Here is a 57,671-nt window from a genome sequence, read left to right on the forward strand (position 1 = left end):
AATACTTTGGAAAGGCTATTCCTTCTTTCAAACCATTGCTATCGGTTACAAACACGCGAATAACAGCCCTTGATTTTGTGGGTTAACTTAAACTCGAAAAGGACACTGCGATTGTAAAAACGCCTCTCTACCAACTCTCACTGCTATTCTCATCAACCGGCGCATAATTAATATACTGTACAAACCGCGGCAATGCAGCAGTATTCGGACTACTGCCATGCGGCAATATATGATGCCAGATAATAAAGTCACCGGCATTAGCGGTTATTGGTTTTGGGCCTAAAGCGTATAAATCCTCCATGCGTGGATCTATCTCCGCCGGCAAACTTTTCAGCCAGCCTTCTATCCTATTATTAAAACCGGGGACTAAGGTAAATGCACCCTGATTTTCCGCAGTATCTGATAAGTAAAGAATCCCTTGAGTGCCGAATTGAATAGGCGGAATAATACTGGCATCCCAATGTAACCTCGGGCCCTGAAATTTATAGGTTTCTGTTTCTGGTGGGTTAAAACCTACCCTATCGGTATTTACCCAAAGGTCGGTTCGATTCCAAAGCTCTTCAAAGGCTCTCTTAATTTTATCAGCCTTACGGTTGCGTTCCAATACAGCGTGCTGAAATAACTGCACCATAATACCCTGCCTTGCCGGGTGGGCATTATACCACGAAGCCGGATCGTTTCGATCAACTCCTATAAAATCACATAATTCCTTAATCGTTTCATCGCAATGCTCCTTACTTATGGCATTTCTGATGATGAGGTATCCGTTTTGCTGCCAGAAATCCCAATCAGTTTGTGTTAATAGCTTATTTTCAACTGGAGCAGCTTCAACAGTTTTATCAGTTGAAAACAAAGTATTGAATTGGCTTATTTTTTCTTTATCCAGATCACCTGAAACTGTTAACACCCAATTCTCAAACGCTTCAAACGAGGGTGCTTCCTGGTAAACATATTGTATTGTTTGTTCAAGTCCGAGCCCTATAACCGCCAACAAGGTTGTATCTGTTTTCCATTCATCTACAAAAGCATCTGTGCTAAGTTTACCGTCCTTTTTCAGGATAGATTTACTCCAGTATCGTTTAAGGTGTTTTACGTTTAATTTCCCTATTTCGTGCGAGGAAACGATTGCTACTACCGACATTATTTAAGGTTTGGTGTATAAGCGAATTTAGCAATAACCGGGAAAATAAAAACGTTCACGAAATCATTTTTAATGTGTTACTACTGTACAACTTTAACAAGGAAGCAGCAACGTAATTAAACGTTGCTGCTTCAATTATACCGGGAAGCAAGGGACTATCCCCATATTCCCGTAAAGTCCCGGTATTAATCAACCAACAATTTTACATTGAGGTACTGTGTTCGTACAGGTATTTAACTTTATATTCATTTACCGCTGAATCATAAGCGGTTAATGAATTGTCTGTAGCGAAATGAGATTCTATTAAATACTTGAATCGAGGGTTATCAGCGTAAGCACTTTGCAGGTTTTTAATAGATAGGGGCTTAATATCTGCAATGGCTGTAATGCTGAAATAATAATTATCAACAGGTTTAGACCACTTACCTTGCTGTACCGTTTTAGGCGAGCTGTACAAATAAAAGTCTCTGCCGTCAATTACTTTATATGGGGTGTTGTTAAAATAACGGTAATCACAGTTATTTGACCGATACCCATAAACGGCGCTTTTATAAAAGGTTTGCTTCTTACCATTGTAAACTACCACAATCTTACCTGAGCCTAAAAACTCATTAAATTTGATAGAGTTACCGTCGTTATCTGTTGTTTTAAAACTCAACTTTTGATTGTGATAATCATCAGCGGTTAAATACAAACCACATACTGCACTTTGTGCAAGTGATTTTTGTGCAAATGCTGCCATTAAACAAATAGCAATCATTACTTTAAGCGTTTTCATTTCATTATTTTTTTTATTGTCTTCAGCTGATCTTTTAAACTTTGATACCATAGCTGATGATAGTATCAAAGGCTTTAAGTTCTTTTTAAAAACGGACGATCAAATCCATTCCGGCAGTATACTGATCTTTCTTAGTGCCGTTATCATATGGGGTAATGCCATCCGCATAAGCACGTTCGTATCTTATTTCAGGGCGTATCCGGATGTAATCGTTAAAGTAGTGTACAAAACCTATGGTGTGATCTGAATAGCTGGTTGCATAACCGGTTCTTCCTCCTTGCGGGTCGCTTAAGTATCCGTTTCTAATGGATATATAATCACGTTTTGATACTAATATTTGGAAATAGTTAACTGCACCAACTGCCGTCATTGTTCCTGGAATAGGCGCTCCGGCACCAACATTGGTATAAAATGGCTGGGGTGGACCTGTAATTACAGTACCGCCAACCAATGCATGGTATTGCCATAGGTAATAAGCCTCAGTCATCATGTGGAAGGTTTTATTAAACTTATGGCCCCAGGTTGCAACCAGCATTTGCAAGTCATCATGCTGGCGGGTATAATCACCGTTACCTAATGCATTAATACCACCATATATAGAGTTATTATTATCATGCGATACCCAACGGGCCATTAACAAGCCATTAATCTGTGCAGATTTACTCCATGGCGCCATGTCATTACCAGCGTCAACGCCTACTTCTAATTGCCAGTATGATCCAAGTTTAAACGTTGCTTGTGCACCCGTGAAGGTATACGGATCAACCGTAAACATTAGTGAGTGTGAGTACAGGTAGTTATCAGTAGCCCATTGTGCCTCAATATCGGCAGGCGAAATATAACGGCCTATCTTTAACAACATTCCATCCGCAATCTTAGGGAAATAGATTAAACCATACATTTCAGCCGGATCGAAACCATATTTATTATTGTTGCCCAATAATTGATTACTGAAATAACCTTTACCTGTAGTATACCGGTAATCAGTACCGAAAATGGTAGTTGACAAAAAGCCGAAAGAAACATGATCGGTTTGTACTGTATTAGGCTGTAGGTCGAATTTTATTCCAACTTGATCCAACATTACAGTATTAGGAATTAAATCGTATGAAGTTGGTGCGTTGGAATTTTTAGAGCTGCTGATGTCTGCACCCGGATCTATCCAGCCATATATTTTTAGCCTGCTGTTTGATAACCCAAGAAGTTTGGTAAGCGGATAATTGGGCGCTGTAGCATCAGATCCGATTAATGGTGCGCCATCCCAGTCGCTGGTTGGAAACGGGGGATCAGGAAGTGGCGAAGGAAGTGAACGTTGTACTGTACGTATTTTAGCTGTATCAGCGTTCAGGCTTTTAATCCGGGCAGAGTCAGCCGGATGGGCAAATGCTTGTGCACCAATTCCGGAAAGGATAAGTAATGCAAATAACTTTTTCATTTTAAATTTCCTGTTAGATTTAGATAAGGATGTAAATAATTTTTTCACGCTTTTATTATTTTAAAAATTGCTGACAATAATTGTCAGTTGACAGCCTTGTGCCACTATAATGCCAGCCCATCCAGTAAAAAATTAAATAATTGATAATTAATTAATTGCAAAAAACAAGAAAACACAAATGCATTTAACCGCACCGTATCAGCATGGTCAAATTTTCAAAACGAAATGATATGAGGTTAAAATGACGCTCGGCTAAACGATCATTCTTGCACAAAAAGAAAAAGCCACAAGGTTGGGCCTTGTGGCAATAAATTAAGAACAAAATACTGTTGAATAAAACTTATCAATCTTTAAAGATTTATTACAAATAATTTTAATCAACATAAATAAACGCAACATAAGTAGCTATTATTCCGTATTTATTTAGACAATCTAAACCATTGTAATTAATAATTAATTTAAAAACCTTTAAGAATATAGTTTCGTATAAAGACATATTAAACACAATAATTGCCCAATAAGAAACATCTATTTATAAGAATCTACCACCTATCATTATGATATTGCTAATACTTACCATTGAATTAGTTTTAATTTCTCTTTACTATCATTACAACAAAAAAGTTAAAAAGCTTATCGGAACGGGCAGAATGACCGACATATCAATTGCGGTAGGTTATAAAAAGTTTATTGAAGCGGCAATTATCTTAATCCCATTGTTATTTGTACTTATAAAAACCGACTTTTTATAAGTAATAGCTATTTCAGATAAACATATCCCAAACTAATGGCGACAGGTACCCATAATATTAAGTCTGCCATTATTGTATCGGTAGCAATGCTACATACGGATGCAGTATCCATTACCGCGGCCATATAGTTGGGTTTATTTTGAAGGCTATTTAAAAAATGCCACTGCCAGGTTTCCAATTCATGGAAATTAACCCGGTAGTTTTTCCGGCAGATGCATACAAAACTATCTTGTTTAACCGGTGTTTCAGGTTCAAGCTCATTATAAACGTGCTGAACAAAATCGACCAATGGAAATTGCAGATTGAGTAACTTTAAACATGGCGATGTATATATTGCCGTTGTATTAAACAGGTAAGGCATCTGATTGTCACCCACCTCTTCTACCTTATTTTCCAGCCCCTCTATTCTTGAAACTTCCGCGATACAGCGTTCAAACATCGCCAGATCGACAGGAAGATCATACATCGGTCTGTCAATATCTAAATTATTCGTTTGGGGTTGAGATCCCTTTAAAAATGCAGGAAACGCTTCGCCCAAATTATACAGATCAGGTGAATTTGGCGGCAACTGAACTAAATATGCTTTTACAAACGTATGGAACAGGTTTTGGCCAAGGAGTTTATTTAAGGCGGGGTATTCGGCCTCCATACATTCCAGCAAACGGAGAATATATCCTTTAGAATAAATCTCAATTTTTTGCTTCGAGGATAATCTAAGCGAAGGACGAATAACTTTATCATTTTTGAGTTGATAATGCTCATCAGCCAGTCGAATTTTATCATCTAACATACCAGGCCTCACAATTATTGAGGTAAGCCATTTTTGCAGCGTGGTTAACTCACTCATATGTTGCCTGCATTTGATGATCAACCGGATTTGAAATTACATCAACAGCCGATGTACGGGAAACGGGCACATTGGGTAAATGCCCTTTTAATACTTCTTTAGCTTTTTGCACTTCGGCTACCAGCTCCGGGTATTCGGGGATATTAGCATCCCACTCCAGCAATGTAGAAACACCACCGGTAAGTTCCTGCGCCAATTGGTATAATCTCCATACCTGTGTTGGTACGGGTTGATCGTGGGTATCTAACAAATAGGTATCGCAATCTGTCGGCCCTGCAACGTGTATTTGCACCACTGATTTATGGGGAATGTTGCGTATATAAAACTCAGGGTCAAACCCATGATTAAAACCCGATACAAATACGTTATTCACATCGAGCAGTAAACCGCAACCTGTTTTATTAACCAATTCAGACAAAAACTCCCATTCATGTAAAGTAGATGATTCAAACTCCAAATAAGTTGAAGGGTTTTCCAATATAAGCGGGCGTTGCAAAATATCCTGTATCTGGTTAACCCTACTGGCTACATGGTGCATGCTCTCGACAGTTAACGGCAGCGGTAACAAATCATGTGTATTTATATTGGCAACACCCGTCCAGCATAAATGATCGGAGATCCATACCGGGTTAACAAAATCCGCCAATTGTTTAAGTTGTTTTAAATAGTCGACATTTAGAGGATCGGTACTACCAACAGACATGGATACGCCATGCATAACAACAGGCCTTATGGAGGCAATGTGACTTAACACATGCCTCCCATAGCCAAAATTATTCATATAGTTCTCGCTGATGATCTCAAACCAATCCACTACAGGGTCGTTTTGCATCAGGTGACTGTAATGCTTACTGCGTAAACCAACGCCAAGGCCTAGATTAGGTAGGCCAAGGCGATTCGTATCGATAGTATCCATAATTATTGATTAGGTAGATGGTGGAAAAACCAAACGGATATCGCTTGTTTTGGGTTTAGCCGGTACAGGTGCCTTACGACTTTCTAATACCTGCGTAAATGCTTCCCAGGCTGTATCATACACCATATCACCTGTTTTAAAATCAATATTTCCGGGTAGTTTTTTTATAGTATGTGCTCTTCCTACAAAATCATTCAACTCCATAATACCTGATGTTACAGGCTTTTTATCCGCATCGGTACTAATTACCGGGTATATTTGCGATGCGGAGATCGGAACCGCGCAGCCCCCGAAACTTGCACAAATATTATCTGCAGGCGAGCTATAAACAGTTGATGTTGTAGGTTTTGGAGCAGGCCCGCCGCATAAATTCTCAACAGTTTTCAGAGACATCACGCTTGAACCACATGATTTTGACTGGCCAACCTGCTGTACAAACCCGCAGCCGCCTTGTGCCTTACATGAGTTTGAACCACGACAATTGTGATAAATTTCTGCTGATGCACAGGTATTATCAGGTGGATTACCGCTCAGGTCCATACCCTGGCATGCATGGTACAAATAACCATTTACTATTGGCTGTACGCCAGTCGCGAGGTTTGGTAGCTGCCCAAATACAGCCCAGCACATCATCAATCGATCACCAGAACCACCCATTGATGGGAACGGGAAACCAACAGTACTATCTTGCCAATATTTATCAAGTACGGTAGTAATACCGGCTATTGCGCCTGTGGCAATTTCACAAAACTGTTTGTAATTAGCATCCCGTTTAGGGTCAGTCAGATCCATCACTCCGCTTGGGTCATTAAGACGGTTTAGTGCTGCCGCGATATCATCTGCTGATGGCAATGGATATTTATTTTTATTGTAATCAGGTGTTTTTAGGTCTTCAGCTTTCCATTTGTTCGGGCCTGGCCTTGTTGTTTTATGCCAGGTTGGCCAGGTTACAATTTTACCGGCCTCCAAATCGTCCCGTATCCGTTCAAATCTTTCATAGTGATCTTCTACGCCGTTGTTAAAACGGGCAAAAGCATGAGATGATGGTGCTGGCTTTCCACTATCTGTAAATGAAGGATAATCAGCTTTTAAAGCATCGTCTGCCGCCTGGTTATCAGGTTTTACTGCTTGTAAACCTACGGATGGGCGCAGATTTTTGGTAATATCAGCGCCTTCACCCTGATCGGTAATTGCAGAGATCAGTTTAAAAACAACATTTTTGGCTTCCTCAGGAAGCCAACCTTCAACCGTAGTTTGCATGTGCTGAAACTCCTTATAAGGGTGACCATTTGATACCGTGTTAAAAATATCCTGTTGTATAGATGCCGGTTGGTATACTTCTTCCCACAAGGTGGTTACTTGCCCGGAGTCACTTTTATAGGTAATATCGAAATAATCCCATAAACACTGATACATTTGGCCTATGCCACCAAACATAGGTAACTCATCACCTTCTTGCCAGTTTTTAAATGGTGCTATTGGAAAATATTTATGTACCTCGCTTTTTTTGATACGTGCTTTGGCTTCTTCTTCGGGTGCCTCTATCGCCAAAAACAGATCATTTTGTGTATAATTTAATTCATCCAGCTTAACTCGTATCTTACTGTAATCAACTTTATTATAAACAGGTTCGCAATCTTTAAAATCGATTATATTGGGTATAACTGTTGAGTTTTCGCTATAACAGTTCCACGCGTAATTATCACTTGCAGGCGACATTTGCGTGAATACCGGTGTAACACCAACCGCGTTAGCTAAATTAGAGGCTAACTGCAAATGCAGCATTTCTTCAATAAAAACACTAAAAATAGTATTAAACGCTTTTTCGTTTTCGGGAATATTGGATGATAATCCGCTTCCCGGTCTGAATGTTGGTGCTAATCCGGGCCATAAACGCCCCTGGTAAAGATTGTTTTGCCCCGTAATTTGATGCATTCCCTGTATGGAATACAAAGAGGTCATGTAAAGCGGAATAGTAAATAGTTCAACATTTACCGCTGCCTGCACAATGGCTTTTATTGCAGCTTTATCCGTTTCCAAAAATTTTGGATTTCGATCAAAAAGATCTTTTTTGTCGGCTTGAGTTTTCATGAATGGTCTAGGTTTTTTATTGACTAAAGGTACTTAAATAAACAATTCACAAATACATTTATTAAAATAAATAATTCAACAACTTAATCACCACACAACTTAAGGGAATATCGTAAAAAATGTCTTAAACCAGCAAATGCAGCCCTTGGCTGCATTTGCTATTAACGATTAATATATATAAAGGGGTATTAATGTAGCATTAAAGTCTTCCCACATCGCCACTCTCAACCCGCTTGCGGTATGACCAGTAGAACACGATTGGAAAGATGAAAAGATTGAATATTGTATTGGTAATTAACCCACCGATAACTACGATTGCCAATGGCTTAGAAGCCTCAGAACCTATACCATGAGACATAGCAGCCGGTAACAGGCCTATTGCAGCCATCATCGCCGTCATTAATATTGGTCGAAGACGGTCTTCAACACCGGCACGTAAAGCATCAGGGAATGATTTCCATGAAGTATGGTGTTTTAATTCTTTAACATTGCTTTTAAACCTTGTAATTAGTATCACTCCGTTTTGCACACAGATACCAAAGAGCGCGATAAAACCTATACCCGCGGATATATTAAAGTTTACACCTGTTATCAGCAAGGCCAGGATTCCCCCCATAATCGCGAACGGTACATTATTAAGCACTAATAGCGAATCTCTTATAGTACCGAACAATATAAACAGGATAAAGAAGATAATAAGCAAACTGATAGGCACCACCTGCGACAAACGTTTAGTTGCACGCTGCTGATTCTCAAAATCACCGGCCCACTCTAAATGGTATGCCCTTGGCAGTTTTATTTGCTGATTAACTTTGGCCTGCGCCTCGGCAATGGTACTCCCCATATCGCGGTTACGGATAGAGAACTTGATAGCTCCATAGCGTTGGTTCTTATCACGATAGATGATACTTATACCGGATATTTTTTTGATGCTTGCAATCTCGCGCAACGGAACATTGTTACCACTTAAGGTTGGTACACGTAAGTCACCAATTGAATTTTCATTATTACGGAAATCTTCAGGGTAACGTATCCGAAGGTCAAATTTCTTTTCGCCCTCATATATCTGGGTTACAGCTTTACCGCCTATAGCCATTTCAATAACCGCGTTGGCATCGGCAGCAACCACGCCATATTGCGCCATCTTGCTTTGATCAAGATCTATCTGTAACTCAGGTTGACCTAAATTCCTTATAATACCTAAATCTTCTATTCCTTTTACACCTTTTAATATATTATATATGGCATCTTCTCTTTTCTCGATGTAATTATAATCGTCGCCAAACATTTTCACCACAATGGAGCCTTTCACACCTGAAACGGCCTCCTCAACGTTATCAGATATGGGCTGCGAAAAATTAAGATCAATACCCGGTATATATTTCAGTTTGTCCTGCATTCGCTGGATCAGCTGCTCTTTGCTTTCTTTACGTTTCCACTGGTCTTCCGGGTATATATCAACGTGAAACTCAATATTGTAGAAACCTGTAGCATCCGTACCATCATTAGGGCGACCGGTTTGCGATACCACTTGTTTTACCTCATCAAAACTCAGGAATATCCCACGGATCTCATTAGCTAGTTTTACAGACTCACCTAAAGAAATACTCAACGGCCCTGTGGCGCGTACATAAATAGAACCTTCATTCAACTCCGGTAAGAATTCAGTACCCAATAAGGAGAAACAACCCAAACTGATGATCAATGCCGTTATCGCTACTGGGAAGGCTATTTTTCGCCCTGTAAAGCAGAAGTCGTAGAACCTCATGGCGTTACGGGTAACAAATTCAAGGAAACGGTTATGTTTCTCTTTTACCTCTTTATCAAGCAATATACTAGCTAGTGCCGGTACAAACGTAAAGGTTAATAATAGTGCGCCTAATAAGGCAAAGCCTAAAGTCCACGCCAAAGGCGAGAACATTTTACCTTCAACCTTTTGGAAACTAAAAATTGGCAACAAACCAGTAATAATGATCAGCTTGGCAAAGAAAATACCTTTACCGTTAACCAAACAGGCTTGCTTGATCATACCGAGCTTACTCAGCTTTTTATAGTTTTCCGGACCGACTTCTTTTGAACGATGGTCGAGGATCACAAAAATCCCTTCCACCATAACCACGGCGCCATCAATGATGATACCGAAGTCTATCGCCCCCATCGATAATAAGTTGGCCGACATGCCCTTCAGCTTCAAGCAAATGAAGGCAAACAACAACGCCAATGGAATAATAAGGGATACAATTAGCGTAGTACGCCAATCAGCCATAAACAGGAACACGATAACCGTTACCAGGATAATACCCTCACACATATTGTGCAGCACAGTATCAGTAGCAAAGTTTACCAGCGTTTCGCGATCATAAAAGGTACTGATCTTAACACCCTCCGGCAAAATAGAGTTATTCAGTTCCGCAACCTTTTCTTTTAAGGCCTTGATAACAACGCTTGGGTTTTCGCCTTTGCGCATTACTACAATGCCTTCTACCACATCAGGGTCTTTATCCCGGCCCACTTGTCCTAAACGTGGCAGCGCCGATTCGGTAACCTCGGCTAAGGTTTTTACATATATAGGGGTATTTTTTACGTTATTAATTACGATGTTCTTGATCTCGTCGATGTTGTTCAACAAGCCAATTCCTCTAACCACATAGGCTTGTCCAGCCTGCTCAATTACATCACCGCCAACATTTACGTTACTTTTTGATACCGCATCGTATAACTGTAATGGCGTAACATTATATTGAACCGCTTTTTTAGGGTCGACAGTTATTTGATAGGTTTTCACCTCACCGCCAAAGCTATTCAAATCAGCCACACCCGGCACTGCACGAATTTCACGATCGACCACCCAATCCTCAATCGTTTTTAACTCACGGACAGATTTGGTATTGCTGGTTAAAGTATATCGAAAAATTTCCCCGGTTGGGCCGTAAGGGGGCTCGATAGATTGATTTGTGCCGTCAGGCAAATCGGCATCGCCGATATGGTTATTAACCTGCAAGCGTGCATAGTCATAGTCTACATCATCATCAAAAGTTATTTTCACTACCGATAACCCGAATAGCGATGATGACCTTACACTGGTCTTCTTATCAACGGGGTTCATCGCCAGCTCAAGTGGCCTGGTAACAAATTTTTCAACCTCTTCGGCACTTCTACCAGGCCATTGGGTGATGATGGTAATATCGGTATTGGTAACATCCGGAAACGCATCAATACTAATGGTTTTAAAACTTATATAACCTGCCACAGCCAAAAGTGCGGTGACAAAAAATATGAAGAACTTATTTTTTAACGCGAAGGAAATTACAGCATTTATAAACTTATTCATCTCTGCTACTGATCTTTAAGTGATTCATAAAGATATACCTGCCTCGAAGCTATTATGCGGTCGCCGGCTTTAACACCACTACTGATGTATGCGCGATCTTCAACTTTTTTGGCCACTGTTATTTGCTGTATATGTACTTTAGCTTTGCTGCTATCTGCAACAATCACATAGTTTTTGTTATTGTCAAAAATGATGGTGTTGGCATCTATCTCAGGAAGATTCTCGCCTGATTTTGCTTTGATCTGCACATTGGCAAACATATCAGGCTTTAATAAATTGCCCGGGTTATTAATCTTTACCCGCGCATGTACCACTTTAGTATCAGGATCAAGCATATTATCAATCTTATCAATTGTGCCACTAAATACTTTATCGGGATAAGACAGCGTAGTAATTTTTACCGGGTCGCCTTGTTTTACACTTGATATATCAGATTCATAAACATTGATCAAAACATACACGCTTGACAGATCAGCAATAGTAAACAGGTTCTGGCTATTATCAGCTCTTACCTGCGTTGCGTTGTTAATATTCTTCTCCACCACAAAACCCGAGATCGGCGCTTTCATCACATATCCCTGTGCCCCACTGCCATTTATTTGCACAACTGCATCGGCGCGCTTGCTTTCAGCCTGTGCCTTTTCATAGTCAGATTGTGCGTCTTCAACATCCTTTTGTGAAGCAAGGCCACCTTTATACATTTGTTGTGCCGACTCATAAGCCCTGCGTGTACTTCTTAAATCAGCCGTCGCAGATGTATAATCCTTTGCAAATCCTGCAACTTCGGCGCTATGCATTATAGCTAATGTTTGGCCCTTTTGTACCACATCGCCTAGTTGCACGTGTACATCTTCGGCAACACCGCTCACCATCGGAAAAACTTTTACCATTTTATTCTCATCAGGCGCAATGCTGCCTGTAAGCGTAATTTCAGATATGGCATCGGCATCTTTAACCGTATCAACCAGCAGGCTTTTTAACAGTGTATCCGTTACCTGGAAACTGGTATCTTTTTGTTCAGCTACATCTGCATGGTGGCAACTTTGCAGTGCCGCGGCAGCAATGATCAAAGGAAAAGCTAGGTATATTTTATATTTAAAAAACATTGATGTTGATGTTTACTGATTGAAAAATGGAGTACCTGTAACGTAGTTCAATTGTTCGAGCGAGGTAACCCTGCTAAGCTCAAGGTTGTTTAGCTGCAAAACGTTGGTTTTATAAGAGTCGTAAAAATCAAGAAATTCCAGCAGGCTGATATTGCGCATCTGGTAGTTCTTGAAAACCTCCTGTATTAAGTGATTAAAATTTTGCTTGAAGGTTGGGTCGAAACTGTTATAAAGCTGTTGAAGACGAATAGCTGATTTGTAATTAGTAGCCACATCGCCCTGCACCTGATCCTGCTGGCTTTGAAACTGTATTTTACTTTGATCTATAGCTATGCGAGCCTGCTTTATCCCCCCCTGATTCCGGTTGAAGAATGGCAGATCGAATGAAACACCCCCACCTAAAAAGTTTTGGCCATAAGCGGCAAGCTTATCATAGTTTAATGATACAGATACATCGGGTATCGCGGTTGCTTTTTGTAGCTTAAAATTAATTGTATTGTAATCAACAGCTGTTTGCGCCAGCCTCAAATCATAACGATTCACGTAGGCTGAATCCAGCAAACGCTGATAAGGGACTGTAGTGGCAATATCCTGGTTATTAATGGTATCAACCTGTGGTTTAATATAAACCTGCGGTGATGCTTTTATAAGTAGTTTGAATTCGCTTTGAACGGTATCAATATTGGTTTGTAGCGTATTATATTCTACCTGTAATGAATACAATTGCGATTGGATACGTAATACTTCCTTTTCGGCGATGTTACCCTGTGTGTATTGTTGTTTAAATACGGTTAGCGTTTTTGCCAGCGAATTGATTTCCTGATTATAAACTTTGGCAGATTGCTCCTGGAAATAGATAGTATAAAAATCATTTCTCAGGGTAAACTTTAATGTCCTCAGCAAATCAAAAAACTGGTATTTGGCTTGTTCAACATTAATTTTTGCCAGTTGAATATTCTTATTGCGCTTGCCCGCAGTAGTGAATAACTGCGATAGCCCATAAGTTTGCTCACTATATGGATTTGATACGCCTGTAGCATAAATACCATTGGAAAAGCTAAAATTGGGATTAGGGAATAATCGCGCGGTTATGATTTGCGCGGTGGCGTTATCAATATTATAGCGCTGAGCTATTAACGAAAGATTGTTTTTGAGAAATTGATCTTCTGCCTGTTTAACATTAATGACCAAAGTATCATTAGATGTTGTTTGAGCATAAGCAGAATAGACCAGGCCTAATCCGCAAATTTTAATGAAAATAAAAGCAATTGCAAACCTTAAGCACATATCTGTATATAGTAATATACAAACGTACCCCGCCCGTATTAGAGTGGTATTAAGATGGCATTAGAATAGGATTAGATTTTATCTAATAAAGGAAATTGCAATACTTGTACCTACCCCTACTGTTGAATCAACATCAATTTTACCGTTAAACAAACTAATTATTTTATTGGTAACATATAAGCCAACGCCCGTACCCTGAAAGTACTTACCATTGGTACCCCTGTAAAATGATTCGAATATTTTCGCCAGTTCTTGCGGTGGGATACCAACACCGGAATCGGCCACTGTTATTTTAATAATCTTATCATCAGCGTATAGATCGCAATTAACGCGTTTGTTGGCTGAAAACTTAAAGGCATTAGCAATTATGTTATTAAAAGCCACTGTTAGTAAGGATTTGTTGGCTGTTACCTGTAGGTTTTCAGCATCATCCGGCAGATGAAGTATGTTAACTGCCAGCATTCCTTTACCGGCTTTGGATGCCCAGTAATCATTTATTTCCCATATCAACTCATCAATAGCAACGGGTGATACAGATAATTGCGTAAAATTCATGTCAACCTGTGCCAGTTCAAGTAAACTGGTGGTGGTGGTATTTAACCGCTCGGCATCGGTCAATATTGATCGTAATACTTGTTGATATTCTTCGGGTGTTCGTAATTTATTAAGTGAAATTTCAATCTCGCCAATTATAGTTGTTATAGGCGTGCGTAATTCATGCGAAGCGTTTACTACAAAGGATTGTTGTAATTCAAAAGCATTCTCAAGATTACGTAAGAGATTATTAAAATTAGCCGCCAGCTCACTTATTTCATCTCTGCCATCACCCTCATCAACACGCAAGCTTAAATTACCGGCGCTTACCTTATGCATTTGTTTAATTAACTTAGCAATAGGTTCCAGGCTTTTTTTGGCAAACCAACGACTAATTAAAAACAGAATGGCCATTGAGCAGATCAACAATACGGCCATGCCTTTAATCAAATCTTTAGTTCTTTTGGTTCCCTGCTCGTCAACCGCTGAAACCAGAATTACGAAATTACCCTGGTTATCATTATAATAAATACCTACCGTTTGCCTGTTACCTTCGGCAAACTCCACTTCTTTTGATTTTCTTACCTGATTTATTACCGCATCCGTCCAGTACTGGTCTTTATCTTTTATGAACGATGCTGTATTTTTATCATCATAAAACCGCACAACTTCATTAGGTAGTCGCTTAACATAACGCTCCCTTACGTGGATTAAAGAGTCGGCAGAAATCTCATCGGCTTCAAGATAAACCTGGGCAGCAACAGTGGCCCTATCCATTAAATGGCTGTAAAAATCGGTTTTGATTAAAGAGTTGAAGATAAGGCAAATTACTATCTCAACTATCAACAGCACAATGGTACTAATGGCGCTAAAATATAGTGATAACCTATTCTTTATCTTCATGGTTTACCTCTCGCTCCGCATAATGTACCCCATACCAATAACTGTATGGATGAGCTTCTTCTTGAAATCTTTTTCGATTTTTTTCCGCAGATAGTTCATATAAACATCTATGAAATTTGTACCGGTATCAAAATCTATTCCCCACACCTGCTCGGCTATATAGTCGCGTGATAGTACTTTGTTAGGGCTACGCATGAACAATTCAAGCAACGCATATTCTTTGGCTGTTAAAATTATTTGCTTTCCGGCCCTTTCGGCGGTGTTACTCCAGGTATCAAGCTTTAAATCATCAAACTCAAGTACATGCCCTTCTTTTGATGGGTTGTGCTTGCGACGCAGTAAAGCTTCGATACGGGCAAGTAATTCACCAAAATGAAATGGCTTTATCAGGTAATCATCGGCCCCTGCTTTTAATCCCGAAACTTTATTTTGAACCTGATCGAGCGCGCTCAGCATTAATATTGGTGTTTGCTGATCGGTTACTCTTATCTGCCTGCATAGCTCAATGCCATTTATATCCGGCAGCATAATATCCAATATAAGCAAGTCGAAACTTTCGGTTGCTATAAGCATTTCAGCTTCGGCACCATTTTTCGCAGTTTTTATCTTATAGCGATGCTCTTCCAGTCCTTTACAAATAAAGGCGGCTACTTTTTGTTCATCTTCAACTAAACAGATGTAATTCATTCTATTACATTTAAATTATTAGTCAATATATAAAACATCATTAATAATTATAACTGTTTTAAGTTTTGCTATTTACTTTTCAGTAAGGTCTTTTTTATAAATTGCCACTGGTTATCGCTTAAATCAGTTGAATAAGTTTTCATACTAGTTGGGTTTGTCGTGATTCACAATTAGTGTTTTTATTCATCTATTTTTAACAGGCTCTCAGTTTTATTAGTTTTTAATTCCCGGATTTTTATTTGAATTAAAAACTCATAATACCCCATGTTAATACAGTATATAAGTCCGGGTATACCTTCTAAAAAACCTAAGTTTAATACATATGCCTGAAAAAAACGTAATAATGGCCATCCCGGTAAATGACTTAGCCGTGATTTTAAAGCGGGATTACGCAGACTTGCATGCGTAGAGAATATATTTTTAAACGGAGGCCAATTATTAAGGCGAACTACGGCTTCCTCGCTTGAATAACGGTTATGCCGTTCAATCCATTGAGCCCAACCTTTAGAAAAGCCAAAATGAAGATAAGGCTCTTTAATATATAGTATTTCACCTATCACATTGTCTTCTTTTTGACCATGACCAAAGTCAGTAAACATCGCCCTACCTTTTCTCATTAATCTAAATTGCCATTTTGGAAAATTATCACAATGCTTCAACCATCTATTTTCAAGCATCATTTTCCAGCAACAATAAAAACCCGCCACTTCGTTACTTGCACCAAGTATAGCATTAGTAATTGCCACAAAAAAGGATTCAGTTACAATTTCATCAGCATCTAAAAACAATATCCAATTATGATTGATATTTAAGTTATTTAAAGCGTAATTTCTTTGCTTACCAAAACTTTCAAAAGGATTAGAAGAAATTTTTGCATTATATTTTTTTCCAATTTCAATAGTTTTATCAATACTTCCCGAATCAAGTATATGAATATCATCACACCATGTTAAAGAGTTTAAACATAATGGCAAGTCATTTTCTTCATTTTTTGTTAGAATAATAACAGAAATCATTTTAATATATTACTAATGTTTGGTAACATTTTATGTCTTTCATCATTAAAGATACAATAATCTAAATACGAATAATTAGTTTCTATTTACTACACCAATAAACGATTTCAAAACAATTTAGATTTGATCAATAGCCCCTTATAAATATGATTATAGTATTTATATTATAATTCTTTTTTTAACAGCTACGCACGGATGACCTGTACATACCATCCAATCAGGCATATCTTTGTTCACCACAGATCTGGCCCCTATAACACATCCCTCGCCAATAGAAACCCCCGGATGGATAAATGCTTCGGCAGCTATCCAGACTTCGTCACCAATATTTATTGGCATTGTTATAAGAGGAAATCCCTTGCGCGTATAATCATGGGTACCGGCACATAAATGCGCCCCCTGTGATATTACCGCTTTATGGCCTATTGTTATTATGCCTTGTGAATAAAGTGTTACGCCATTAGCAATACCACACTGATTATGTAATATTAAATTCCAGGGTGCCCAAATTTTTACTTTTGGGTAAACATGCACACCTTTGCCTACTTTTGCACCAAATATTCGTAAAACAAACGATCTCCATCCAAATAAAACTCTTGGTGAATAACAGAAAAAGAGGGTGTAAGTAATATTCCATACCCCTCGCTTTATACGATTCATTAATGAGAATGAAGGACCTGTATGTGTATCTGTATTTACCATTACAATATATTCATAAAAATGAAATAACAACTACCAGACTAAATTAACTATCTAATAGTGAATACAATACATCATTAACTCTTTGTGATACTGGTGCAATTTCAAAATTTTCTTTAAAAACCGAAAAAGCATTTTCCGACATGTTATTTTTTTCGGAATCACTTAATCTTATCCATTTTTCAATAATGTTTTTTATGCTTTCTAAATTATCACTTCCCACTATCCCACCTTTTTTAATCTCACGATAGATATTAACCTGATCAGAAATCAATACTGGTTTGGAACATGCAAGCGCTTCAGCTACAGAAATTCCAAAATTCTCTTGATGGCTGGTAAGCACGAAAGCCTCGCACCCATAGTATGCACCCCATTTCGCATCGCCAGATAGCATGCCTGTAAAAAAAATGCTCTCTGATGAAGAGCCTTTGGCTAATGCTTGTACTTTTTTACCATATGCGGTTTCAAGTCCGGGCCCTGCAATAACAAGTTTAGGCATGTCGATGTATTGATTACTCAATAATTTATATGCGTTTATTAAAAGATCAACACCTTTTTTTTCATGTATACGGCCTAAGAAAAGCAAATAAGATGATTCTTTTAATCCAGGACAATATTCTTTGAACGAAGTTGTCATGTACTCATTAAAATCAGGTGGAGTAGCAACCCCGTAACCAATATTATATTCTTTTTTGGGGTTATAAGGTGTAAATGTTTTACGTGCTAGTAATAGTTCAGCCTCACAAGTAAACAATAAGCCATCAGCATCATTTACTAGTCTATTTTCTATAAATTTCCAATAAAAAAAGTTTCTTATAGCTTTTATTCTTCTATCTTTTGCAAATTGAAAATATGGATCAAGCATACCATGCGGCATCACTAAAACCTTGGGTAGTTTTTTATTCGGATACTGTTTTTTTAAATCCTTTATAACCTTCCATGTTGCATAACTATGGTATTGCCATAAGCCATGAATAATAACAATATCAAATTTTTCCAGATTAGCTGTTAACCACGGGATCAATTTTTTCGAGTATTGCCATCTCCCCTTACCATCACCCAATGCATTGATCTTAAATGTATCTTTATTAATATATTTTGAATAATTTTCATCCAAACATACAACCTGCCTGATCACATCGGAATCTTTATTACCTATTTCAAGATTTCTTATACCCTGACAAGGACCACCGCTTTCCGGGTCCATACTTACTATAACATGGAGTATATTCATATGGTAATACTATATATTAAAATTAATTAAAGTTTGAGTTTCACGAATGTATCTCTCAATTTCATCCATTGCAATATTTGTATCAAACCTTTTAGCATTATTTTTACCATTGCGTATAATTTCGACCCTATTCGTTTCCGGTGAATTAATTAATTGGTTTAATGTGTTAGCTGCTTTCTCAGCCCAAATATCTATTTCTTCTTTAATTAATGGCATTATATCAATATAGATGGCTGCGTCACCACCAACTTCTGTCATAGGGGCTTCATTTGTGGTTATAACTGGGCAACCCGAAGCCATAGCTTCCGCAATTGGCCAACCAAAACCTTCGGCAATTGATGGGAACAGTAATACCGATGCACCTGAATAAGCTACATTTATATATTCATCATTGATATTATCCAATGTAAAAATATCGTTTTTATATGGAGAAGTTTCAATTTCTTGTTTTAAGGCTTCTGAAGGCGCTATCCCAATTAATAGTAAGGGAAGTATTTTATCACTTAATAAACGCCAAACCGTATAAATTTTCACTACTCCCATCCTATTTTTATACCACTGATTGCCGCCCACGTGTAAAATATAGCCATCTTTTAAATCAATGCCTGTAAGCTTGGATAGTATATCCCTGGAACTAAAGCTTTCGATTAAATCAAAATCTTTATTCAACCCATTATAAACAACTTTAGACATTTTAGGGACACGACCTAAAAACCGATGAAGGTCTTCCTGAGTTCTTTTTGATACAGCGATAAAATTTTCTCCTTTGCTATATCCCTTGCGAATAAGACGCTGATATATTTTACCGGTTAAGCCTGTTGGATTTTGCGGTATTTCGCCTTTTGCTGATCGTTGGGCCAAAAAATCATGACAAATAATTAAGTTGGGTAAACGTTTTACTATTGGCACCCACATCCCCAAAGCATGATCGGTAAATAAATAAAATGTATTATTGTTACGCTTAACCTGCTTACGCACGAATAGGGGGAAAATTATAAACTGATCAACATACCCAAACCATTTTTTAAATATGGAAGGAGCCGCGATTTTAGAAAAAACTTTTTGGGGAGAGTATATTTCAACGGTATAACCTTTTACACGCATACTCTCGGCCAGCATATTAGTAAACCTTGGCATACTCTGTTGGCCTAGAAAATCAGGATGGGCAAATAACACGATTTTCATCTAGTTTTGAGAGGTTAATTCACCTGCGGGATCTGTTAAATTTTTAATTACTGAACTTTTTCCGCTTCGCATGGAAGCTATTACTATGCCAGCTCCAAAAATGCTAAAACCAAGTGAAGTAGGTTGCGACCATTGAGCCTGAGGTAATGTTAGTACACAAAAACTCAACAAAATCCATGGTAAGAAATCTCCTTTAGATAAAAATTTAAAACATTCTAAAGCAATTTTACCTGTTACACCCAAACGGATAACAATAACCGTAAGGCCCATAATTATCCCCATTTCGCCTATTAATCTTCCCCATTCACCTTCAGCAACAAGAAATTGGGCTTTCCCGGAAATCAATGCACCACCAACGCTCGTACCGATGCCTATACCCATGCCAAAAAATGGCAATTGATCTGAATTGGTTATGGCAGAAAACATTCCACCGAGGTAACGTCCTTGCAATGTGCCTTTTACTCCACCTTCTGATTTACTTGCACTTGTAAAACGTTCTGAAAATGCCTCTGTAGCTGTTTTAAACACCGAAAGTTGGCTTAGTAAAACAAACAAAGTAAGCACCGAAATGACAATTATTATAACTTTCCCAACCGATTGTTTACTCCTGAGAACAGCCAACAATACAAATGCAACTGTAACTAATATAGAAAAGAACAACGTGCGACTTATTGAAAGTGGAATTGACATCAGAAGAGCTATTGAAGCACACAACAATATTGTTTTATTCATTTCTTTTTGTCTTACTATCCAAAAATAAAATATGAAACATGCCGATAGACTATAAAAAAGTGCTGTACCATTGGTAAATGAAAAAGTTGCTGGTGGCCGAAAAAAACCTAAAGCACCAGTAAATCCTCCCCCTGCAACATCGCCCCCTATACCGCGGTTTATCCAAGCCGACTGTGGACTGTAAAATTGCAAAATTATTAATAGGGTCATTGGTAACACTAACCACGTTAAAAACCTACCCAATTTTAATACATCTTCACGATCAAACACATTACCAATTACAAATATAATGGGAAAATGTACTATCAATGTTCGAACACCATAAAGTGCTACTAGAAAAACACCATGGCCCCAAAAAATGGCTGTAAATAGTCCAACTATTCCAATTACATATATTATCATTACATAGATATTAAATACAACTACCCCCCTCTTCCAAGCTGTATAAACAAGCCATATGGCTAACGGATCACGAATAAGAAGTAATGGCGATGATAAACCAGGTAATATCCACTTACGTAGTGCTCCTTCAAATATTAATAGTATAAAATATATCCAAATGCCCTTTTTAATGGCAGAATAGGGATCACGCGTTACATGTTTTCGTGATCCGTTATTAGCGGGCAACGTTAAATTATTTTTATCGGGGGGAGTAATTGAAATATCCATATAACAATTAAGTTAACTCATTAATGCTTTCAATAACTATTTTACCATAATTTGCCCAAGTATATTTTGCTGCTTGTAACTTAACTTTTTTACTCATTTCAGTTAGTTCATTATAGTTATCCAAGAACCATTTCAATTTTTCTGCAATAATTTGAGGTGATCTTATTGGCACTAGAAAACCTGTTTCTCCTTCAATAATTAAATCTTCGCCACCTGTATTAGGTGTAATAATTAATGGTAATCCCTGGCTCATTGCCTCTTGCATAACCAGTGCCCGGCCCTCAACTATTGATGGTAAACAAAACACATCACAAGTACGCATTAATGCCAATACCTCCTTATTTGGCCTCCCTTGCTCATGAGTGAAATCCGGGAGTTCATTTCGGTAAAAGTCTATAGGCATCTGAGGTTCTCCCATAACTACAAGTTCAATATTTGGGTTATTTAACATTTTAACCGCTGTAAACAAATCGCCAAGTCCCTTGCGTTGGCTCATCGACCCTACAAATAATACGCGCAACTGGCGGCTAAGCTGCTCACCTTTATCAACTTGCTGTTTTTCATTATCAATAGCGGGCGTTCCAAAAGGCGCCATTACTATTTTTTTACTTTTCGCCCATTCTGGTAATGATTCTAACACAAAATGCGAAGGTACAATTACAAGATCCGCTAATTCCAATTCTTGTTTTTTTCTTTCATATTTAGCTGCGGAATTATGTATTCCCCCACCCAAAGTATCGGCCCAACCAGGTAACCGTATAGCCTCCTCATTCATTAGTTTTTTACCTGCTTCCCAATACGCTATAGGTAAATCATATATGCATTTTAATCCTAACAATTTCGCTTGTTTAAATGTTTCTAATGCACCATCTTCATAGGCATATACACCAGTTACACCGTGTTTAGCTGCTTTTTTTAAGGTAGATGCTACGTGCCTATCAATACTTTTATATACGGCATCAACACTAAATATCCCGTATTCATGTTTTATTAATTTTTTAAAACCGACCTTTATGGATAACATACGTCCAACTTCTACCAAAGGCCATACTTTTGTATGATGTTTAATTTTATACTCAAAGTTTCTTCTTTGAAATTCAGCTAGAAAGGGTATTTTTTGTAATCTACCTAGCAAACTATTTGGAAAAGATGCTATTGATGTATGAAATTCATATAACATACCTTCTTGGGCAAGTTTATAAACAACAGCCCTTGAATTATTATTACCTGTAGGATGAGAAATTATTAATTTCATTTTATATCACTTATAATTACCCCACTAACCAAGCTTGGTTCGAAGCCAAGAATCCACAAGGATTATAATCAATGTCTGTAACTCTTTTTTTGGGAAGAAGGGTTGCCGGATTACCAATCACAATACCATACGCGGGCACAGATTTTGCAACTACGGCCCTGGCGCCAACTACAGCTCCCCTACCAATATGAACCCCTGGCAGTAGCATTGCACCTGTTCCAATCCACGCATAATCATCAATAACAATTTTCTTTTTAATATGGTTCCATCCCGGGTCGCTCACATCATGCGAAGCCGTCAAAATTTCAACACCATCGTTAATACATACTTTCGACCCTATTTCAACTTGCTCATGAAGTGCTATATATACTTTCCCTATAAAAGTAAAATCACCTATTGTTAATTTACTTTTATGCCCATCAGCTCTTAATTTTCCAATCTCGGCTGTATCGCTTATAACTGCACCTTTTGCAATAAGTTTATTACGGCGAATGCTTCTGATTAAATGATCGGGAAATGAAAAGATACGTTTACCCCACGCTCTACAAAATTTACGGCTTCCAAAAGGGAACCGGGCTCTATTCTTCCAAAGATAATTAATACTGGCCATATTATTTAGTGTCGTTAAAAAGGGAATCAATAAATAGAGAACTTATACCTAAAATATTATTAACCGGTAACTGATTTGTTGTTTTTGTAAAAAGTGATTTTAAATTTCCTTTTTTGTAAACCGCGATACCATTGGATAAATTTATATTATTATTTAGTTTCGGATGCCATAAACTTGGAACACAAATCACAAAAAGGCCATGCTCACGCATTGCTGCAACCGAACCGCTTTTTTCGAGCAATGCAACGGGCGTTGTTGATATGCCTACACTGGATGAAGCCAACGTTTCCGAAACATAACTTGCTGGTTGTTTCCCTAAGACAATTACATTCATTTTTAGCGAATTAAACGCATCAATCCAACTTTGTTGCTCTTTTCCACAATTACCAATTAGAGTTAAAGAGACATTTAAATCTTTTTCGATTGCATATTCAGATAATTCCTTAGCAAAATCAGATATTGGGGTATTAGGATGCAGGTGACCAAATAGTACTAATTTTATACAATTATTATCAATTATTAATTGCTTTGGCTCTTTTATGCTGTTAATTAATGGGATATTTCCAAATAAAGGTAAATGCTGCGCCTCTACCCCAATTCCTAATAATTCTTGTTGATAAAGAAGTGTATGTGTATGTATAACTTTTGGCTTTAAACTTTTAATTAAACCTTTAATTATTATTTTTTGGACTCCACCTAATATCCTATGTTTTGTGCTAGAATTAATTTCTATGCCAAGCCATAGTTCATGAAACATTACGTGCCACATCCTGTCTTTCCCAAGTGTCGCCAGTTTATTAAGCCATAATGGTAATCCTTTTTGATGATAGCCATATATAACAAATTGCAGGCTTATCCAATTGGGGTTGAATTCATCAATATACTTTTTTGCGGTTTTAAGTCGAGATCTTAAAGGTAAATCTGCAGATAAACGCAATGCCGATAAATCAACATTTTCAATGTGTTGATTTTCTACAATTTGATCCTTAATATATTTATCATTTAAAGCTATTACAGCTATTATATGGCCCTGACGGATCAATTCAAACGATAAACGGCGAACATAGTCACCAACTCCATCCCGACCAAGTTCAAAAGAACTACATATAAAAATAATTTTCAATTTATTTTCTGTCTCCTATCTTTTTGCAGGCCCCTTGCCTATATTTCATACTAAGAAATAGACTGTGTAACAACTACACCTGTCGCAACAATGGTACCATCGCAATTCTAACCCCTTTAAACTATCACATTAAGCATATATTATCAATAACTTTCATATAGCTAGTATTATTGAAATAACCTACGGTACGAAAGTTTATAATTAAGATCATTATTACGTGTTTTAATTATCCGTGCAGGAATTCCTGCCACTACGCTAAAAGCTGGTACATCCTTAGTAACCACTGAACCTGCTGCAACAACAGCGCCCTTGCCTATTGTACACCCGGGTAATATTATTCCCCGGGTACCGATCCAAACATCATCTTCAATTACCACTGGCTTGTTGCGACTAGCAAAATCAGGTGAATTAAAATCATGATCAGCTGTTAGAATAATTACTTCCTGTGATATTGATACATTATTCCCTATAATTATATTACCACGATTATCTAACCTGCATTTGGCATTAATAACAGAATTGTCGCCCATTACAAATCCATTTTTACAGTCAAATACACAATCCATAAAAATACTACTCTTATGGCCTATCCTAAATCTCATTACAACTCGGTAAAACCAAAGCCTGAATGTATGACTGGGGATACATGAAACCCATCTATTACAAAAATACAATCTGAACTCTGACAAAAATCGATGCATTCTATTAGGTATTTAGCTGCCAAAAACGTTCTTTAATTTTTTCCATATCAAATTTAGACTTTGCTAATTCTTTTGCGTTTCGCGAAAATTGCTGAGAATTATCAATTAACTCTTCTATGGCTATTGTTAAATCATCTACGTTTAATGAATTACAACATACAGCAGCTTTTGAACTTTTCAGCAATTTACAAGCAGCGCTATCATCAGGACCATGATAAAGTATAGATCCTGAAGCACCTAGATAGCCAATCATTTTGGTTGAAAGACTATATAAATAAAAATCAGGAACAGTAAATTTTATTGGAAGATAAAGAATTGAAGCAGAATTGAGTTCATTTCTAAGTTCTACATCATCAAAAGAAGCAGGATTATATATAGTTTCAAACAATCTGTTGTTAAGATATTTTACCTGTTGCGTACCTCTCAAAACAACCCTTATATGATATTTCTTTTCAACTATTAATTTATCAATAGCGGTGGCAAGAACTTCAAACAATGGTAAATAATCGTGGTGAAGTAAACCTGCAAAATAAATTGTAATTGCAGATTTGTTTATGTTAAATGGAATTGCATTTTCTTCTATATTAACTCCATCTGTGATTATTTCAAATTCCTTTTCTCCAAATAACCGTTGATACTCAACCCCCATTTGCTCGGATATAACTAATCTCCTTGTGGATTGAAGCCAAAGTTTTTGTGTATTTTCAAATGAACCACCTGCAGTTGAAAAGTGATCATGAAATGATGTCCAAACAGTTTTTTTTAAACTCAAATCACTTAACGTTGCAGAAAAAGGGCCATGATCAACTACATGTAGTATATCATAATCCAGCGTTAACGCTTTCTTTTTAATCCGGTTTTTATTATAGTTTAAAAATGTATGATACTGTGACCAATATACAATTGTGCGCAAATATGATTTCATCCAACTTTGATAGGTTGGCTTAACTTTATAAACAGTTTCCTTTATTGCTCCGGGAGTATATTTCGAAGAATAATAAATTGTAGTAAAGCCTATTACTTTATCTTCATGGCCCTTGTATAAACGCCGCAGTATGCGTGCGCCGCCACCATAAGAATACAAATAAAGTGGGTGGTAAGATAGAATTTTCATGTTTGCTATTAAAATAACTTATAGTTGAGCCTGTTATTTTTTATTTAGCTGGGCCTCAACAATTTGTCTTATTGTTTCTTCCAGCGAAATTGTAATGTCCCAGCCCGGATAATGTTGCCTCATTTTATTCAAGTTTGAAATATAGCATATATGATCACCTATCCTGTTCTCATTAACATATGTATAAACCTGAGGTTTATTTGAAAATTGCTCAACTATTTTAAAAGCCTCCCATATTGAACATGAATTATCTCGTCCACCTCCAATATTATACACCTCTGCAATTCGTGGAGCATTTATAAAATTATCTATAAAGTTTGCTACATCATGCGAGTGGATATTATCACGCACCTGTTTACCCTTATAACCAAAAACATTGTAGTTTTTACCCTCAATATTGCATTTAACAAGATAACTTAAAAAACCATGAAGTTCAACCCCCGAGTGATTAGGGCCAGTTAAACACCCGCCTCTAAGGCAACATGTTGGGATACCAAAATACCTGCCGTATTCCTGAACCATTACATCCGCAGCTACCTTTGATGCCCCAAAAAGCGAATGCTTTGATTGGTCAATAGAAAATTCCTCATTAATACCTTCAGCATAAATCGGATCGTCATAATCCCAACGTGTTTCCAATTCTTTAAGAGCAATAGTATTCGGCCGGTCGCCGTATACTTTATTTGTAGACATATGTACAAATGGAGACTCCGGACAGGCTTGCCGCACTGCTTCAAGCAAATTCAATGTTCCTACTGCGTTCGTATCAAAATCATCGAATGGGATATCCGCTGCCCTATCATGGGAAGGTTGTGCAGCGGTGTGAACTATTGCATCCGGTTTTATCTGTTTAAGCAAAGCAAGCACTCCAGTACGATCTCGGATGTCAAGTTCGTGATGTTCAAACGTATTTTCTAATTTTTCACTTAACCGATTTTGATTCCATCTGGTATCGCCTTGTGGACCAAAAAAAACTGCACGTTGGTTATTGTCTACACCATGTATTTGCCACCCTAATTTCGAAAAGAAGACACATACCTCTGATCCGATTAAGCCGGACGAACCGGTAACTAATAGTTTTTTCATTTTACTAATAACTTGTTTTTAAATTAAACTTAGAATATAAACCTTGCAATATGGCATATCTTATTAATAAAATTATGCGTTTTTCAGTGTCATAAAACACCTAATAGCTTGATCCATATCTGTTGTAAAGGAAAAGCAGGAATAAGTACCTCTTTCAAATCACTGGATATATCTAGCGTTGGCATCGTTATTACCTCTACAGAGAAAACGTCAGATTCTTTACCTTGATACAAGCGCCTGAGAACGCGCGCAGCACCCCCATTTTGATAAAGAGAACCAGGTTGGATAGAAAGAATCTTCATTTAAATGATTTATCGTATTTCCAATTCATTCTACACAATTCTTTGAATTGAATATAACTTAACTTAAATGAATTGTTCTTATTTAAGATTGTATTTTTAATAATAGCCAATGCTTGCCCCCACCATGTGCGTTTAATACTGCTATTAAACATTTTTTGCTGGATACCACTTTGGTATAATAAGCCATGTAAGTGAACCATATCCGGTGCAGAATCTTCGTAAAACCTTTTAATATAGGCTTTTGTTAACCTTGCTGCCGGCATAAAGTGTGTGAATTTAAGTTTAGATGAGTAAACTATGTCATACCCTAATATTATGGCTTTATAACATAGTTCAGTATCACCAGCAGAGCTTAATTTATTACCAACCCTACAGGTTAAAACCTGAGGTGTTTCCGTAATTGCTAATAACACACTTGTGCGCCAAACACTGCCTGCCCCAAATACATATCCTTTTTCTTTTGTTATTATACCATCATTTGGATACTGGGAACCTATGGCATATACACCATGATAATCATCAAACCAATCAGGCTTAGTTCCCAACTCAAATGCAGCAACACTTAGGCCGCCGATTACACCAGCGGTGGGATACTTTTGCATTAACTTTGCCGCTTCGGTTATATAATCGGCATCAAGCCAGTTATCATCATCGCATATTATAATATACTCATATTTTGCTTCGCGAATTCCTTTTCTTAATGCAGAACTTTTACCAGGTGTTAACTCTTTTAAAACTGTATAATTTTTTAAACCTTTAAATTTTCTTCCTTCTTCAATAGCAACAGTTGTCGTGTCATCTGTAGAAGCATTATCTACAATTATTACCTCAATCTCATTGTCATCGTTCAAATCAAGTTTTGAAAAATGAGCTATCGTCTCGGGCAATCTTTTCGAAGAGTTGTAGCAACAAACGATTATAGAAAAACCTGCCATATTATAAATTATTAATTATTTGCTATACTAAACTTATCCAATTCAACCTTCATATCAGGCGTCTCTATCATCATTAACGGAACGCTTCCATAAAATGAAGCCCAAAGGCTGAATGTACTTGGCGGCCCAATTATATAATCACATTTGGATAACGCGTAAATATCTGTAATAAAATGCCTCTCTTCAATATTTACCTTCATGTTATTAAAAATATCTTTATTAAAACTTTCGTTTGAACAAATTAAGAACGCACATGTTTTCCCTTGTTGCTCAAAAAGACTTTTAATTTCTTTCATTTTTTCTGTATACACTTCAACCGGGTAAAAATACTTCCCGTTATTAAAACTGGCATAATCACCGCGCCTAATGTGCACGCCAATAACCACATCTGCTGCTTGCCTTAAATCTGTTATAAGCTTTTCAACTTTATCAAGATATTTTTTTTGTGGTGTAAAAATACTTCTTATAGTTTCTTTGTGTTTTACTAAGTTATCACGGTCACGGTATTGCCAACCATCTGCTATTAAAATTTTATTTTTTATTAATTCCTGGAAATTAATATTGTTTAAATCAAAGTCAATATTTTGATAGTCCTCATCTTGTAAACTATGGTACGCAAACTTATAATATTTTATTTTATGATATTGGAGAAGAATACTTAACCGTTTATTAAATATCCCCCCAGGCAATATCTTTTGAGTTACATTATATCGTCCAAAATCATTTAGGGCTGTTTTTTCAAAGTATTCTTTATACTCGCTAAAACCGGGGTATACCAATTTATGTTCGTGCTCAATAGCATTAGCAATAAAATAGCTGAAATGAAATAATTTATTCCCAAGCTGCCCGTTAAGTTTCGAAACTATTAACATAAGTCGAATTAATAATATATAAGATAGCTGCTTACATCTAAATATGTAAGATGTTTAATTTAAATCGATATACTTTTTCCAAAAAAATTTATTCTTAGGCCATGCATGGCAACCAATTGGAAGATGCCCGTTGTTTAATTCCAATAATTTTTCAGGATTAATTTCAAAACTAAATTTTAATGCTTGTATTGAATTGGCCACTTTAAAAGCTGGGAATAGTATTGGTACCATTTGCGACCAAAAAACATCTTCATTTGTATGGGTTTTTAAGTAATAAAACCCCACGTGCCCATTAATAAGGATATCATATTTACCTTTGGTAATACGATTGAGATGATATCTAAATTTAGGAAAGTGGGAAAGTATGTATTTGTAGAATTGCCAATGAGGATAGTACTTTTTCATTGAATGCAAAACTTTAATACAGGATTGTATATTTCTTATTGAAAACCCGGAATTTCCCCCATTCTTAAAATCAGCATCTGCTGAAGCTTCTGTATAACCTTCAAAAAAAGGAGCGCCTATATAATCAAATGGAGAAGAGGTTATCGTTTCAAAACTGGAATTGAAAATATATGCATCAAGTTCATAAGTTAACATAAAAGTATATTGCCTAAATATTTCATAAAAACTTATATCTATCTTCATCTTATTATAATCTTCAACTGAAGACAGCCAAGAGGGATCTACAGGCACGAGCGATAATTTTTTATGTATACCAAGATATTTATCAACATTCATACCTTCTGGAAAAACCAGAAAGCAGATATATTGTTTTAATTGATTGTAACATGCCTGTAATGATAAAATATCATCTTCCGATAACTCAGGTGTATGTACCGGTATTATTACACATAAATTATCAGTCGAGATCATGATTTATTTCTGAGTTTTTGAATTTTAGAATTCAGGTTAATTGCCGTTTTTACAATCTTATATCCTGTTAATAATTTAAAATCATTAACTATACTTGTTAACTTTTGGGCATATTTAGGCACCAGTTTTTCCCAAATCAAGTTCATTTCAGCCAGATAAACAACTCGGTTTGTAGTACTTTGCCCGTTAAAATCGTAAATAATTGTTGGATGATTTACATGAACAAAGCTTCTACTTTCTATTATGCATTTAACATATAACCAGTAGTCGCTTGCTAATGTATACTCCAGAGGGTAACAGCCGAAATCTTTAAACAATTCACTTTTTATTAGTGATGCCTGATGATTTAAGGTATCCTTTTGAAAAAATGCCAAATCCAAATTCTCGGGGTGTTTATGAATGTATTTTGTATTGCTATCAGCATGCAGAATAACTATATCGCCATAAAATATATCTGTTCCTGGATAATCTAAAATGTATTTATCATACAAATTAATTGTGTCGTTCGCTGATAAATAATCTCCACTATTTAAAAACATTAAATATGTTCCGGTAGCTGTATTAATACCTTTGTTAATAGCGTCATAAATACCATTGTCTTTTTCACTTATCCAAATATCAATATCAGTTTTATTTTTATCGATTATTTCGACACTTCCATCAGTTGAACCACCATCTATTACAATGAATTCAAAGTTTTTATTAGTTTGATTAATTACACTCTCAATAGTAGTTTGTAAACCATCTTTATTATTATAATTTATTGTAATAATTGAAAGTTTCCTCATTTGCTTAAGTTATATGATTATCAATACATTACATTTTGATCCAGCTTGGGCATTGAATCTCGACTTTGCTATTCATTAAATCTGATTTAACCCATTGCGCCGGAGCAATAACAATCTTCTCTTTGTTTTGATTAAGAAATGCGCCCCACCAACTAAATGAGCTATTGGCAATGATATTGTGTCTGCATTTACTCATTAAATATAGCTCGATATAATCTTTTCCGCCATTAGCAATATCAATATATTGTGCACTATTACCAAGATTCAGATTATCTTTTGCCCACTCTAAATCATCTGAAAAAATATAAAAAAAAGGTGCAATTAATTGTTCTTTTAAATATTTTATCGCGCTTTTATAATATTCAAGAGGTAAAGTCCCCATCAAATCATTCGCAGCTGTATCCGTTATATAATCTCCGCGTCTGATGTGTATTGAAACTGAAGCAGTATCTTGTAATATCGTATGTGTGATGCTATAGTTATTATATTCATCATTTTTAGGCGTAAGTTCATTAAATATCCCACTATCAATTTTTTGAAAATACTTATAATGCTGCCAATAACCTTTCAAGTAAGTATTGTTAGCTACTTTAGATAATTCCGCTTCATATACCCACCATTGGGTTTCTGAGTAATATTTTCTAAAGTATTTGGGGATCTTTTTTTCTATTCTTCTATAAAGTTTGGCATATAATACGTCTCGACTATAAATACTTAAAAAATTGTCAATCTCAATTTTATCAGCAATCGTAGCGTTAATATTATAATTATGTAATTTATAATTTCGTAAATTTTGGTTGTCAAAAAATGATATATCCAGTTTTAAAGAAGTATTATTTTTTATTGACAACTGCCTTGCAACCGCATATTGAAAAAGTTGATTTCCGAGGCCGCTGCTTATTTCGGTATAAATCATTTGTAATACAATTGATTAAAGTATCAGTGATATTAAATTAACCAATATTTATTGCGCTCTATTTTTATCCATAAATAACTTGATGTTATGAAAGTCTTTATAATTTGCCTTCACCCATTCATGATCTTTTTCCCACCATCTAAAGTTCATCAAAAAATCTATTTCATCTTGAGTAAATCTATATTTAATTACTTTCGCGGGAGCACCTACAACAATACTATAAGGAGGGACATCACGTGTTACTATTGAACCTGCGCCTACTATTGCCCCATCGCCAATATTTATATCATCCATGACGACAGAATTAGCGCCTATCCATACATCATTTCCTATTACGGTATTTCCCATTTCCTTAAAATAGCTTTCGTTCGAAAAAGTTGTACCACATTGTTTTAGGGGAGAAAAAAAAACAGGGCTAGTAGATACAAATGTATCAGATGGATGTCTTCCTAAACAAATATATACTCCTGGGCCAATAGAACAAAAGCTTCCAATTTTAGTATTCATTATAGATACATTGGACGATAAATATGAAAAACTACCGATTGTAACATTATGTAAAAAACAATCATTTCCAACAGATGTATTTTCATCAATAAAACTATTAGACATGACAACTCTTTCGCCTATTCTTTTATTAGAAAGCGTTTCTTTTTTATTCTTCTTAAAAAAAAAATCTTTAATACCCATTTGTGTTAAGCTCTAATTCTTCGATAATACCTTTAGCCTCGTCCAATTCTAAATTCCACCATTGAGATGCTAATATCATAGCAATCTTTTCAGGACTAAATCGATATTTAATTATTCTAGCCGGGGAACCCGCAACAATTGCATATGGGGGCACATCTTTGTTAACAAATGAGTTAGCCCCAATTACGGCGCCAACTCCAATCGTAACACCTCTCCTGATTATACTACCTACTCCTATCCAAACGTCGTGCTCAATAATACAAGGGGCATTTGTAAGAAAATCATGGGCATTTGTAATGAAATTAGTGTTAGTGGAAATTGTATAAAGAGAATGTTCGCCATGACCTATATTAACATTACTTGCAATTGAATTATATCTACCAATGGTACATTTAGAGATAAGAGCGTTAAATCCTATAAATGTATAACTGTCAATTGTGCTGCGATCGCAAATATATACTCCCTCCATAGCAGTAACGTCATGACCAATAATTGATGTTAAACTTACTTGGTCAGATTTAATATTATTATTACTTATAATATTAAATTTATTTAATCTCTCTTTTATAAGCAGATCGTTATAAATGCTTTTAATTCCTTTAAAAAAAGTCTTATAATTCATTTTATTATAAGACCTCCCACTTAGGTGTTAAAAATAATAGCCCCGCGCTTCGTGGTAATGGCCGAGTTGTTAAAGTGCCTCCATCTATAATATCAAAGCTTATGCAATCCTCTAAATAATCATAGGGCTCAACACTTGACAAATCCCCCACATATAAACTTAAATAATAAGTATCAGGATATAGTCTTAAATCTGGTAACGTAATCTTTATAACAGAATTATTCGGTATATATGAAGTTTGGTAACCTGAATCAACATCAATCATATTGGATAATTTTAACCCATCAGAAGTTTTTAATTCAACAGACATTTTTAAAGGAATAGGATCGTCTTTATATCTGATTTTAAATACGATGTTTAAATCGTCACCTATAGAAAATTCGCGACTGGCAAAATTTTCATTATTACGTCTTAATTCAACACTTTCAAACCTGCAATACCCGTTACCTGTTCTCTTAATGTCATGTAATGCAATCGATGCATCATTATTCTTCCCGAAATTGAAGTATTTGGGTGTTATTATTGATACATTATCATAATCTAATATGTTACCATTATTTAGTAAAATTGCTTTGTTACATAATTGATTTATGCTACCCATATTATGGCTAACAAATAATACAGTCCGCCCTTCTCCCTTACTAACATCACCCATTTTACCAAGGCATTTGTTTTGAAATTCAGCATCGCCAACTGCTAAAACCTCATCAACTATCAATATCTCAGAATCAAGGTGAGCCGCTACAGCAAAAGCTAACCGTACATACATACCCGACGAATAGCGTTTTACTGGAGTATCAACATAGCGATCAACACCGGCGAAATCAACGATTTCGTCGAATCGTTTTTTTATTTCGCGCTTTGTCATCCCCATAATAGCGCCGTTCAAATAGATATTCTCGGCCCCCGTCAATTCGGGGTGAAAACCTGTGCCAACTTCCAGCAAACTGGCTATTCGGCCTTTTACCTTAATATTTCCTGTAGTTGGTGATGTTACCCTGCTCAATACTTTTAACAATGTACTTTTACCGGCCCCATTGCGACCAATTATACCAACAGCATCCCCTTCTTTTATATCAAAATTAATATCTTTTAAGCTCCAAACTATATCGCTTTCGCCTTTTGATGTTCTATCGTTAACTTCACCAATCTTCAAAAACGGATCTTCTTTACCACGCATCAACGCCCACCATCTTTCTAAATCCCGACTCAGAGTTCCTGTTCCAAAATCGCCTAATTGGTAAGCCTTCGATAAATTTTCAACCCTTATAGCAATATCGCTCATGAAATAAATATAATATAGTACGTATTAAACTGTATCGACAAAGTTTTTCTCTACTTTATTAAACACTATCAGCCCTATTAAAAAAATGAATATACTGGCTATTACACTGTAAATAAATGCCCCCGGATAAAACTGACCGGTTCCTAAAAAACCATATCTAAAGGTTTCAATTAAACCACTCATCGGGTTAAGCGCGATAAGTGTACGATATTTTACAGGCGCAGCCGAAAGTGGATAAATTACGGGAGTAGCGTACATCATTAATTGAATGCCGAAGGTTACCACAAAAGCCAAATCGCGATATTTAGTTGTAGCAGCCGTAATTATAAGCCCAACACCCAAACCCAGTATAGCCATCAATATAATAACTACCGGGAATAATAAAATATACAAATTAGGCTCGACTTTATTACCTGAAATTAGGTAATAAGCCATCATGATGATAAATAAAATAAACTGAACACCAAATTTAACCAGGTTTGAGAATACAATGCTTATTGGCATTATCAACCTCGGAAAATATACTTTACCAAAAATTGGAGCATTATCTTTAAATACAGTTGATGTTTTAGAAAGGCTATCGGCAAAATAATTCCAGGCTACGGTACCGGCCATATAAAAAAGTGGTGCAGGCGCAGCATTGGTACTAATATTAGCCAGCTTACTAAAAATTACCGTAAAAATTATTGTAGTGAATATAGGCTGTATAAAAAACCACAACGGGCCAAATATGGTTTGTTTATAAAAAGATACAAAATCGCGCCTCACTAATAACCAAAGCAAATCGCGATATGCCCAAACATCCTTTAAGTGCAAATCAAATACACTGCTTTGCGGCTTTATCTCCAGGTCCCATTTCTGAATATGAACATCATTCGTGGTACTATCTTTATAGGAATCATTTGTAGTCGGATCACCCATTTGTAATGTGATTTATTTTTTATTTATTACTATTAATATAAATAATACTTACCCTATAGTTAATTAAACTACTTGAATTTATTTTTTTAACAGATTTAAGATAGATTTCCTCTGAGGCTTATCATCCGAATAATAACCGTAGCCATAACCATAACCATAGCCGTAACCAGAACCATAACTGCCATTGCGAGAGAGGTCGACGCCATTAAATACTATGTTTAGATTGCGGAATAATCCTTTTTGCCTTAGATCCTCAATTACCGGAATCTGCGATTTGTATGTATAGTTGTAACGCACTACATACAAAGTAGCATCCGCCCATTGCGACAATATTTGCGCATCTGTAACCAGGCCAATTGGTGGGGCATCAAGTATTACATAATCGAAATCCTTTTTCAATTGCTCAATTAATACATCAAGCTTACCATTTAGCAATAATTCGGCCGGGTTAGGAGGATTGGGCCCGCTTGTAATAATTGAATAATTTTCCTGGTGTGGTATCGGTTTTAAAATATCAGCATAACTATTTTGATCTATTAAATAATTTGATATACCGATTTGATTATCAATACCTAAAGCAACATTCAATTTAGGCTTACGTAAATCAAGTTCAAGAATAACAACTTTTTTACCTGTTGTTGCTAAACTTGCACCTAAGTTTAATGATACAAAAGATTTTCCTTCGCCGCTGATAGATGAGGTAAATAATAACACTTTATCATTTTTACCTGGGATAATGTATTGCAGGTTTGAACGCATAGCGCGTATTTGCTCCGCAAGCATTGACCGGGGTTTTGATATTACTATCAATGGATCATAATCCGCGGCTTGGGATATATCTGCAATAATCGGGGTATCGGTATGTTTTTCAATATCGCTACGTTTTCTCACCTTTACATTTAATACTTCCTTACCTGTAATAACACCAAACGGTAAAAATAAACCCAATAATAAAAATGTTAAATATAATGTAGATTTAACGGGTTTAATTGGGATATAATTGCCACGTGCTGCATTAATAGTCCGGCTATCAGCTGTGGTTGATGCCAAAGACAGGGCAGTTTCTTCGCGCTTTTGCAACAGATAAGTAAATAAGGTATTTTTTATATCCTGCTCGCGCATTACATCAATTAATCCGCGTTCTTTTAAAGGAACGTTGCGAATATTTGATTCAAATTGATTGCTTATAGCTTGCAATTGTTTTTGGCTTTCTAATAAGCTGCTTTTTAAATTTTGCACTGTTTGAGCTATTGTTTGCCTCAGTGCACTTATCTGATCGTTTATTGAACTTATAACCGGGTTAGTTTCAGGAATCGTTCTTAATAAACTTTCTTTTCTTAACTGCGCTTCCCCTAGTTGTTGAACCAGTGCAAGCAAAGTAGGATCGGCTATGCCTAACATAGCCGGCAATTTAGCCTGCCCAGTACTGGGGCTGGATAAATAGCTTTCCAAATTTTTCAAACTTCCCATTTGAAGGTTTAACTGGGTGAGCGCTTGATCATTAGTTTGCATAGCAGTTAAAGCCGCAGTCGACTCAGCAGTTATATCGGTTATTTTGTTAGTTGATTTATAATCCTGAACATTTTTTTCAACTGAACTTAATTCAATTGCAAGTGAATCAATACGGCCTTTTAAAAACACTAATTGATTAGCTGTTGTAATATTCTTATCATCAATACCGGCTTGATTATATTCGTCAACTAATTTATTTAAAACGTCTTTTCCACGATCAACGTTGGCATCTTGTAATTTAATTGATAATACGGTCGAATTCTTAGTTGTCGGTTCTATTGACAGGTTAGAAATAATACCTTGAGCAACGTTTGGTGCGGTGTTAAAATTCACAAACAGCAGGTTATTATTAATACTAGTATTATCAGTTGTTATCATTATTAAGCCAGCTTCTGTTTGCACTGGCTTATTCACATTTAAAGTTTGCCCATTAAATATTGCCTGGTTTTTGTTAATTACTTTTACCGACCAGGGTTGGTTATATGTATTTTCATTTGCCTTTAACAACTCTACATTATATCCAATATTTCTATACACAACTACTTCAGAAATACGATTTTTAACAAAATAGGAATTTTGAAGGTTTAAGTCATTTACCACCTTCTCCACTAATGAATTTGATTTTAATATTTCAATTTCATTATCAATAACTTTACCTGATGTGTTTACATTAAGGGATTGTAAGAGATCTTTTTCATCACCCGAACTTTTATTGTCTTTAATTAAAATATCAGTTTCAACAATATATTGTGGTATTTGCGATCTTATGTATACGTAACCTACTGATAAAGAAATAATAACACATATCAAAAACCATTTCCAGTTTGATATATACTTATGTAAAAATTCCTGAACGTTTACTTCACTAGCTTTGCTCTGTCCAAACAACTCGTTATCTTGACTCATTTTTTAAATTGAACTAATTATCTTCTAAATATTACTAAAATCAACGAAATTAAGGTTGCCGCAATAGATACATATTGTATAGTTCTATCTGTTTGTTGTGTTTTAGTTTTGGCGGGCTTAACATAAACTATATCGTTGGAGTGTAAGTAATAGTATGGCGAGCTAAAAACATCCCTTTTGCTAAAATCAACATTAGCGAATACTTTTTTGCCATTAACATCCCTAATGATTTCTATACTATCTCTTCTGGCATATAATGTAAGGTCACCCGCCATGCTTATCGCTTCCGGTAAAGTAATCATTTCGTTAGGTATATTATATACGTCAGGGCGGGCTACTTCGCCTAATATCGATATTTTAAAATTCAAAAATCTGACTAATACTGTGGGTTCCTTTAAATATACGCTTAATAGTTTTTTAAGGGTATCTCTTACCTGTGTTGTGGTGTATTCACTCACTTTTACATTCCCAATTAGCGGAAGCTCAATTTCACCGGATGGATCAACAAGATAACCAGGCTGAGTCATTTGGCCTGCCCCGGCCGAAGAAGAGGGTGAGCTGCCACCGGCCATACTACTTGTTCCGGTATATGGGTTAAAGAAGCTACTCGCTTCAGGACTTAATGAGTTTACATATATGGATAAAATATCACCTGGTTGTATTCTCGGAATATATGCTTTAGCAATCGTTACTGTATCCTGGCGCCCTGGTGGGCTTGCAAAGTATTTCAAATTTTTCTCGCTGCCACAGGCAGAGAAGAAGAAAGCAATCAATGTAAATAACGATATTTTTTTTAGTGTATTTTTAATCATACAAGAAGTGGGTTGACATAAAATAGTAATTGTAATATAGGCTTATATAAACCTGTTTACTTTTATAGTTTGTCCAAAGATAAAATTTAAATACCTTTTGATGACACTTTTATGATACAATGGCTCTATTTAAAACGTAAGCATCTGGGAATCATTCGGCAAATATATTTATATTCAGTTCAAGCATAGCTAAAATTACATTATTTTTATTTTAAATAGCGATTAATTATCATTGTTAAAAATCATCCTTCAATAAGGTGAAAAAAAATCAATTATTGAGTTAATAAAGCAAAATCACAGAATATACTTTTTTGAAATTACTGTACCCATAACCCATAATAAATTATTTAGTTTTGTTTTTTATCAAATATTTATGAAATATTTCTGCTCATGTCTGTTTGTTTTTTTTCTTCCACATTTAGCAGTTGCACAGAACAAACCCGATACATTATTTTTTGAAGACTTTAATAACACTTCACTTAATAGGGTAAAGTGGAATGTTGAAATTACAGGCAATACCGTTAATAATGAACAACAGGCTTATGTAGATTCAGCATCTGTGCTTACTCTAAAAGATGACAAATTAGAAATAAAACCTGTGTATCACCCGGGTTATGTTAGCAATAGACAACGAAAGTATGATTTTCTTTCAGCACGCATTAATACACGATCAAAGTTTGAATTTACTTACGGAACAGCATCCGCACGTATTAAAATGAGTGGCGGCGCGGGCTTATGGCCTGCCTTTTGGGCATTGGGCGAGGGCAAATGGCCCGACTGCGGGGAGATTGATATGATGGAAACCGTTGGCGATTCATCGTGGGTGAGCCATGCCATGCATGGGCCTGGTTATTTTGGCAATACGCCAATTGCTTACCGTTATCATTTCTCACAAGGTATTGATGTTACCCAATGGCATGTATATAGTGTTGATTGGACTGCCGATCATATGATTTTTAGTGTGGACGAAAAAGTTACTTACACCGTTACACGTGCAATGGTTGAACATTATGGACGCTGGGCCTATGATAATCCTAAATATATCATACTAAACTTCGCATTGGGTGGTGGTTACCCTTTCGCCGTTAATAAAGTTACCACACCGTATTATGGCTTATCACAAAGCACTGTTGATAAGATCAAACAAGGCAAAGCGATAATGCAGGTTGATTGGGTATTAGTGACTAAAAACTAGCGCGTCTTTGTATATATGGTTTAGGGTTAGGATAAAACAATTGATTATATTGATTGACTATTTGTATTGAATGAAGATCAAACTAACCTTACTCCTACTGCTTTTATTTTCGTCGAAGTTGCTTTTGGCACAGGACGAAGCTTTTGCACGAAAAATAGTCGACACTTTATCTTCGCGCCATTTTTGGGGCAGGGGATACACCAAACATGGTGTACACAAAGCCGAAAAATATTTAGCTGCACAGTTTAAAACCATCGGACTTAAACCAATGGATGGCAAAAGTTTTTTACAGCCTTTTTCTTATTCGGTAAATACTTATCCAGGAAAAATGAATGTAGCCATAAACGGAGAGCCGCTAATACCGGGACAGGATTTTATTGTGAGCCCGGAAAGCCAGGGAATAAAAAAGGCCATGCAACTTGAAGAGCAAGACAGCACACATTTTGTTAATGTTGCCGATAGGGTTATGGTTGTAAAAGAGAATAAACTAACCTGGTCGGCAGAGCAGAAAGCTAAGGACTATATCGTAATTGAGGTTAACAAAAGCTTGTTTAAGTCTAAACCGGCATCCATCAGCATTAATATTAAAAGCAAGCTGATAGCTAAATTTAAAACCGCCAACATTTGCGGCATAGTTAAGGGTACATCAAAACCCGATTCGGTTATAGTTTATACGGCGCATTATGATCATCTGGGCGGCATGGGGAGAAAAACCTTTTTCCCTGGAGCCAATGATAATGCAAGCGGCGTTGCGCAGGTATTGTCCCTTGCCAAATACTACGCTGCGCATCCACAGCCTTATACAATGGCATTTATACTTTTTTCGGGTGAAGAAATTGGTTTATTGGGGTCAAAGTATTTTACAGAGCATCCGCTGATACCACTAAAGAGTATTCGTTTCTTAGTTAATCTGGATCTGGAAGGCACAGGAATTGATGGCATTACCGTTGTTAATGCAACAATTTACCCCAAGGAATTCAATATGCTAAAGCAAATTAATAACAAAGACGGTTTATTGGCAAAGGTTAATTCCAGGGGGGAAGCAGCTAACAGCGATCATTATTTTTTCTCAAAAAACAACGTCCCGGCTTTTTACATTTATACACTTGGAGGTATAAAAGCCTATCATGATATTTATGATATAAGCGCAACCCTGCCAATGAATAAATACAACGATATATTTACGCTACTATTAAAATTTAACAATGCATTAATGAATAAGCAGCAGTAAATTTGCAATCATCTACCTAAAAAATATGAGCACAACAAAAATCGGCTGGATAGGCCTTGGCACAATGGGTAATCCAATGTCGCAGCAATTGATAAAAGCAAATTACACTGTAACTGTATACAATCGGACCAAAGAAAAAGAAGATGCCATTAAAGCACAGGGCGCAACAACTGCCCCTACTCCATCTGCATTAATACAACAACCAGATGTGGTCATCATCATGGTATCGGATGATAAAGCCATAAAAGATATTTTTTATGGCGAAGATGGTTTGCTAAGTGCGAAAACATCCCGTAAAGTTATCATCAACATGAGTACAGTATCGCCTGCTATCAGTAAGGAGGTTGCGGCTAAATGTTTAGAACAAGGCAACCATTATTTGGATGCGCCGGTATCAGGCAGCGTGAAACAAGCCCAGGAAGGCACCTTGGTTGTGATGGTTGGCGGTGATGCAGCGGCATTTGAACAAGTTAAACCCGTGTTGGAAAAATTAGGCAAACTGGCCATGCGGGTTGGCGACAATGGTGCGGGTAATGTTGCTAAACTCGCTATTAACACGCTATTAGGTTTTGCGGCGCAGGGTTTAGCGGAAGCTGTTATTTTAGCAAGGAATAATGGCATTGATCCTGGTGATTTGACTACGCTAATTAACAACAGCGCTTTAGGTAGTGCATTTGGTAAAATAAAAGGCGATGCTATTATTAACGATAATTACAAGGCTGCCTTTGCATTGAAACTAATTGCTAAGGATCTTCGCTTGGCAAAGGACATTGGGCTTTCTACACCGCTTGGTGAAACTGTGTATCAAACCTTTCAGCAAGCAGAGGCTGAGTATGGTAATGAAGATATTATTGCGATAATTAAGCAGGTAGACCACAAATAACTAAAAAAATCAGTATTGCTCAATCACCTTTTGTATTGTCCAGTGATGACCAAACGGATCTATAATATCGTCTTGCCGGAAACCATAATCATAATCCTGCGCGGATGATATTTCTTTTGCACCGACAGCCAGGGCTTGTGCCATTACCGAACCCACATCATCAACCATTAAACCAACATTAGTTGTTGCGCCATTACAACTTAGCGGGCTGAATGCCTTTTTAATATAATTTTCTTCATGTAAATGAAACATGGCGCCATCAATAGTAAACTAGGCAACGTGTATGCTTCCATCGTCATTGTTAAATCTGCGCAGTTCGATAGCACCAAATGCGTTTTTATAAAAATCAATATTAATAGTGCCGTTTCGTATATATAATACTGGCGCAAACGTTGCTTTAAACTGATTTTTCATGCCCTATGTTTTATACTAATAAATTTATGCACTAAAAATTTCATGTGCAAACTACCAATCACACAAACATTTACCTGTTACGTTGGTTGAAAATAAAAAAACAAACACATGGATTTATCAGTCGACCGCCGTCTCCGCCATTGGTGGGTATTTTTATTAAGAGGGATACTTTTTATTTTAGTAAGTATCTGGATGATTGCTTCACCGCTTACAAGCTTTGTAGCTTTAGGTTTCTTTTTCGGGTTGGTTATCTTTATCGCCGGATTAGGCGAATTGCTCCATGCGGTTAGGGACAAAACCGAAACTAACAGGGGCTGGCACATATTTTTAGGCGTAGTTGATTTGATACTCGGCCTGGTGCTTATGGGGCATGTAGCTGCGGGTGTAGCGATATTGCGCATTATTGTAGGCATTTGGTTTATCCTCCGCGGCTTTTCATTGATTAGCTTTTCACGTGCATTAGGAAAATCATTGATATTGACTATAAGCGGCGCCATCATCGTGATATTTGGTTTGATGATTATTTTTAATGCCTTTTTTGGCTCGATGACGCTTATTACATTTATAGCGGTAGCCTTTTTTATTACAGGAACATTTAATGTGTGGTTAGGCTTTAGAATGAAGGCACACTAGTTAAAAATCGACATAAACAAAAAGCTCCTTTCAAGTAAATGAAAGGAGCTTTTTATGGTAGAAAATATAGCTTATTGCTGTGTAACTGCCCCGGTAACAAAATTGATTAAGTAAGTATGCCCCCCGGTTATAATTAAATTTGCCTGATGATTACCCAGGTACTGAATAGAACCTGCATAATCTACAACATAGGTTTTGGAACCAACCGGACCATTAGACTCTCTAACCTCAGATGTAAAAGTTGCTGTACCTGCGGTTATATCGGTAGTACCCGATCCGTTTACAACTAGCAAACCTTTTAATTGGTAATTACAATAAACAGATGTGAATTGATTTTGGATCTGAGGTGGAGTAATACCCTCATGCGAAATTGAGGTAACAATTGAACCATTAAGTGTAGCTGATTTATATGTACTATCGGTTGCTTTAAAAGTATAGTTTTGAACGTTTGTGTATTCATCCAAAAAAGTTGGGCTATAATTTTCAACTTTTAGGCTATCATATACGGTGTAGCCATCAACATAACTTGAACTGCAATTGTATACAAAATGGAATTTCCCACTAAGCCATTCCGTGGTATCACCGGGTAAAACCAAGTGCGTATAAGCGGTGTCAATCACATATCCACATAGTGGATTAAGCGAATTTACTGTCTTCGTTTTTTTACCTGCTACAATGCTGGATGGTGCTTTTGCCCCATCATTAATATTGGTACCACCCAATTGGCCGGTAAGTGATTGATTTAAACTTAGCGCAATTTGCTTTGCTGCATCTGCGTCAGTTATAGGCGAAGTTGAAGCAGGTTTAGTTGCTGCTTTTTTACAGGCAGAATAACAAAACACCACTGCAAGTAATACAATAAATATGCGGGTAAGGTTTAATTTCATAATTTGTATAAAGTTTAGAATATGCACCTAATGTAAACAATATTAATTAGTTATAGACAAACAGTAGAAGAAAATTGAAATTCAACAATCATCAATTAAAAATATTTAGCATTGATTAAATCCGGTTAACTGTATCGTTCAATAACAAATTATAAAGCTGATAATTACATATCTGTTTAATTTATATTATCTTTAAATATGGAAGATCAATCTGTTTGCGCTCATATAAAAGCCATAAAAAGTGTAAAACTTAGCAAGGATAATGTTTGTGAGGAATGCATAAAACATAATGGCACCTGGGTGCATTTACGGGTATGCCAAACCTGCGGGGTTACTTTGTGTTGTGATGATTCACCATCAAAACACATGACCAAGCATTACCATGAGAGCCACCATCCGGTAATTTCTTCTGCACAGCCAGGCGAACGTTGGTTATGGTGTTACCCGGACGAACAATTTGTTGAATATTAATTTATATAACCCATATGCTAAAAAAGGGAGAACACATTGACGGTACACCTACCGAACTACAAGTATTATTGAATAACGACATCGAGGCAAACGCCTTTTTTGAGAGCCTGTCGAAATCATATAAACAAGGTTATTCCGATTGGGTAGGATCTGCCAAACAAGAAGAAACCCGCAACATAAGAGCAGGTAAAGCACTCATTATGCTGCAAAACAAACAAAAAACACTTAAAACTTAGCTGCGTAAAATCTGTTTAAACAAAACTTCTGCTATACAATTACGTATTATGCGGTTAAATTATACATTAGCTGTTAAAAAGCAGTTAGGCCTGCGTTGAGGGTTGCTCATTTTTATGAAAAAAATATTCTTTGTTATTTTCCTGTTACCATACTGCGCATTAGCACAAACAGCCGATATTTATATTCAGAATGGCAACCAGGCCGCAGGAAAAAAGGATTATGCAACAGCGATTTCCGCTTTTACGAAAGCCATCGAAATAAACCCTAAGGATGCTAATGCTTATTTTTATCGTGCAAACGCATACAGTAATGAACATGATGACCAGAATGCTGCCAACGATTTCACCCAAACTTTGGCACTTAATCCATCCTACCCTAATGCCAGTAATTACAGGGCAAATGCTTACGCTAACCTAAAAGATTATAGTAACGCCATTGCCGATTTCACTAACGCATTAGCCTTAAAACCAAATAATGCTGATCTGTATCATTACCGGGCCAATGCCAAAAGCAACTCCGGCGATTACAGCGGCGCGGTACAAGACTTTACCCATGCCATTGAACTCGAACCAAATAATGCTGATCTTTATGAATATCGTGGCGTAGCCAAAACAAACTTAAATGACAACAAGGCTGCTATTGCTGATTATGATATTGCAGCGAGGTTAAAACCTAACGATTCTGACCTGTTGTTTTATAGAGCTAATTCAAAAGGCAACATACAGGATTATAATGGCGCTATCGCGGATTATAACCTTACGTTGAAATTAAATCCACGAAATGCCAAAGCGGTATTCTACAGGGCCAATGCTAAAGTAAACTTAAAAGATTTTAAGGGCGCAGTTGATGATTACACTTTAGCAGCAAGCATCGACCATAGCACTGCTAATTTATACTATTACATGGCTAATGCCATGAGTAATGCTAATCAGTATAAAGAATCTATTATTTACTACGATAAGGCAATAGCGCAGGACCCACAGAATGCAGCCTTGTATTTATATCGCGGCAAAGCAAAACTAAACCTTGAAGATGCAAAAGGCGCTATACAGGATTTTGACCAAGCTATTCAACTTAACCCGCAGTATACAGATGCCTTACAAAACCGTGGCGATGCGAAAATAAATACACGCGATTTTAACGGAGCGCTTAATGATGCTAATGCCGCCCTTGGTATTGATCCAAACAGTTTAGGAGCAACCTATGTACGTGGAAAAGCAGAGGTGGAATTAAAAGACACCACAAGCGCAATGACTGATTTTAACTTTGTGATTGCCAATCATACCAAAAACGAATATGCATACCTATCGCGGGGTAACTTACGAAGCAGGCAAAATGACAATATAGGTGCAGCACATGATTTTGATAAAGCTGTGGAACTAAATGCCAACAACAAAACCGCATACCTCAACCGTGGCAATTTCAGGCTAAAATTGAATGATTACGCAGGCGCTGTTGCAGATTTCAAAAAGATGATTGAGGTTGCCCCCGAAAGCGTTATAGCCCATATTAAACTAGGCAATGCGATGGTACTTGCCGGGCAAAATCTTAGTGCTATAAATGTGTTTAATTCGGCTATCAAATTAAACCCAAAAGACGCCAGCACTTATGTTTGGCGGGGTGTAGCCAAAAGCAACCTGGGCAGTTATGCTGATGCGATAAATGATTATAATACCGCTATTAAGTTAGATTCGGCATCGTCTGATGCTTATGCCAACCGTGGAAACACAGAAGCCTTGATGAGGGATTATATCGGAGCGGTAAAAGATTTGGATGTGGCTGTAAAGCTAAATCATGACAACGATGATGCTTTTTTTTATCGTGCCAATATAAAAATGAAACAAAGGAATTATTCCGGGGCGATAGATGACTATAATTCGGCATTATTTGCCAACGTTGACAATATTAAAGTATACGCTTATCGCGGGCTTGCTGAAGCGATGATACGAGACACTGCATCTATGAATGCCGATTTCAGGCATTCGGCCAAGATTAACCCCAAAAATGAGCTGACCTATATTAAGCGTGGTGCTGCGAAAACTTTTTTTGCTAATTTTTCAGGAGCGCAATATGATCTTAATCTGGCCATAACCTTAAATCCCAAAAGCGCCGATGCTTATTTAACACGAGCAAAGCTTAAAATTGCCATGGCTGATCGGGATAGCGCTTGTGAAGATCTGAATAAAGCACTGCAATTAGGATCAAAAGAAGCTCCTGATCTGATCAAAACAACTTGTTATTAAACACCATCTATTCATCGGTCTTATTTAATGCCTTGATGCGGTATTTATATAGCTTTTGATGGATGTAGCCACGGCGTTTATTAGCCTCCCCTAAACTGCTTTCGCCAGAGAAATAGCTATCGACTATTTTGGGGACCGCGATAGTTTGCGAAGAATAAATACCTGAATTACCGCTGAAAAAATAAGCCGTAAAGCAGGCAACGGCAAACAGCAAAGCATACTCGCCGCCAAAAAGCTCTATCCCCATAAAAGTGCAGGCTAAGGGCGTATTGGTAGCCCCCGCAAATACCGCTATGAAACCCAAAGCAGCAAACAAGCTCACCGGCGCATTCAACAATCCCGACAAGGTATTACCTAACGTTGATCCTATATAGAACAACGGAGTTACCTCTCCCCCTTTAAAACCTGTGCCTAGGGTAATCGTAGTATAAATAGTTTTCCATAACCAGCTCCAGGTATCGGAACCACCTGCATGAAATGAAGATGGGATAGTTACCGCTCCCGGATATTGCGCATCAACCCCCAAACTTAGGTAATCGGGTTTGCCTATTGCATAGGTTAGTCCGATCAGGATCAATCCGCCAAAAACAGGGATCAACCATTTAATGCTGAAAATCTTCAAAAAGCCTGCTTTAATCTCGTGTACCATGATGGCAAACAGATAACTAGCCAAACCAAAGGCAATAGAAGCTACGATCACCTTGGCAATCAATAACAGATCCATCGGCAAATAGTCCGACAAAAAGTATGGGGTTTTAGCTATAATATCAATGTGGTAGGCCGTATGATGGATATGCCATGCGCCAACGGTAATATCGGCAACAATGCTGGCAATTAATGCAGGTAATAATGCATCATATTTTATACGGCCAATGGTTAATACTTCCAACGCAAATACTGCCCCTGTTAATGGCGTGCCGAAGACCGCGCCAAAGCCGGCTGCTATCCCCGCTGTAAGCAACATGCGCAGATCATTGCCAGTTAATTTGAACCAGTTGCCAAATAGCGCGGCAATGCTACCCCCTATTTGTACAGCTGTACCCTCTCTGCCTGCAGAGCCACCGAACAAGTGCGTAATTACTGTGGTGATTAAAATGATGGGGCCCATTCGCGGTGGTACACCTGCGCCGGGTTCGTGTATTTCATCAATAATGAGGTTATTGCCTTTTTCGGATGATTTGCCCACCCATTGATATATAAAATGAATCAATACACCGGCTAAAGGCAGTAAAAACAACAGCCAGGTATGCGCAAAACGGTAATGGATTGCCCATGTTAACAGCCATAAAAAAAAGGCTACCATACTGCCTATTACTATGGCTACTGGAACGACCAATAGCGTCCAACGCAGTGTGTATTTTAGAATGCTTAGATGTTCTGAAGAAAGGATAAACTTTTTCAATTGATAAGGATACCGTGATGTGTTTGTGTTGATTGCTTCTGTTTTTTTCACCTGCAATATATTATACCCTAAAGTTTTACTTTAAGGTTGATTTGCAGGCGCCATCAGCAAACGCGGTTTTTAAAAGGAAGACACCATTTCCTGCTGCTAATATACAAATTAAAAACTCGCTTAAACAAAAAAATGCCTTCAGCTCTAGCCAAAGACATTCCCAAACTAATTTAAACGTGTTAATTGTTAATTATGCTGATTTTCTTTGATTATTAATTAAGGCGGTTACATATACATGCGAGATGATTTCCCTTACCGGAAATGCCTCGTTAAAATTAAGGTTAAGGTGATCGTAAATTACCTGTCTTGAAGGGTCAATTACGTAGGTAGCTAATAATGATACGTTTTCATCAACGCCTGAGAAACGGTTCCATGCCGGGTTCTCATCTGAATATACTCTGAACTTTTTGGCTATTTCATTCTCGGTATCATAATAAAAATTTAATGACAGATTATGCTCCCATGCTTTGTTTTGCAGGTCATCATCCCTTTCATCAGCAATTATTAACAGGTTGCCTCCATTGGCTTTAATTTCATGTTGAATGGTATTCAATTGTTTCAAATGATCTACACCCAGATTTTTCCAATGGCGCGAGTAAAAAGTAATTACCAAAGGTTTATCCAACAAATGCCTTAACAATATAGGGCCATGTGTTTCGGAGCCATTATAAAATTGCTGCCAGTTAGCGCCTTGCGGATTTAAGATAAAATCAGGCACATAATTACCCGTTTTTACCGGGCTAAGCGCTTTGTATGATTTAATGGTATAATCAGGATCAGGGATTATCTCTGAAAGATCGAAGAATGGATATTTATTTACTGCTGTTAACATATTTTTAAGATTTGAATTTTACTTGCTGTTCATTGATAGTGGTTCGGGCTAAAAAGCATGTTAACAACAACGGTAAAGGCCATAACTTACCCGGTAATATTTTAAGTATTTAGAGGTTAGTGTATACCGGGAATGATGCATAAAGTCTATTATAAAAATGAGGTAAGAAATATTTGTTGAAAATTATTGTTGAAGAAAACCCGATTGGTTTAACAACAGCACATACACATCATACTATTTTTAAACCCTTTCAGGCTTAAAAAATAGCGGGAGCTGATGATGTTTTTATTGTGCGACATTTATTATATCTTAATTACTAAACAAATATACTATAAAGTCTATTAGTTTAGTAGATTATTTTATAATAATTTATATTTTACTGTTTTACAGCCAATTAAAATTTAGATATTACGTATTTACCAGCCGAATAGGCATAGCATCCAGCACAAAATGCGAAAAAAGATTCAAGAAAAGCGAAGAAGGAAAGCACAGCGGCCAATGAAAAAGCTACCACATGTAATTGAAGAATAAACGAAACGAGTATCGCGGCAGTAAACAACACCCCTACCATAGCCGCGAAACGTTTGGGCGCTCGGTCAACTGGTTTAGATTTTATTTTGAGTTGCTTGATTACGGCATCGCTTAAAAACCCAAGCAGGCTATATTTGCCAAGATTGGTCGCCCGAAGCACAAAATCGATCAGTTCAAAGGCCATAATCAACCAAAAACCTGTTTTAAGATAAACCAAGGCTAAAACCAAAACAAAAAATGCGGTAAGACGCGCTTTGTTTTCGTTTATTTTAATGAAGTCGACGGGGCAATCCATAGGAGCTAATCAAATAAAGGGTGTTATACTGAGGTACTCGAAGTATGAGCGTAAAGGCCTGCCCACATGCTTCGAGTGCCTCAGCATGACACCCCAAAGTTATTATTTATTCGGTTGTGGTGTTAACCTTAAATATGGCTTCACCAATGTAAATCCTTTAGGGAATTTAGCGGGGATATCTTCTGTTTTTATTGATGGTAAAACTACAACCTGTTCGCCGTCTTTCCAGTCTGCCGGTGTGGCAACGCTATGGTAAGCGGTTAATTGCAGAGAATCAATCACACGAAGTATTTCCTGGAAGTTTCTGCCGGTAGATGCAGGGTAGGTAATAATTAATTTGATCTTTTTGTCGGGACCAATAATGAACAATGAACGTACGGTTGCATTAACAGATGCATTTGGATGGATCATGTCATAAGCTTCGGCAATTGCGCGGTTCTCATCGGCTATGATCGGGAAAGTTACCTCAACGTCCTGCGTTTCGTTAATATCATTGATCCATAGTTTGTGTGATTCTACTGAATCAACGCTCAAGGCGATCACTTTAACGTTACGTTTAGCAAACTCGTCTTTTAGCGATGCTGTTTTGCCTAATTCGGTAGTACAAACCGGTGTATAATCCGCAGGATGTGAAAATAATACGCCCCAGCTATCACCTAAATATTCGTAAAAGTCAATGTCTCCTAATGAAGTTTTTGCTTTAAAGTTTGGTGCATCATCACCCAATCGTAAACTCATAATATTTTTATTTTTATGTTGATAGATAATTGTTTAACCGGTTACAACCAGCTTTACTAAAGCAAATGTAACATCTTTTTCAAAAGTCTACCAAAATTATAGATTTTTAAATTGAGTTTTACAATTGAGAGATATTCCTTTTTGTCATTGCTGTAAAGGTACGAAGCAATCGCACGTAGAAAAGTTGCCCTGCAAAGTTCGCGATTGCTTCGTTCCTCGCAATGACAAGTTAATTACAAATATGTTTTTTGATCTTAATTATCACCAGCTTTGATGTTGGCGTATTGCTTTTTTCGGCTACGCTATCAATCGGCACCAAAACATTGCACTCTGGATAATATGTTGCTGTATTTCCTTCGGGGATGTTATAAGATACGATAACAAACAAGCGTGCAGTACGTTCAATTCCGCCATAATAGTTGAACAAATCAACCTTATCCCCCGCTTTAAATCCCGCTTTGGCAATATCTTTGGGGTTCATGAATATTACTCGTCGTTCGTTGTGAATGCCACGATACCTATCCTCTAAACCATAAATAGTGGTATTAAACTGATCGTGACTACGGATGGTCATCATTATAAATTCATCATCTGCCAGTTTATGTTCGGTTAATTGTGTAATGGTGAAAGGTATCTTACCGCCCATATCTTTAGCTATAAATTCACCATCGCGTGGGCCATTAGGCAGGTAGAACCCGCCCGGGTTACGTACCCGTTTATTATAATCAGTAAAACCAGGTACCACCTTTTCTATATCATCACGTACAGCATCATAACTTTTTTCAAACCTATCCCAATCTACCACACTACGGCTGCCAATGGTGGCTTTAGCCATTTTACAAACGATTTGGTTTTCGCTCAACAAATCATCTGAAACTGGATTAAGTATACCTTTAGACATTTGCACAACGCCCATGGAGTTTTCACAACTGATCAACTGTGCCTCGCCATTAATCATATCCTTATCGCTACGGGCAAGGGTTGGTAGTATCAAGGCTTCTTCGCCATGCACTAAATGGGTACGGTTAAGTTTGGTTGATACGCTGATAGTGAGTTCCAATTTTCGCATAGCATCAGCAGTATAATTGGTATCCGGCGTAGCCGAAATAAAATTCCCTCCCATGGAGAAGAACACTTTTATTTTACCCTCATGCATGGCTTTTATTGATTCTACCACATCAAAGCCATGTTCGCGTGGGGGTTCAAAACCATATACCTCTTTCAACTTATCCAGTTGCTGTTCTGTGGGTTTATCAAATATTAGCATGGTGCGATTGCCTTGCACGTTGCTGTGCCCACGTACGGGGCATAAACCAGCGCCCGGTTTACCAATGCTGCCTTTTAGTATCGTTAGGTTAACAATCTCCTTAATCGTATCCACTCCATTTTTTTGCTGGGTGATGCCCATAGCCCAACAAATGATGATGCGTTTTTTATATTTCAACATCTCGGCGGCTTGCTCTATTTGCGTTATGGATATACCGCATTTATCAGCAAGTTCTTCTACGTTATTCTCTGCTAAACTATGCAGGAATTCGGTATAACCTTTGGTATGTTCTTTTATAAACTCCTGATCGAATACTTTTCCAGGCTCTTTTAATTCCGCATCATACAGCAGTTTTTCAATAGCCTTTAACAGGGCCATATCCCCGTTTATTTTTACCTGGAGAAACAGGTCGGCTAAGTGGGCGGTGATGCCTAATATACCTTTAACCTCCTGCGGATTTCTAAAGCCCATTAACCCTGCCTCGTGTAAAGGATTTACGGCGATAATCTTAGCGCCATTTTCCTTGGCCTTTTGCAATGCGCTTAGCATACGCGGATGATTTGTCCCCGGGTTTTGCCCCATAATGATGATTACATCCGTATCATAAAAATCATTAAGCGTAACCGTGCCCTTTCCGATACCGATGGTTTCGCCCAAGCCTGAACCGGAAGATTCATGGCACATATTGGAACAATCAGGCAGGTTGTTGGTGCCAAATTCACGTACAAATAATTGGTAAGTAAACGAAGCTTCGTTGCTGGTGCGGCCTGAAGTATAAAATGCCGCTTCATTTGGCGATGCTAATCCGTTCAATTTATCAGCAATCTTTTTAAAAACAGCATCCCAACTGATGGGTAAATAATGTTTACCGCCTTTGGGCAAATACATGGGTTCAGCAATGCGGCCCTTTTTGCCTATTTCGTAGTCGTTTAGTTTTGCCAGATCGGCTACTGAATTCTGGGCGAAGAACTCCGCTCCTATTTTTTTTAAGGTAGATTCTTCTGCAAAGGCTTTAGCCCCATTCTCACAATACTCAGCAACTGGCGAACGATCATCATCCGGATCAGGCCAGGCACAACTGGAGCAATCAAACCCGCCCTTTTTATTCATGTGAAACAAACCATCCATTCCCCGAACAAAACCTGATTCCTGCATCATGTCGACCATAGCGGCAGTAACTGCAGGTATGCCCGCGGCCCACTTTTTAGGTTCTGTTACTTTCAGACCCAGTAATTCTTCCGGGTTTTCGGCTGATGGCTGTTCTTTTATCTCCTTGCTCATGGCTTATCCTTTCTTCTTTTGCAATAATGGATTTGGGTAATTATCACTCTGGTCTTCATCCACATTATCCAAACAGGTAAAATCTTTTTCCACTAATAAATACAAGCCAGCATCCTGGTTACTAAATCCTACTTTATCTGTATCCGTCAATTCAATTATCATCTTCCGGGCCATGCATAAGGTAATCTTGTTATCAATATAACTTGATGTCAGCACCCCGCCATCGGTTAATTGCACTGCATAGATTAGTGGGTGACCCGCAAAGTTTATCTGATCTTCGAGGTAGCCTTCTCTTGATAAGGTATCGATGTCGCTGCGGGTTAACCGGTACCGTAACGAATCACTTTTAATGCGTAGTTTCATAATCAGCTATTAGTATGCGGTGCGCCGCCGTGTAAATATTAAAACGTTCGTTGCGTAAAAATCCTATCAGGGTAATATTAAACTCAGTTGCCAACTCCACCGCCAAGCTTGATGGCGCGCCTACTGCCGCAATTACCGTAATACCTGCCATAGCGGCTTTTTGAACCAGCTCGAAACTGGTGCGACCACTTAGCAGCAAAATATTTTTGGTTAAAGGCAGCCAGTTATTTTTAATAGCTGCACCGATGAGCTTATCCAAAGCGTTATGCCTGCCTACATCCTCCCGTACCAACAACAATTCGCCGTTAGGCATAAATAAAGCGGAGGCGTGCAAGCCGCCTGTATCAGCAAATACGTCTTGATGTTTGCTTAATATAGTTGGTAGTTCGTGTAGTATGGCGGCGTTTATAAAATTATCATCCTGCTGATCCTGGTAAACACTCACCGTACGAATTGCATTGATAGAACCCTTACCACAAACGCCACAGCTGGAGGTTGTATAAAAATTACGCTCTGTGTTACCTAGGTTAGGGATCGTATCTTCATTCAGGGAGATCTGGATAGTATTTTCCTTATTCTCAGCACAGGCAATAAAGGAATGTTCTATTTGGGCAACATCCTTTTGTTGAGTGATGATGCCTTCAGTAAACAGAAAGCCAAGTGCTAATTCTTTATCGTTACCCGGCGTGCGCATAGTAACGGATATATTTTGTTTTTGTCGGTTATTTTTAGCACCGAATTCAAGGCGAAGTTCCAAGGGTTCCTCAATAGCCAGCGCATCCGATGTTTCGGTAACCGTAGCATGATTTATTTTGGTAATTGGCAGATGCGTAATTGAACTTGAGGCCATAATCAAATATACAAATCAGGATAAACTTATGTTCTGTTAACGATGAATAATTTTACTTATTAAACATGATTGTTGCATATTTGAATAATACTAAACAAAGGCATCCGGAGTTTGTAGATTAGAATAAATAATCAATGAAAATTAACATACTGGCATTTGGTATAGCCAAGGATATATTTGGGGGATCTACGATTAGCGTGGAGCTGGCAAATGATGCCAGCGTTTATAACCTGAAATATTCATTAGAGCAGCAATACCCACGGTTAAAGAAATTAGCCACGTACATGATTGCAGTAAATAACGAGTACGCCCTACCAGAAGATACTATTTACGAAACCGACGAAATTGCTATTATACCACCAGTGAGTGGTGGGTAACCAATCTTGTCATTTCGACCACAGGGAGAAATTTTCTTCGATGTGTATATCCGCTTTGCTTATTGCAGAAGATTTCTCCCTGCGGTCGAAATAACAATGATTTTATAGAAAATAACTTTGCAAACCGAAATCAAAATATCCTCCCAAGCACTCGATATACAAACATGTATTGACTGGGTTATGCTACCAGAATCAGGTGGCATAGATGTGTTTATTGGCACTGTACGTAATGCTACCAAAGGCAAAACAGTTTTAAGACTAGAGTTTGAGGCCTATGAAAAAATGGCCATTGCCGAAATGGAAAAGATAGCCGCACAAGCTTTGGCTAAATGGCCGGTTCAAAAATTATTGATTTATCACCGTACCGGGGTTTTAGCTGTTGGTGAGGTACCTGTTATTATTGCGGTATCTGCCGCGCATAGGGATGCGGCGTTTGAGGCTTGCCGTTATGTGATTGATACATTGAAACAAACCGTACCTATCTGGAAAAAAGAGATTTTTGAAGATGGTGAGGTTTGGGTGGCAGCTCATCCATAGATTTGAACATTGTCATTGCGAGGAACGAAGCAATCGCGAATTTTGCATAGCCGCTTTTCTACGTGCGATTGCTTCGTTCCTTGCAATGACAAATAGTTTATTAATCCTCATCCAAATACGAAAACCAGGCTCCTAGCCCACCCTCTAAAGAAAACACTTTGGCCTCAGGGAATTTTTGTTTGATCATTTTTACTGCTTCGCCGCTGCGTTTGCCGGATGAGCAGTAGAGCACTTTGGTGGTTCCGTTATTTATATAGTCCCAGTAATCCTCCAGTTCATCCACTTCGATGTGTTCTCCACCAATGTCTATCTCATCCCGTTCCTCATCGGTACGGATATCTAACAGCTCCAGTGTATTTTCTTCTAAACCTTTTTTAACTTCATCAACAGTCATGGTTATTGCATCAACCATTTTTGGCAGCGCAGTAATATTAGTTTTGGTAGCGTTGCCGATCTTAATTATACGACTTTGCATACTTTGGGCATCAAATACTAATATTTTGCCTTTTAACAGATCACCCTTATTTGTAATGTATTTAATTACCTCGTTAGCCTGCATACAACCAATTATTCCCGCCAGGGTAGGTATCACACCGCCAACCGCGCAACTCGGTACCTGGGTGGCATCTACATTGGCGAAAAGATCACGGTAATTGGGTGCGTAAGTGCCGTTTTCGTTTTTAACGTTCCAAACAGCAACCTGCCCTTCAAATTGGTAAATAGCGCCATAAACCACGGGTTTACCCGAAAGCACACCGGCATCATTTAATGTATATCGTGTTTCAAAATTATCGGTACAATCAACTATAATGTCATACCCGTTGATGAGTTCCATTACATTTGCAGCTGTTACCCTAATATCATGAGTTACGACTTTTATATCCAGATTTTGCCTTTGTAAGCGCTTGGTAGCGATCATCGCTTTTTTAAAGTCCTTATCAGCGGGAGAAAACAATACCTGACGATGTAAATTGCCAATGGAAACAATGTCGTAATCAGCAATGCCTAACGTTCCTACGCCTGCTGCTGCTAAATACTGCAAGGCCGGACAGCCTAAGCCACCTGCCCCCACTACCAGCACCTTTGCTTCTGTTAAAAGCTGTTGTGCGGCTTCACCAAAACCGGGTAAAGCTATTTGGCAACTGTATCTCAGCAGGTCATCATTCATTATATTGCAGTTGTTGTTTGTTTAAGGATGGCTTTTATTTTTTCCAGTTCTTCAGGCGTATTTACGTTTGTTAACACATTGGTATCAGGTGCTGTTAATAGATGGACATCAGTATTAATTAAAACCTTGCGCGGACAAGAATACCCCTGTGCTAAAAATGCTAATAATACAGAATAGCTTTTTGGCTCCCAAATAGTGATCAGCGGTTCAGGAAAACCCTCGTAGCCATTACCGAAAGTGGTTGCTAGTTTCGATGGATCGCGGTTATCGACCAAATATTGTAAGGTTTTCATATCCAGCAAAGGCAGATCGCAGGCGATAACCAGCCATGCGCAGTCTGGTTTTTCTCTGAATGCTGATAGTATCGCGCCATAGGGGCCTAAGCCTATAAAAGTATCTTCTAACGTGGCGTATTGTGCATTTGTTTCTTCCTGATCTGATCGACAGGAAATGAAGACTTCATTACACAAGTTCTTCAGTATATCGGCCATATGATAACGCTGCGGCTTACCATGCCAATCGACTGAACCTTTATCAAAGCCCATTCGGGTACTTTTACCACCTGCTAATACCAATCCATTTAAAACAGGCTTGGCTTGCTGTAGTTTTTCGGCAAAAAAAGCGATGATCTTATCTGTTTCATTTAGCCTATATACGGGTATTTGTTGCCAATTGGGAATGGATTCTTTTATAAAGTCGAAAATCTCATCTACATTGTCAGCTAATAAAAACAATTCTACGTTAGTTAACTGCTCGAGTCTTTTTTGCAGAGAAGCTTTTTTGTTAAGGTCGATAATTACTACCTGTGCTTTTGCGGGTTGATGGTTACCGTTAACTAAAATCATATCTGCTTCGGCAAAAAGCTGCCTTTGCCTGAATGGGGTAATTTGTGTGGTATAATTATATTGCTGATGATTTATCTGGTCAGTATATTCTAAAACAGCGCCGGAAGATAAACGACCGGGTAGCGAAACCACCTCATCGTTATGCGAAGTATCCGCGTAAGCGCATTTATATTGAGGCGATAGCGCGCCAATCACCTGATCGGCTAAAAGCTTAATGGTAGTACAATAACCGCCGACAATGGCCCACTCGTCCCGCCCAAAATTGCCGGAC

Annotated in this window: 56 protein-coding genes and 1 riboswitch (1 of these 57 running past the window's edge); of the genes, 10 read left to right on the plus strand and 46 right to left on the minus strand. The window is 37.5% G+C overall.

Annotated features, from left to right (window positions below; translation table 11 throughout):
* Positions 1 to 127: 127 nt before the first annotated feature.
* From GSQ74_RS10970 to GSQ74_RS10980, 3 genes are all read right to left on the minus strand, one after another.
* Positions 128 to 1,141, minus strand: coding sequence for a phytanoyl-CoA dioxygenase family protein (locus GSQ74_RS10970; RefSeq protein WP_158993163.1), 1,014 nt, complete (start codon positions 1,139 to 1,141; stop codon positions 128 to 130).
* Between the two features lie 202 nt (positions 1,142 to 1,343).
* Complete coding sequence (locus GSQ74_RS10975) at positions 1,344 to 1,919, minus strand: hypothetical protein (protein ID WP_158993165.1); 576 nt, start codon at positions 1,917 to 1,919, stop codon at positions 1,344 to 1,346.
* 85 nt (positions 1,920 to 2,004) lie between these two features.
* Complete coding sequence (locus tag GSQ74_RS10980; RefSeq protein ID WP_158993167.1) at positions 2,005 to 3,354, minus strand: outer membrane beta-barrel protein; 1,350 nt, start codon at positions 3,352 to 3,354, stop codon at positions 2,005 to 2,007.
* Between the two features lie 557 nt (positions 3,355 to 3,911).
* Between GSQ74_RS10980 and GSQ74_RS10985 the strand changes: the two genes are divergently transcribed.
* Positions 3,912 to 4,106: a hypothetical protein gene (locus GSQ74_RS10985; protein WP_158993169.1), complete on the plus strand. Its 195-nt coding sequence runs from the start codon at positions 3,912 to 3,914 to the stop codon at positions 4,104 to 4,106.
* Positions 4,107 to 4,113: 7 nt separating this feature from the next.
* On the opposite strand, the gene GSQ74_RS10990 is transcribed toward GSQ74_RS10985, so the two are convergent.
* The 31 genes from GSQ74_RS10990 to GSQ74_RS11140 all read right to left on the minus strand — a co-directional run bounded on the left by GSQ74_RS10990 (position 4,114) and on the right by GSQ74_RS11140 (position 38,669).
* Positions 4,114 to 4,953, minus strand: coding sequence for a DNA-binding domain-containing protein (locus GSQ74_RS10990; protein WP_158993171.1), 840 nt, complete (start codon positions 4,951 to 4,953; stop codon positions 4,114 to 4,116).
* Positions 4,946 to 5,869 (minus strand): DUF692 domain-containing protein, encoded by a 924-nt coding sequence (locus GSQ74_RS10995; protein WP_158993173.1) that lies wholly within the window; start codon positions 5,867 to 5,869, stop codon positions 4,946 to 4,948. Before GSQ74_RS10995 ends, GSQ74_RS10990 begins: the two co-directional genes overlap by 8 nt.
* Positions 5,870 to 5,878: 9 nt before the next feature.
* Positions 5,879 to 7,960, minus strand: a complete 2,082-nt coding sequence (locus GSQ74_RS11000; RefSeq protein WP_158993175.1) for a ferritin-like domain-containing protein — start codon at positions 7,958 to 7,960, stop codon at positions 5,879 to 5,881.
* Between the two features lie 199 nt (positions 7,961 to 8,159).
* Positions 8,160 to 11,291 carry an efflux RND transporter permease subunit gene (locus GSQ74_RS11005; protein ID WP_158993177.1) on the minus strand — a complete coding sequence of 1,044 codons (3,132 nt, stop codon included), beginning with the start codon at positions 11,289 to 11,291 and terminating at the stop codon, positions 8,160 to 8,162.
* Between the two features lie 5 nt (positions 11,292 to 11,296).
* Complete coding sequence (locus tag GSQ74_RS11010) at positions 11,297 to 12,397, minus strand: efflux RND transporter periplasmic adaptor subunit (RefSeq protein WP_158993179.1); 1,101 nt, start codon at positions 12,395 to 12,397, stop codon at positions 11,297 to 11,299.
* 12 nt (positions 12,398 to 12,409) lie between these two features.
* On the minus strand, positions 12,410 to 13,684 hold the full coding sequence (locus tag GSQ74_RS11015) for a TolC family protein (protein WP_158993181.1): 1,275 nt from the start codon (positions 13,682 to 13,684) through the stop codon (positions 12,410 to 12,412).
* Between the two features lie 78 nt (positions 13,685 to 13,762).
* The gene (locus tag GSQ74_RS11020) at positions 13,763 to 15,121 is read right to left on the minus strand and encodes an ATP-binding protein (RefSeq protein ID WP_158993183.1); all 1,359 of its coding nucleotides are present in this window, start codon (positions 15,119 to 15,121) and stop codon (positions 13,763 to 13,765) included.
* Between the two features lie 3 nt (positions 15,122 to 15,124).
* Positions 15,125 to 15,808: a response regulator transcription factor gene (locus GSQ74_RS11025; protein ID WP_158993185.1), complete on the minus strand. Its 684-nt coding sequence runs from the start codon at positions 15,806 to 15,808 to the stop codon at positions 15,125 to 15,127.
* Positions 15,809 to 15,987: 179 nt separating this feature from the next.
* A complete protein-coding gene (locus GSQ74_RS11030) occupies positions 15,988 to 16,824 on the minus strand; it encodes a glycosyltransferase family 2 protein (RefSeq protein ID WP_158993187.1) in 837 nt (278 codons plus the stop codon).
* A gap of 159 nt (positions 16,825 to 16,983) precedes the next feature.
* Complete coding sequence (locus GSQ74_RS11035) at positions 16,984 to 17,526, minus strand: DapH/DapD/GlmU-related protein (protein WP_158993189.1); 543 nt, start codon at positions 17,524 to 17,526, stop codon at positions 16,984 to 16,986.
* Positions 17,527 to 17,569: 43 nt separating this feature from the next.
* A complete protein-coding gene (locus GSQ74_RS11040; RefSeq protein WP_158993191.1) occupies positions 17,570 to 18,757 on the minus strand; it encodes a glycosyltransferase in 1,188 nt (395 codons plus the stop codon).
* A 9-nt stretch (positions 18,758 to 18,766) separates the two neighbouring features.
* Complete coding sequence (locus GSQ74_RS11045; RefSeq protein ID WP_158993193.1) at positions 18,767 to 19,942, minus strand: glycosyltransferase family 1 protein; 1,176 nt, start codon at positions 19,940 to 19,942, stop codon at positions 18,767 to 18,769.
* A complete protein-coding gene (locus GSQ74_RS11050) occupies positions 19,943 to 21,343 on the minus strand; it encodes a hypothetical protein (RefSeq protein WP_216846720.1) in 1,401 nt (466 codons plus the stop codon).
* A gap of 7 nt (positions 21,344 to 21,350) precedes the next feature.
* Positions 21,351 to 22,598: a glycosyltransferase family 4 protein gene (locus GSQ74_RS11055; RefSeq protein WP_158993195.1), complete on the minus strand. Its 1,248-nt coding sequence runs from the start codon at positions 22,596 to 22,598 to the stop codon at positions 21,351 to 21,353.
* Positions 22,599 to 22,614: 16 nt separating this feature from the next.
* Complete coding sequence (locus GSQ74_RS11060) at positions 22,615 to 23,208, minus strand: acyltransferase (protein WP_158993197.1); 594 nt, start codon at positions 23,206 to 23,208, stop codon at positions 22,615 to 22,617.
* Between the two features lies 1 nt (position 23,209).
* Entirely contained in the window at positions 23,210 to 24,331 is a 1,122-nt protein-coding gene (locus GSQ74_RS11065; RefSeq protein ID WP_158993199.1) for a hypothetical protein, read from the minus strand.
* Between the two features lie 167 nt (positions 24,332 to 24,498).
* Positions 24,499 to 24,933 carry a DapH/DapD/GlmU-related protein gene (locus GSQ74_RS11070; RefSeq protein WP_254060865.1) on the minus strand — a complete coding sequence of 145 codons (435 nt, stop codon included), beginning with the start codon at positions 24,931 to 24,933 and terminating at the stop codon, positions 24,499 to 24,501.
* Positions 24,934 to 25,036: 103 nt separating this feature from the next.
* Positions 25,037 to 26,146 (minus strand): hypothetical protein, encoded by a 1,110-nt coding sequence (locus GSQ74_RS11075; RefSeq protein ID WP_158993203.1) that lies wholly within the window; start codon positions 26,144 to 26,146, stop codon positions 25,037 to 25,039.
* Between the two features lie 33 nt (positions 26,147 to 26,179).
* Positions 26,180 to 27,232, minus strand: a complete 1,053-nt coding sequence (locus GSQ74_RS11080; RefSeq protein WP_158993205.1) for an NAD-dependent epimerase/dehydratase family protein — start codon at positions 27,230 to 27,232, stop codon at positions 26,180 to 26,182.
* Positions 27,233 to 27,321: 89 nt separating this feature from the next.
* A complete protein-coding gene (locus GSQ74_RS11085; RefSeq protein ID WP_158993207.1) occupies positions 27,322 to 27,534 on the minus strand; it encodes a hypothetical protein in 213 nt (70 codons plus the stop codon).
* Entirely contained in the window at positions 27,531 to 28,469 is a 939-nt protein-coding gene (locus tag GSQ74_RS11090; RefSeq protein ID WP_158993209.1) for a glycosyltransferase family A protein, read from the minus strand. Before GSQ74_RS11090 ends, GSQ74_RS11085 begins: the two co-directional genes overlap by 4 nt.
* 11 nt (positions 28,470 to 28,480) lie before the next feature.
* On the minus strand, positions 28,481 to 29,341 hold the full coding sequence (locus tag GSQ74_RS11095) for an alpha-1,2-fucosyltransferase (protein WP_158993211.1): 861 nt from the start codon (positions 29,339 to 29,341) through the stop codon (positions 28,481 to 28,483).
* A gap of 54 nt (positions 29,342 to 29,395) precedes the next feature.
* Positions 29,396 to 30,217 (minus strand): DUF5672 family protein, encoded by an 822-nt coding sequence (locus GSQ74_RS11100; RefSeq protein ID WP_158993213.1) that lies wholly within the window; start codon positions 30,215 to 30,217, stop codon positions 29,396 to 29,398.
* Positions 30,214 to 31,005 carry a glycosyltransferase family 2 protein gene (locus GSQ74_RS11105; protein ID WP_158993216.1) on the minus strand — a complete coding sequence of 264 codons (792 nt, stop codon included), beginning with the start codon at positions 31,003 to 31,005 and terminating at the stop codon, positions 30,214 to 30,216. The genes GSQ74_RS11100 and GSQ74_RS11105 overlap by 4 nt, the downstream gene beginning before the upstream one ends.
* Positions 31,006 to 31,033: 28 nt before the next feature.
* Positions 31,034 to 31,921 (minus strand): alpha-1,2-fucosyltransferase, encoded by an 888-nt coding sequence (locus tag GSQ74_RS11110; RefSeq protein ID WP_158993218.1) that lies wholly within the window; start codon positions 31,919 to 31,921, stop codon positions 31,034 to 31,036.
* A gap of 48 nt (positions 31,922 to 31,969) precedes the next feature.
* Positions 31,970 to 32,611, minus strand: coding sequence for a CatB-related O-acetyltransferase (locus GSQ74_RS22920; RefSeq protein ID WP_305777731.1), 642 nt, complete (start codon positions 32,609 to 32,611; stop codon positions 31,970 to 31,972).
* A complete protein-coding gene (locus tag GSQ74_RS11120; RefSeq protein ID WP_254060866.1) occupies positions 32,601 to 33,233 on the minus strand; it encodes a CatB-related O-acetyltransferase in 633 nt (210 codons plus the stop codon). The genes GSQ74_RS22920 and GSQ74_RS11120 overlap by 11 nt, the downstream gene beginning before the upstream one ends.
* Positions 33,234 to 33,237: 4 nt before the next feature.
* Positions 33,238 to 34,518 carry an ABC transporter ATP-binding protein gene (locus GSQ74_RS11125; RefSeq protein WP_158993220.1) on the minus strand — a complete coding sequence of 427 codons (1,281 nt, stop codon included), beginning with the start codon at positions 34,516 to 34,518 and terminating at the stop codon, positions 33,238 to 33,240.
* 24 nt (positions 34,519 to 34,542) lie between these two features.
* A complete protein-coding gene (locus GSQ74_RS11130; RefSeq protein WP_158993222.1) occupies positions 34,543 to 35,439 on the minus strand; it encodes an ABC transporter permease in 897 nt (298 codons plus the stop codon).
* Between the two features lie 78 nt (positions 35,440 to 35,517).
* Positions 35,518 to 37,857 carry a polysaccharide biosynthesis tyrosine autokinase gene (locus tag GSQ74_RS11135; RefSeq protein WP_158993224.1) on the minus strand — a complete coding sequence of 780 codons (2,340 nt, stop codon included), beginning with the start codon at positions 37,855 to 37,857 and terminating at the stop codon, positions 35,518 to 35,520.
* A gap of 17 nt (positions 37,858 to 37,874) precedes the next feature.
* Positions 37,875 to 38,669 carry a polysaccharide biosynthesis/export family protein gene (locus GSQ74_RS11140; RefSeq protein ID WP_158993226.1) on the minus strand — a complete coding sequence of 265 codons (795 nt, stop codon included), beginning with the start codon at positions 38,667 to 38,669 and terminating at the stop codon, positions 37,875 to 37,877.
* 373 nt (positions 38,670 to 39,042) lie between these two features.
* On the opposite strand from GSQ74_RS11140, the gene GSQ74_RS11145 reads away from it, so the two are divergent.
* The 3 genes from GSQ74_RS11145 (at position 39,043) to GSQ74_RS11155 (ending at position 41,978) form a co-directional block, all read left to right on the plus strand.
* Positions 39,043 to 39,864 (plus strand): family 16 glycosylhydrolase, encoded by an 822-nt coding sequence (locus tag GSQ74_RS11145; protein ID WP_158993228.1) that lies wholly within the window; start codon positions 39,043 to 39,045, stop codon positions 39,862 to 39,864.
* Positions 39,865 to 39,934: 70 nt separating this feature from the next.
* Positions 39,935 to 41,095: a M28 family metallopeptidase gene (locus tag GSQ74_RS11150; protein WP_158993230.1), complete on the plus strand. Its 1,161-nt coding sequence runs from the start codon at positions 39,935 to 39,937 to the stop codon at positions 41,093 to 41,095.
* Between the two features lie 25 nt (positions 41,096 to 41,120).
* Entirely contained in the window at positions 41,121 to 41,978 is an 858-nt protein-coding gene (locus tag GSQ74_RS11155) for an NAD(P)-dependent oxidoreductase (RefSeq protein ID WP_158993232.1), read from the plus strand.
* A 9-nt stretch (positions 41,979 to 41,987) separates the two neighbouring features.
* Here the strand turns inward: GSQ74_RS11155 and GSQ74_RS22660 are convergent, their stop codons facing one another.
* Together GSQ74_RS22660 and GSQ74_RS22665 are read right to left on the minus strand one after the other, a co-directional pair.
* Positions 41,988 to 42,230, minus strand: a complete 243-nt coding sequence (locus GSQ74_RS22660) for a hypothetical protein (RefSeq protein ID WP_216846721.1) — start codon at positions 42,228 to 42,230, stop codon at positions 41,988 to 41,990.
* Positions 42,231 to 42,248: 18 nt separating this feature from the next.
* Positions 42,249 to 42,392, minus strand: a complete 144-nt coding sequence (locus GSQ74_RS22665) for a hypothetical protein (RefSeq protein ID WP_216846722.1) — start codon at positions 42,390 to 42,392, stop codon at positions 42,249 to 42,251.
* A 108-nt stretch (positions 42,393 to 42,500) separates the two neighbouring features.
* Here GSQ74_RS22665 and GSQ74_RS11165 point away from each other — a divergent pair, with 108 nt between their 5' ends.
* Complete coding sequence (locus GSQ74_RS11165; RefSeq protein ID WP_158993234.1) at positions 42,501 to 43,025, plus strand: HdeD family acid-resistance protein; 525 nt, start codon at positions 42,501 to 42,503, stop codon at positions 43,023 to 43,025.
* A gap of 71 nt (positions 43,026 to 43,096) precedes the next feature.
* On the opposite strand, the gene GSQ74_RS11170 is transcribed toward GSQ74_RS11165, so the two are convergent.
* Entirely contained in the window at positions 43,097 to 43,912 is an 816-nt protein-coding gene (locus GSQ74_RS11170; protein ID WP_158993236.1) for a hypothetical protein, read from the minus strand.
* A 198-nt stretch (positions 43,913 to 44,110) separates the two neighbouring features.
* Between GSQ74_RS11170 and GSQ74_RS11175 the strand changes: the two genes are divergently transcribed.
* The 3 genes from GSQ74_RS11175 (at position 44,111) to GSQ74_RS11185 (ending at position 46,863) form a co-directional block, all read left to right on the plus strand.
* On the plus strand, positions 44,111 to 44,383 hold the full coding sequence (locus tag GSQ74_RS11175) for a UBP-type zinc finger domain-containing protein (RefSeq protein ID WP_158993238.1): 273 nt from the start codon (positions 44,111 to 44,113) through the stop codon (positions 44,381 to 44,383).
* A gap of 14 nt (positions 44,384 to 44,397) precedes the next feature.
* Positions 44,398 to 44,619 carry a YdeI/OmpD-associated family protein gene (locus tag GSQ74_RS11180; RefSeq protein ID WP_158993240.1) on the plus strand — a complete coding sequence of 74 codons (222 nt, stop codon included), beginning with the start codon at positions 44,398 to 44,400 and terminating at the stop codon, positions 44,617 to 44,619.
* Positions 44,620 to 44,733: 114 nt separating this feature from the next.
* Complete coding sequence (locus tag GSQ74_RS11185; RefSeq protein WP_158993242.1) at positions 44,734 to 46,863, plus strand: tetratricopeptide repeat protein; 2,130 nt, start codon at positions 44,734 to 44,736, stop codon at positions 46,861 to 46,863.
* A 7-nt stretch (positions 46,864 to 46,870) separates the two neighbouring features.
* On the opposite strand, the gene GSQ74_RS11190 is transcribed toward GSQ74_RS11185, so the two are convergent.
* The 7 genes from GSQ74_RS11190 to fdhD all read right to left on the minus strand — a co-directional run bounded on the left by GSQ74_RS11190 (position 46,871) and on the right by fdhD (position 54,473).
* Positions 46,871 to 48,316 carry a voltage-gated chloride channel family protein gene (locus GSQ74_RS11190; RefSeq protein ID WP_254060867.1) on the minus strand — a complete coding sequence of 482 codons (1,446 nt, stop codon included), beginning with the start codon at positions 48,314 to 48,316 and terminating at the stop codon, positions 46,871 to 46,873.
* A 37-nt stretch (positions 48,317 to 48,353) separates the two neighbouring features.
* Positions 48,354 to 48,416: riboswitch (Fluoride riboswitch) on the minus strand.
* Positions 48,417 to 48,506: 90 nt separating this feature from the next.
* Positions 48,507 to 49,148, minus strand: a complete 642-nt coding sequence (locus GSQ74_RS11195) for a peroxiredoxin (protein ID WP_158993243.1) — start codon at positions 49,146 to 49,148, stop codon at positions 48,507 to 48,509.
* A gap of 394 nt (positions 49,149 to 49,542) precedes the next feature.
* Positions 49,543 to 49,974 (minus strand): DUF4395 domain-containing protein, encoded by a 432-nt coding sequence (locus GSQ74_RS11200; protein ID WP_158993245.1) that lies wholly within the window; start codon positions 49,972 to 49,974, stop codon positions 49,543 to 49,545.
* Between the two features lie 102 nt (positions 49,975 to 50,076).
* Positions 50,077 to 50,715 carry a peroxiredoxin gene (locus GSQ74_RS11205; protein ID WP_256366304.1) on the minus strand — a complete coding sequence of 213 codons (639 nt, stop codon included), beginning with the start codon at positions 50,713 to 50,715 and terminating at the stop codon, positions 50,077 to 50,079.
* Between the two features lie 226 nt (positions 50,716 to 50,941).
* On the minus strand, positions 50,942 to 53,260 hold the full coding sequence (locus tag GSQ74_RS11210; protein ID WP_158993250.1) for an FdhF/YdeP family oxidoreductase: 2,319 nt from the start codon (positions 53,258 to 53,260) through the stop codon (positions 50,942 to 50,944).
* Positions 53,261 to 53,263: 3 nt separating this feature from the next.
* Complete coding sequence (locus GSQ74_RS11215; RefSeq protein ID WP_158993252.1) at positions 53,264 to 53,623, minus strand: hypothetical protein; 360 nt, start codon at positions 53,621 to 53,623, stop codon at positions 53,264 to 53,266.
* Positions 53,607 to 54,473 carry a formate dehydrogenase accessory sulfurtransferase FdhD gene (fdhD, locus tag GSQ74_RS11220; RefSeq protein ID WP_158993254.1) on the minus strand — a complete coding sequence of 289 codons (867 nt, stop codon included), beginning with the start codon at positions 54,471 to 54,473 and terminating at the stop codon, positions 53,607 to 53,609. Before fdhD ends, GSQ74_RS11215 begins: the two co-directional genes overlap by 17 nt.
* Before the next feature lie 134 nt (positions 54,474 to 54,607).
* Here fdhD and GSQ74_RS11225 point away from each other — a divergent pair, with 134 nt between their 5' ends.
* The gene (locus GSQ74_RS11225; RefSeq protein ID WP_158993256.1) at positions 54,608 to 54,850 is read left to right on the plus strand and encodes a MoaD/ThiS family protein; all 243 of its coding nucleotides are present in this window, start codon (positions 54,608 to 54,610) and stop codon (positions 54,848 to 54,850) included.
* A 117-nt stretch (positions 54,851 to 54,967) separates the two neighbouring features.
* The gene (locus tag GSQ74_RS11230) at positions 54,968 to 55,387 is read left to right on the plus strand and encodes a molybdenum cofactor biosynthesis protein MoaE (RefSeq protein WP_158993258.1); all 420 of its coding nucleotides are present in this window, start codon (positions 54,968 to 54,970) and stop codon (positions 55,385 to 55,387) included.
* 100 nt (positions 55,388 to 55,487) lie between these two features.
* On the opposite strand, the gene GSQ74_RS11235 is transcribed toward GSQ74_RS11230, so the two are convergent.
* Together GSQ74_RS11235 and GSQ74_RS11240 are read right to left on the minus strand one after the other, a co-directional pair.
* The gene (locus GSQ74_RS11235; protein WP_158993260.1) at positions 55,488 to 56,555 is read right to left on the minus strand and encodes a HesA/MoeB/ThiF family protein; all 1,068 of its coding nucleotides are present in this window, start codon (positions 56,553 to 56,555) and stop codon (positions 55,488 to 55,490) included.
* Positions 56,555 to 57,671, minus strand: the 3' portion of a protein-coding gene (locus tag GSQ74_RS11240; protein ID WP_216846724.1) for an NTP transferase domain-containing protein. The gene runs 65 nt beyond the window's last position; only the last 1,117 of its 1,182 coding nucleotides appear in the window; its start codon lies beyond the right edge, outside the window; the stop codon is at positions 56,555 to 56,557. The genes GSQ74_RS11235 and GSQ74_RS11240 overlap by 1 nt, the downstream gene beginning before the upstream one ends.

The sequence above is a fragment of the Mucilaginibacter sp. L196 genome, assembly GCF_009765905.1.
Lineage (GTDB): Bacteria > Bacteroidota > Bacteroidia > Sphingobacteriales > Sphingobacteriaceae > Mucilaginibacter.

Bases quoted from the DNA above. Each gene is read 5' to 3' on its own strand.
- GSQ74_RS11235 (WP_158993260.1), bottom strand. From the start codon at position 56,555: ATGAATGATGACCTGCTGAGATACAGTTGCCAAATAGCTTTACCCGGT.
- fdhD (WP_158993254.1), bottom strand. From the start codon at position 54,473: ATGGCCTCAAGTTCAATTACGCATCTGCCAATTACCAAAATAAATCAT.
- GSQ74_RS11090 (WP_158993209.1), bottom strand. From the start codon at position 28,469: ATGGCAGGTTTTTCTATAATCGTTTGTTGCTACAACTCTTCGAAAAGA.
- GSQ74_RS11200 (WP_158993245.1), bottom strand. From the start codon at position 49,974: ATGGATTGCCCCGTCGACTTCATTAAAATAAACGAAAACAAAGCGCGT.
- GSQ74_RS11005 (WP_158993177.1), bottom strand. From the start codon at position 11,291: ATGAATAAGTTTATAAATGCTGTAATTTCCTTCGCGTTAAAAAATAAG.
- GSQ74_RS11055 (WP_158993195.1), bottom strand. From the start codon at position 22,598: ATGAAATTAATAATTTCTCATCCTACAGGTAATAATAATTCAAGGGCT.
- GSQ74_RS11155 (WP_158993232.1), top strand. From the start codon at position 41,121: ATGAGCACAACAAAAATCGGCTGGATAGGCCTTGGCACAATGGGTAAT.
- GSQ74_RS11195 (WP_158993243.1), bottom strand. From the start codon at position 49,148: ATGTTAACAGCAGTAAATAAATATCCATTCTTCGATCTTTCAGAGATA.
- GSQ74_RS11210 (WP_158993250.1), bottom strand. From the start codon at position 53,260: ATGAGCAAGGAGATAAAAGAACAGCCATCAGCCGAAAACCCGGAAGAA.
- GSQ74_RS11135 (WP_158993224.1), bottom strand. From the start codon at position 37,857: ATGAGTCAAGATAACGAGTTGTTTGGACAGAGCAAAGCTAGTGAAGTA.
- GSQ74_RS11010 (WP_158993179.1), bottom strand. From the start codon at position 12,397: ATGTTTTTTAAATATAAAATATACCTAGCTTTTCCTTTGATCATTGCT.
- GSQ74_RS10970 (WP_158993163.1), bottom strand. From the start codon at position 1,141: ATGTCGGTAGTAGCAATCGTTTCCTCGCACGAAATAGGGAAATTAAAC.
- GSQ74_RS22660 (WP_216846721.1), bottom strand. From the start codon at position 42,230: ATGTTTCATTTACATGAAGAAAATTATATTAAAAAGGCATTCAGCCCG.
- GSQ74_RS11000 (WP_158993175.1), bottom strand. From the start codon at position 7,960: ATGAAAACTCAAGCCGACAAAAAAGATCTTTTTGATCGAAATCCAAAA.
- GSQ74_RS11030 (WP_158993187.1), bottom strand. From the start codon at position 16,824: ATGATTTCTGTTATTATTCTAACAAAAAATGAAGAAAATGACTTGCCA.
- GSQ74_RS11165 (WP_158993234.1), top strand. From the start codon at position 42,501: ATGGATTTATCAGTCGACCGCCGTCTCCGCCATTGGTGGGTATTTTTA.
- GSQ74_RS11105 (WP_158993216.1), bottom strand. From the start codon at position 31,005: ATGAGGAAACTTTCAATTATTACAATAAATTATAATAATAAAGATGGT.
- GSQ74_RS11095 (WP_158993211.1), bottom strand. From the start codon at position 29,341: ATGTTAATAGTTTCGAAACTTAACGGGCAGCTTGGGAATAAATTATTT.
- GSQ74_RS11070 (WP_254060865.1), bottom strand. From the start codon at position 24,933: ATGAGATTTAGGATAGGCCATAAGAGTAGTATTTTTATGGATTGTGTA.
- GSQ74_RS11020 (WP_158993183.1), bottom strand. From the start codon at position 15,121: ATGAAGATAAAGAATAGGTTATCACTATATTTTAGCGCCATTAGTACC.
- GSQ74_RS11080 (WP_158993205.1), bottom strand. From the start codon at position 27,232: ATGAAAAAACTATTAGTTACCGGTTCGTCCGGCTTAATCGGATCAGAG.
- GSQ74_RS11215 (WP_158993252.1), bottom strand. From the start codon at position 53,623: ATGAAACTACGCATTAAAAGTGATTCGTTACGGTACCGGTTAACCCGC.
- GSQ74_RS11040 (WP_158993191.1), bottom strand. From the start codon at position 18,757: ATGAATATACTCCATGTTATAGTAAGTATGGACCCGGAAAGCGGTGGT.
- GSQ74_RS11045 (WP_158993193.1), bottom strand. From the start codon at position 19,942: ATGAAAATCGTGTTATTTGCCCATCCTGATTTTCTAGGCCAACAGAGT.
- GSQ74_RS11170 (WP_158993236.1), bottom strand. From the start codon at position 43,912: ATGAAATTAAACCTTACCCGCATATTTATTGTATTACTTGCAGTGGTG.
- GSQ74_RS11125 (WP_158993220.1), bottom strand. From the start codon at position 34,518: ATGAGCGATATTGCTATAAGGGTTGAAAATTTATCGAAGGCTTACCAA.
- GSQ74_RS11225 (WP_158993256.1), top strand. From the start codon at position 54,608: ATGAAAATTAACATACTGGCATTTGGTATAGCCAAGGATATATTTGGG.
- GSQ74_RS11140 (WP_158993226.1), bottom strand. From the start codon at position 38,669: ATGATTAAAAATACACTAAAAAAAATATCGTTATTTACATTGATTGCT.
- GSQ74_RS11110 (WP_158993218.1), bottom strand. From the start codon at position 31,921: ATGATTTATACCGAAATAAGCAGCGGCCTCGGAAATCAACTTTTTCAA.
- GSQ74_RS11180 (WP_158993240.1), top strand. From the start codon at position 44,398: ATGCTAAAAAAGGGAGAACACATTGACGGTACACCTACCGAACTACAA.
- GSQ74_RS11120 (WP_254060866.1), bottom strand. From the start codon at position 33,233: ATGAATTATAAGACTTTTTTTAAAGGAATTAAAAGCATTTATAACGAT.
- GSQ74_RS11015 (WP_158993181.1), bottom strand. From the start codon at position 13,684: ATGTGCTTAAGGTTTGCAATTGCTTTTATTTTCATTAAAATTTGCGGA.
- GSQ74_RS11150 (WP_158993230.1), top strand. From the start codon at position 39,935: ATGAAGATCAAACTAACCTTACTCCTACTGCTTTTATTTTCGTCGAAG.
- GSQ74_RS11145 (WP_158993228.1), top strand. From the start codon at position 39,043: ATGAAATATTTCTGCTCATGTCTGTTTGTTTTTTTTCTTCCACATTTA.
- GSQ74_RS22920 (WP_305777731.1), bottom strand. From the start codon at position 32,611: ATGGGTATTAAAGATTTTTTTTTTAAGAAGAATAAAAAAGAAACGCTT.
- GSQ74_RS11035 (WP_158993189.1), bottom strand. From the start codon at position 17,526: ATGGTAAATACAGATACACATACAGGTCCTTCATTCTCATTAATGAAT.
- GSQ74_RS11185 (WP_158993242.1), top strand. From the start codon at position 44,734: ATGAAAAAAATATTCTTTGTTATTTTCCTGTTACCATACTGCGCATTA.
- GSQ74_RS11100 (WP_158993213.1), bottom strand. From the start codon at position 30,217: ATGATCTCGACTGATAATTTATGTGTAATAATACCGGTACATACACCT.
- GSQ74_RS22665 (WP_216846722.1), bottom strand. From the start codon at position 42,392: ATGAAAAATCAGTTTAAAGCAACGTTTGCGCCAGTATTATATATACGA.
- GSQ74_RS11085 (WP_158993207.1), bottom strand. From the start codon at position 27,534: ATGAAGATTCTTTCTATCCAACCTGGTTCTCTTTATCAAAATGGGGGT.
- GSQ74_RS11050 (WP_216846720.1), bottom strand. From the start codon at position 21,343: ATGGATATTTCAATTACTCCCCCCGATAAAAATAATTTAACGTTGCCC.
- GSQ74_RS10985 (WP_158993169.1), top strand. From the start codon at position 3,912: ATGATATTGCTAATACTTACCATTGAATTAGTTTTAATTTCTCTTTAC.
- GSQ74_RS11025 (WP_158993185.1), bottom strand. From the start codon at position 15,808: ATGAATTACATCTGTTTAGTTGAAGATGAACAAAAAGTAGCCGCCTTT.
- GSQ74_RS11175 (WP_158993238.1), top strand. From the start codon at position 44,111: ATGGAAGATCAATCTGTTTGCGCTCATATAAAAGCCATAAAAAGTGTA.
- GSQ74_RS10990 (WP_158993171.1), bottom strand. From the start codon at position 4,953: ATGAGTGAGTTAACCACGCTGCAAAAATGGCTTACCTCAATAATTGTG.
- GSQ74_RS10980 (WP_158993167.1), bottom strand. From the start codon at position 3,354: ATGAAAAAGTTATTTGCATTACTTATCCTTTCCGGAATTGGTGCACAA.
- GSQ74_RS11075 (WP_158993203.1), bottom strand. From the start codon at position 26,146: ATGAAAATTCTATCTTACCACCCACTTTATTTGTATTCTTATGGTGGC.
- GSQ74_RS10975 (WP_158993165.1), bottom strand. From the start codon at position 1,919: ATGAAAACGCTTAAAGTAATGATTGCTATTTGTTTAATGGCAGCATTT.
- GSQ74_RS11060 (WP_158993197.1), bottom strand. From the start codon at position 23,208: ATGGCCAGTATTAATTATCTTTGGAAGAATAGAGCCCGGTTCCCTTTT.
- GSQ74_RS11130 (WP_158993222.1), bottom strand. From the start codon at position 35,439: ATGGGTGATCCGACTACAAATGATTCCTATAAAGATAGTACCACGAAT.
- GSQ74_RS10995 (WP_158993173.1), bottom strand. From the start codon at position 5,869: ATGGATACTATCGATACGAATCGCCTTGGCCTACCTAATCTAGGCCTT.